The 55,073-nt window shown below is 62.2% G+C and carries 61 protein-coding genes and 2 pseudogenes (1 of these 63 running past the window's edge); 27 read left to right on the top strand and 36 right to left on the bottom strand.

From position 1 onward, the window contains the following. From ASD52_RS38290 to ASD52_RS08920, 3 genes and pseudogenes are all read right to left on the bottom strand, one after another. A pseudogene (locus tag ASD52_RS38290) lies at positions 1-115 on the bottom strand (trehalose utilization protein ThuA); the annotation flags it as partial. 119 nt (positions 116-234) lie between these two features. After that, a complete protein-coding gene (locus tag ASD52_RS08915) occupies positions 235-576 on the bottom strand; it encodes an SMR family transporter (protein WP_025428080.1) in 342 nt (113 codons plus the stop codon). Between the two features lie 17 nt (positions 577-593). Beyond that, entirely contained in the window at positions 594-1,154 is a 561-nt protein-coding gene (locus ASD52_RS08920) for a TetR/AcrR family transcriptional regulator (RefSeq protein ID WP_025428081.1), read from the bottom strand. 139 nt (positions 1,155-1,293) lie between these two features. Here ASD52_RS08920 and ASD52_RS08925 point away from each other — a divergent pair. Beyond that, a pseudogene (locus ASD52_RS08925) lies at positions 1,294-1,687 on the top strand (globin). A 7-nt stretch (positions 1,688-1,694) separates the two neighbouring features. Continuing rightward, positions 1,695-2,063 (top strand): DUF423 domain-containing protein, encoded by a 369-nt coding sequence (locus tag ASD52_RS08930; RefSeq protein ID WP_025428082.1) that lies wholly within the window; start codon positions 1,695-1,697, stop codon positions 2,061-2,063. A 31-nt stretch (positions 2,064-2,094) separates the two neighbouring features. Here ASD52_RS08930 and ASD52_RS08935 read toward each other — a convergent pair whose 3' ends face one another. From ASD52_RS08935 to ASD52_RS08955, 5 genes are all read right to left on the bottom strand, one after another. Continuing rightward, entirely contained in the window at positions 2,095-2,409 is a 315-nt protein-coding gene (locus ASD52_RS08935; protein WP_025428083.1) for an antibiotic biosynthesis monooxygenase, read from the bottom strand. Positions 2,410-2,419: 10 nt separating this feature from the next. Beyond that, a complete protein-coding gene (locus ASD52_RS08940) occupies positions 2,420-2,689 on the bottom strand; it encodes a hypothetical protein (RefSeq protein ID WP_025428084.1) in 270 nt (89 codons plus the stop codon). Positions 2,690-2,751: 62 nt separating this feature from the next. Continuing rightward, entirely contained in the window at positions 2,752-3,168 is a 417-nt protein-coding gene (locus tag ASD52_RS08945; protein WP_025428085.1) for a DUF2325 domain-containing protein, read from the bottom strand. Positions 3,169-3,383: 215 nt separating this feature from the next. Then, positions 3,384-4,298 (bottom strand): energy transducer TonB, encoded by a 915-nt coding sequence (locus ASD52_RS08950; protein WP_025428086.1) that lies wholly within the window; start codon positions 4,296-4,298, stop codon positions 3,384-3,386. Between the two features lie 62 nt (positions 4,299-4,360). Next, positions 4,361-4,795, bottom strand: a complete 435-nt coding sequence (locus tag ASD52_RS08955) for a hypothetical protein (protein WP_107028056.1) — start codon at positions 4,793-4,795, stop codon at positions 4,361-4,363. A gap of 213 nt (positions 4,796-5,008) precedes the next feature. Here ASD52_RS08955 and hemP point away from each other — a divergent pair, with 213 nt between their 5' ends. The 7 genes from hemP (at position 5,009) to ASD52_RS08990 (ending at position 10,176) form a co-directional block, all read left to right on the top strand. Then, complete coding sequence (hemP, locus tag ASD52_RS40720) at positions 5,009-5,191, top strand: hemin uptake protein HemP (protein ID WP_025428088.1); 183 nt, start codon at positions 5,009-5,011, stop codon at positions 5,189-5,191. Between the two features lie 10 nt (positions 5,192-5,201). After that, positions 5,202-6,263 carry a hemin-degrading factor gene (locus tag ASD52_RS08965; protein ID WP_025428089.1) on the top strand — a complete coding sequence of 354 codons (1,062 nt, stop codon included), beginning with the start codon at positions 5,202-5,204 and terminating at the stop codon, positions 6,261-6,263. Between the two features lie 10 nt (positions 6,264-6,273). Further along, on the top strand, positions 6,274-7,224 hold the full coding sequence (locus ASD52_RS08970) for a hemin ABC transporter substrate-binding protein (RefSeq protein WP_025428090.1): 951 nt from the start codon (positions 6,274-6,276) through the stop codon (positions 7,222-7,224). Next, positions 7,211-8,335, top strand: coding sequence for an iron ABC transporter permease (locus ASD52_RS08975; RefSeq protein WP_025428091.1), 1,125 nt, complete (start codon positions 7,211-7,213; stop codon positions 8,333-8,335). Before ASD52_RS08970 ends, ASD52_RS08975 begins: the two co-directional genes overlap by 14 nt. Before the next feature lie 9 nt (positions 8,336-8,344). After that, a complete protein-coding gene (locus ASD52_RS08980; RefSeq protein WP_025428092.1) occupies positions 8,345-9,136 on the top strand; it encodes a heme ABC transporter ATP-binding protein in 792 nt (263 codons plus the stop codon). Positions 9,137-9,295: 159 nt separating this feature from the next. Next, the gene (locus ASD52_RS08985; protein ID WP_025428093.1) at positions 9,296-9,664 is read left to right on the top strand and encodes a DUF883 family protein; all 369 of its coding nucleotides are present in this window, start codon (positions 9,296-9,298) and stop codon (positions 9,662-9,664) included. Positions 9,665-9,744: 80 nt separating this feature from the next. Continuing rightward, positions 9,745-10,176, top strand: a complete 432-nt coding sequence (locus ASD52_RS08990) for a hypothetical protein (protein WP_025428094.1) — start codon at positions 9,745-9,747, stop codon at positions 10,174-10,176. Here ASD52_RS08990 and ASD52_RS08995 read toward each other — a convergent pair. The 3 genes from ASD52_RS08995 to ASD52_RS09005 form a co-directional block, all read right to left on the bottom strand. After that, positions 10,173-11,681: an HWE histidine kinase domain-containing protein gene (locus ASD52_RS08995; RefSeq protein WP_025428095.1), complete on the bottom strand. Its 1,509-nt coding sequence runs from the start codon at positions 11,679-11,681 to the stop codon at positions 10,173-10,175. The two genes, ASD52_RS08990 and ASD52_RS08995, sit on opposite strands and share 4 nt — an antisense overlap. A 148-nt stretch (positions 11,682-11,829) precedes the next feature. Continuing rightward, entirely contained in the window at positions 11,830-12,384 is a 555-nt protein-coding gene (locus ASD52_RS09000) for an RNA polymerase sigma factor (protein ID WP_025428096.1), read from the bottom strand. An 8-nt stretch (positions 12,385-12,392) separates the two neighbouring features. Further along, positions 12,393-12,587 (bottom strand): NepR family anti-sigma factor, encoded by a 195-nt coding sequence (locus ASD52_RS09005; protein WP_025428097.1) that lies wholly within the window; start codon positions 12,585-12,587, stop codon positions 12,393-12,395. A gap of 135 nt (positions 12,588-12,722) precedes the next feature. Here ASD52_RS09005 and ASD52_RS09010 point away from each other — a divergent pair, with 135 nt between their 5' ends. Next, positions 12,723-13,517 (top strand): response regulator, encoded by a 795-nt coding sequence (locus ASD52_RS09010; protein ID WP_025428098.1) that lies wholly within the window; start codon positions 12,723-12,725, stop codon positions 13,515-13,517. A gap of 319 nt (positions 13,518-13,836) precedes the next feature. Here the strand turns inward: ASD52_RS09010 and ASD52_RS09015 are convergent, their stop codons facing one another. The 9 genes from ASD52_RS09015 to ASD52_RS09055 all read right to left on the bottom strand — a co-directional run bounded on the left by ASD52_RS09015 (position 13,837) and on the right by ASD52_RS09055 (position 23,930). Beyond that, positions 13,837-15,420 (bottom strand): FGGY-family carbohydrate kinase, encoded by a 1,584-nt coding sequence (locus ASD52_RS09015; protein WP_057206516.1) that lies wholly within the window; start codon positions 15,418-15,420, stop codon positions 13,837-13,839. Positions 15,421-15,517: 97 nt separating this feature from the next. Next, the gene (locus ASD52_RS09020) at positions 15,518-16,186 is read right to left on the bottom strand and encodes an HAD family hydrolase (protein ID WP_025428100.1); all 669 of its coding nucleotides are present in this window, start codon (positions 16,184-16,186) and stop codon (positions 15,518-15,520) included. A gap of 110 nt (positions 16,187-16,296) precedes the next feature. Then, entirely contained in the window at positions 16,297-17,781 is a 1,485-nt protein-coding gene (locus tag ASD52_RS09025) for a mannitol dehydrogenase family protein (protein WP_025428101.1), read from the bottom strand. 40 nt (positions 17,782-17,821) lie between these two features. Next, positions 17,822-18,595 carry an L-iditol 2-dehydrogenase gene (locus tag ASD52_RS09030; protein WP_025428102.1) on the bottom strand — a complete coding sequence of 258 codons (774 nt, stop codon included), beginning with the start codon at positions 18,593-18,595 and terminating at the stop codon, positions 17,822-17,824. After that, positions 18,592-19,593, bottom strand: coding sequence for an ABC transporter ATP-binding protein (locus tag ASD52_RS09035; RefSeq protein ID WP_025428103.1), 1,002 nt, complete (start codon positions 19,591-19,593; stop codon positions 18,592-18,594). The genes ASD52_RS09030 and ASD52_RS09035 overlap by 4 nt, the downstream gene beginning before the upstream one ends. Before the next feature lie 11 nt (positions 19,594-19,604). After that, the gene (locus tag ASD52_RS09040; protein ID WP_025428104.1) at positions 19,605-20,435 is read right to left on the bottom strand and encodes a carbohydrate ABC transporter permease; all 831 of its coding nucleotides are present in this window, start codon (positions 20,433-20,435) and stop codon (positions 19,605-19,607) included. Positions 20,436-20,440: 5 nt separating this feature from the next. Beyond that, positions 20,441-21,313, bottom strand: a complete 873-nt coding sequence (locus ASD52_RS09045; protein ID WP_025428105.1) for a sugar ABC transporter permease — start codon at positions 21,311-21,313, stop codon at positions 20,441-20,443. 143 nt (positions 21,314-21,456) lie between these two features. Then, positions 21,457-22,767 carry a sugar ABC transporter substrate-binding protein gene (locus tag ASD52_RS09050; RefSeq protein WP_025428106.1) on the bottom strand — a complete coding sequence of 437 codons (1,311 nt, stop codon included), beginning with the start codon at positions 22,765-22,767 and terminating at the stop codon, positions 21,457-21,459. Positions 22,768-22,976: 209 nt separating this feature from the next. Beyond that, on the bottom strand, positions 22,977-23,930 hold the full coding sequence (locus ASD52_RS09055) for a sugar-binding transcriptional regulator (RefSeq protein WP_025428107.1): 954 nt from the start codon (positions 23,928-23,930) through the stop codon (positions 22,977-22,979). 312 nt (positions 23,931-24,242) lie between these two features. Here ASD52_RS09055 and ASD52_RS09060 point away from each other — a divergent pair, with 312 nt between their 5' ends. Then, entirely contained in the window at positions 24,243-25,604 is a 1,362-nt protein-coding gene (locus tag ASD52_RS09060) for an NAD(P)-dependent oxidoreductase (RefSeq protein WP_057216119.1), read from the top strand. Between the two features lie 20 nt (positions 25,605-25,624). Next, on the top strand, positions 25,625-26,938 hold the full coding sequence (preA, locus tag ASD52_RS09065) for an NAD-dependent dihydropyrimidine dehydrogenase subunit PreA (protein ID WP_025428109.1): 1,314 nt from the start codon (positions 25,625-25,627) through the stop codon (positions 26,936-26,938). A 54-nt stretch (positions 26,939-26,992) separates the two neighbouring features. Here preA and ASD52_RS09070 read toward each other — a convergent pair whose 3' ends face one another. Beyond that, entirely contained in the window at positions 26,993-28,015 is a 1,023-nt protein-coding gene (locus tag ASD52_RS09070) for an NAD(P)-dependent alcohol dehydrogenase (protein ID WP_025428110.1), read from the bottom strand. 106 nt (positions 28,016-28,121) lie between these two features. Here ASD52_RS09070 and ASD52_RS09075 point away from each other — a divergent pair, with 106 nt between their 5' ends. The 4 genes from ASD52_RS09075 to ASD52_RS09090 all read left to right on the top strand — a co-directional run bounded on the left by ASD52_RS09075 (position 28,122) and on the right by ASD52_RS09090 (position 32,102). Next, positions 28,122-29,021 carry a LysR family transcriptional regulator gene (locus ASD52_RS09075; RefSeq protein WP_025428111.1) on the top strand — a complete coding sequence of 300 codons (900 nt, stop codon included), beginning with the start codon at positions 28,122-28,124 and terminating at the stop codon, positions 29,019-29,021. A 128-nt stretch (positions 29,022-29,149) separates the two neighbouring features. Next, on the top strand, positions 29,150-29,308 hold the full coding sequence (locus ASD52_RS39885) for a VOC family protein (RefSeq protein ID WP_143347943.1): 159 nt from the start codon (positions 29,150-29,152) through the stop codon (positions 29,306-29,308). Between the two features lie 139 nt (positions 29,309-29,447). Further along, positions 29,448-31,124 carry an adenylate/guanylate cyclase domain-containing protein gene (locus tag ASD52_RS09085; RefSeq protein ID WP_025428113.1) on the top strand — a complete coding sequence of 559 codons (1,677 nt, stop codon included), beginning with the start codon at positions 29,448-29,450 and terminating at the stop codon, positions 31,122-31,124. Between the two features lie 48 nt (positions 31,125-31,172). After that, positions 31,173-32,102: a DMT family transporter gene (locus ASD52_RS09090; RefSeq protein WP_051509177.1), complete on the top strand. Its 930-nt coding sequence runs from the start codon at positions 31,173-31,175 to the stop codon at positions 32,100-32,102. A gap of 12 nt (positions 32,103-32,114) precedes the next feature. On the opposite strand, the gene ASD52_RS09095 is transcribed toward ASD52_RS09090, so the two are convergent. Further along, positions 32,115-32,768 (bottom strand): TetR family transcriptional regulator C-terminal domain-containing protein, encoded by a 654-nt coding sequence (locus ASD52_RS09095; RefSeq protein ID WP_025428115.1) that lies wholly within the window; start codon positions 32,766-32,768, stop codon positions 32,115-32,117. A gap of 285 nt (positions 32,769-33,053) precedes the next feature. Between ASD52_RS09095 and ASD52_RS09100 the strand changes: the two genes are divergently transcribed. Both ASD52_RS09100 and hydA read left to right on the top strand, forming a co-directional pair. Beyond that, complete coding sequence (locus ASD52_RS09100) at positions 33,054-34,304, top strand: Zn-dependent hydrolase (RefSeq protein ID WP_025428116.1); 1,251 nt, start codon at positions 33,054-33,056, stop codon at positions 34,302-34,304. Between the two features lie 82 nt (positions 34,305-34,386). Further along, a complete protein-coding gene (hydA, locus tag ASD52_RS09105; protein WP_025428117.1) occupies positions 34,387-35,841 on the top strand; it encodes a dihydropyrimidinase in 1,455 nt (484 codons plus the stop codon). A 98-nt stretch (positions 35,842-35,939) separates the two neighbouring features. Here hydA and ASD52_RS09110 read toward each other — a convergent pair whose 3' ends face one another. Beyond that, entirely contained in the window at positions 35,940-36,353 is a 414-nt protein-coding gene (locus tag ASD52_RS09110; protein WP_025428118.1) for a cupin domain-containing protein, read from the bottom strand. A 121-nt stretch (positions 36,354-36,474) separates the two neighbouring features. Here ASD52_RS09110 and ASD52_RS09115 point away from each other — a divergent pair, with 121 nt between their 5' ends. The 9 genes from ASD52_RS09115 to ASD52_RS09155 all read left to right on the top strand — a co-directional run bounded on the left by ASD52_RS09115 (position 36,475) and on the right by ASD52_RS09155 (position 46,876). Then, positions 36,475-37,266, top strand: a complete 792-nt coding sequence (locus ASD52_RS09115) for an ABC transporter ATP-binding protein (protein WP_025428119.1) — start codon at positions 36,475-36,477, stop codon at positions 37,264-37,266. Between the two features lie 43 nt (positions 37,267-37,309). After that, positions 37,310-37,732 (top strand): GNAT family N-acetyltransferase, encoded by a 423-nt coding sequence (locus ASD52_RS09120; protein WP_225906277.1) that lies wholly within the window; start codon positions 37,310-37,312, stop codon positions 37,730-37,732. After that, the gene (locus tag ASD52_RS09125; RefSeq protein ID WP_025428121.1) at positions 37,729-38,064 is read left to right on the top strand and encodes a hypothetical protein; all 336 of its coding nucleotides are present in this window, start codon (positions 37,729-37,731) and stop codon (positions 38,062-38,064) included. The genes ASD52_RS09120 and ASD52_RS09125 overlap by 4 nt, the downstream gene beginning before the upstream one ends. A gap of 2 nt (positions 38,065-38,066) precedes the next feature. Then, the gene (locus ASD52_RS09130; RefSeq protein WP_025428122.1) at positions 38,067-38,951 is read left to right on the top strand and encodes an ABC transporter permease; all 885 of its coding nucleotides are present in this window, start codon (positions 38,067-38,069) and stop codon (positions 38,949-38,951) included. Beyond that, complete coding sequence (locus ASD52_RS09135) at positions 38,948-39,817, top strand: ABC transporter permease (RefSeq protein WP_025428123.1); 870 nt, start codon at positions 38,948-38,950, stop codon at positions 39,815-39,817. Before ASD52_RS09130 ends, ASD52_RS09135 begins: the two co-directional genes overlap by 4 nt. 97 nt (positions 39,818-39,914) lie before the next feature. Next, positions 39,915-40,907 carry an ABC transporter substrate-binding protein gene (locus ASD52_RS09140; RefSeq protein ID WP_025428124.1) on the top strand — a complete coding sequence of 331 codons (993 nt, stop codon included), beginning with the start codon at positions 39,915-39,917 and terminating at the stop codon, positions 40,905-40,907. Between the two features lie 536 nt (positions 40,908-41,443). Further along, positions 41,444-42,631, top strand: a complete 1,188-nt coding sequence (locus ASD52_RS09145; protein ID WP_025428125.1) for an efflux RND transporter periplasmic adaptor subunit — start codon at positions 41,444-41,446, stop codon at positions 42,629-42,631. Between the two features lie 14 nt (positions 42,632-42,645). Beyond that, positions 42,646-45,960 (top strand): efflux RND transporter permease subunit, encoded by a 3,315-nt coding sequence (locus ASD52_RS09150; RefSeq protein ID WP_025428126.1) that lies wholly within the window; start codon positions 42,646-42,648, stop codon positions 45,958-45,960. A gap of 235 nt (positions 45,961-46,195) precedes the next feature. After that, positions 46,196-46,876, top strand: a complete 681-nt coding sequence (locus tag ASD52_RS09155; protein ID WP_025428127.1) for a Crp/Fnr family transcriptional regulator — start codon at positions 46,196-46,198, stop codon at positions 46,874-46,876. Positions 46,877-47,077: 201 nt separating this feature from the next. Here ASD52_RS09155 and ureG read toward each other — a convergent pair whose 3' ends face one another. From ureG to ASD52_RS09220, 13 genes are all read right to left on the bottom strand, one after another. Further along, the gene (gene ureG / locus ASD52_RS09160) at positions 47,078-47,698 is read right to left on the bottom strand and encodes an urease accessory protein UreG (RefSeq protein ID WP_025428128.1); all 621 of its coding nucleotides are present in this window, start codon (positions 47,696-47,698) and stop codon (positions 47,078-47,080) included. Positions 47,699-47,828: 130 nt separating this feature from the next. Beyond that, positions 47,829-48,500 (bottom strand): urease accessory protein UreF, encoded by a 672-nt coding sequence (locus ASD52_RS09165; protein WP_025428129.1) that lies wholly within the window; start codon positions 48,498-48,500, stop codon positions 47,829-47,831. Beyond that, entirely contained in the window at positions 48,493-48,966 is a 474-nt protein-coding gene (ureE, locus tag ASD52_RS09170; protein WP_025428130.1) for an urease accessory protein UreE, read from the bottom strand. The genes ASD52_RS09165 and ureE overlap by 8 nt, the downstream gene beginning before the upstream one ends. A 1-nt stretch (position 48,967) precedes the next feature. Then, complete coding sequence (locus ASD52_RS09175; protein WP_025428131.1) at positions 48,968-49,264, bottom strand: putative quinol monooxygenase; 297 nt, start codon at positions 49,262-49,264, stop codon at positions 48,968-48,970. Positions 49,265-49,358: 94 nt separating this feature from the next. Further along, entirely contained in the window at positions 49,359-49,898 is a 540-nt protein-coding gene (locus ASD52_RS09180; protein ID WP_025428132.1) for a peroxiredoxin, read from the bottom strand. A 195-nt stretch (positions 49,899-50,093) separates the two neighbouring features. Continuing rightward, positions 50,094-50,744, bottom strand: coding sequence for a TIGR02117 family protein (locus ASD52_RS09185; protein ID WP_038577388.1), 651 nt, complete (start codon positions 50,742-50,744; stop codon positions 50,094-50,096). A 64-nt stretch (positions 50,745-50,808) separates the two neighbouring features. Continuing rightward, positions 50,809-52,521 carry an urease subunit alpha gene (ureC, locus tag ASD52_RS09190; protein WP_057206528.1) on the bottom strand — a complete coding sequence of 571 codons (1,713 nt, stop codon included), beginning with the start codon at positions 52,519-52,521 and terminating at the stop codon, positions 50,809-50,811. A gap of 4 nt (positions 52,522-52,525) precedes the next feature. Further along, the gene (locus tag ASD52_RS09195) at positions 52,526-53,173 is read right to left on the bottom strand and encodes a hypothetical protein (protein ID WP_025428135.1); all 648 of its coding nucleotides are present in this window, start codon (positions 53,171-53,173) and stop codon (positions 52,526-52,528) included. Positions 53,174-53,175: 2 nt separating this feature from the next. After that, a complete protein-coding gene (locus ASD52_RS09200; RefSeq protein WP_025428136.1) occupies positions 53,176-53,592 on the bottom strand; it encodes a lysozyme inhibitor LprI family protein in 417 nt (138 codons plus the stop codon). Between the two features lie 8 nt (positions 53,593-53,600). Continuing rightward, positions 53,601-53,906 carry an urease subunit beta gene (locus ASD52_RS09205; protein ID WP_025428137.1) on the bottom strand — a complete coding sequence of 102 codons (306 nt, stop codon included), beginning with the start codon at positions 53,904-53,906 and terminating at the stop codon, positions 53,601-53,603. A 19-nt stretch (positions 53,907-53,925) separates the two neighbouring features. Further along, positions 53,926-54,180: a DUF1272 domain-containing protein gene (locus tag ASD52_RS09210; protein WP_025428138.1), complete on the bottom strand. Its 255-nt coding sequence runs from the start codon at positions 54,178-54,180 to the stop codon at positions 53,926-53,928. A 12-nt stretch (positions 54,181-54,192) separates the two neighbouring features. Continuing rightward, on the bottom strand, positions 54,193-54,495 hold the full coding sequence (locus ASD52_RS09215; protein WP_057216125.1) for an urease subunit gamma: 303 nt from the start codon (positions 54,493-54,495) through the stop codon (positions 54,193-54,195). 25 nt (positions 54,496-54,520) lie between these two features. After that, on the bottom strand, positions 54,521-55,073 hold the 3' portion of the coding sequence (locus ASD52_RS09220; protein WP_025428140.1) for an urease accessory protein UreD. Its footprint extends 281 nt past the window's final position; the window shows 553 of its 834 coding nt (coding positions 282-834); its start codon lies off the right edge, out of view — the gene reads right to left on this strand; its stop codon occupies positions 54,521-54,523.

Below are 55,073 nucleotides of genomic sequence, written 5' to 3' on the forward strand. Positions count from 1 at the left end.
CCGTGTTCAGCGCCGCCGCGATGGTGTTGTGCATCCCGTTCGGATAGATGCTCCTGACCACCTCATTGGTCTGCTCATGGATATTCTCGCCCCATACGATTGTTCTGATTGACATCGGCAAATTCCCGTTTATGCGCAGCTGTTAAAATTGAAAGCGGTTTCAATTTGTAAGGCTAGTGACACGCCGGCGCCTTTGCAAGAGCTTTTTGCCCTCTAGGCGTCAGTGGCCAGACATCAATGGAACGTGGATTTCGAGAAGACGTTGAGGACCACGACGCCGGCGATGATGAGCCCGAGCCCGAGCATGGCGGCAAGATCCAGCTTCTGGCCGAAGGCAAAGTATCCGACGAGCGAAATCAATACGATGCCGAGACCGCTCCAGACCGCATAGGCGATGCCGACCGGGATGTAGCGCAGCGTATAGGACAGAAAGAAGAAGGCGACAGCGTAGCAAACGACCATCGTCACGGTCGGCAACAGCCGGGTGAAATGCTGTGCCGCCTGCATCGCCGAGGTGCCAAGCACCTCGAAGACGATGGCAACGACCAGGACGGAATAGAGCATAGCGGGGTTCATCTGGGTCTCCATCCGGTCTATCGCGTCGAAAGCGCTTTGAGATTTTCAGCCAGGGCAACACGCGCCGCGGCATCGAGTTCATGGCTCTGCATCAGGTCGGCGAGCCAGAGACCGTCGGCGGCAAAACGGGCGAGCACGCAGTTGGGTGAAGAGTCGGTTTCCGCAAACTCCTGAGCCCGGCGGTTGACCCATTCGCGCCAGCGGATCTTCAGGTTCGGCTCGGCAATCAGCGCGATCGTCAGCATTCGCCAGCCCGGAACGTCGGTGTCGGGATCGAGCTTCGAGCAGACATCGACATAGGCGCGGGTAAAGCGTCCCTGCGCCTCCGGATCGCCAGCCATCGCCGCCTCGATCGCCGCATCGAAACGCGCGACGAGATCGTCGAACAAGCCATCGAGCAGCGCCGACTTGTTGGGGAAATGGTGCAGCAGCCCGCCCTTGCTGACGCCGGCCGCTTGCGACACCGCATCGAGCGTGATGCCCGCCACCCCCTGCTCGTGCGACAGGCGTGCGGCGACCTCCAGCAATTGCTGGCGGACCTGCTCGGGCTGCTTCTTGCGGCGATGGGCTTCTGTCATGCTTCCATAAAGATACCGTCTGGACGGTTTGTCAAGATCGATGTGTCGAACCGCGCGGAAACGCCGCAAAGGCGAGACTGGAAAGCCGTTGTCCACAAGACCTTGGCGGGCTAGGACTTCGGGGACGAAGGAAGCGGCAATGGCAGAACCGGAAACGACGACACTCTACGAAGCGATCGGCGGCGACCCGACGGTGCGCGCGCTGACCCGTCGTTTCTATGAACTGATGGATACGCTGCCCGAAGCGGCACGCTGCCGCGCGGTTCATCCACCTGACCTTTCCGGCAGCGAGCAAAAAATTCTACGAATATCTGACCGGTTGGCTTGGCGGTCCGCCGATCTATGTGGAAAAGCGTGGCCATCCGATGCTGCGGCGCCGGCATTTCGTTGCCGAGATTGGGCCGGAGGAGCGCGACGAATGGCTGCTCTGCTTTACCCGCGCACTGGAAGAAACGGTGGCTCACCCAAAACTGCGGCAGATCATTCTCGATCCGATCACCCGCCTCGCCTTGCACATGCAGAACAAGGAATGACCTGACAATGCCGACCAGTGGATTGCGCGCAACGACGCTCTTCGTCGCGGGATTGATGGGGATTGCCGGGGTGGTCAGTGCTGCAGCCGCCTCGCATGGCACCGACCCCAGGCTGCTCGCCGAGATCTCGGCCATGTGCCTGGCGCACGCGCCGGCGCTCGTCGCGCTTTATGCGGCCTGGCCGAGCTTCCGCACGGCTCCGGTCGCAGCCTTGCTGATCGCTTTCGGCACGGCGCTGTTTTCCGCTGACCTTGCCATGCGTCACGTGACCGGACAGGGCCTGTTTCCGATGTCGGCACCGCTCGGCGGCACGACGATCATGGCCGGCTGGCTTGCCGTTTCAATCGGCGCCTTCCTTCCACGAAAGGCGCCGTGACGCTCAACGCGCCAGTTTGAAGCTCTTGAGATCAGGCGCCTTCGACGACGGAAAAACCTTCGAACTTCGGCGGGCCGAGATACATCGAGCGGTTTTCGCCGGCATTCTTGTGCGCGGCCCGGAAGTTCTCCGACTTCGTCCAGGCGGAAAAGGCATCCTTGTCCTTCCAGGTCGAGTTCGAGACGAAGAGCGTATAGCCCTCGTCCGGCACGTTTTCGCCCCTCAGAAGATGAAACGAGACAAAACCCGGCATGTCCGCAAGGCTTGAATCGCGGCTCTTCCAGACGGCTTCGAAAGCCTCTTCCTGGCCAATGGCGATACGAAAACGGTTCATTGCGAAGAACATGGCCTGCCTCCTATGCGCTGTCTTTCTTGCGAGCAGCGTCGTTCGCGGCTCTCGGGAAGGCCAGAATAGTGCCCTCCTGCGGCTCCGCAAGCCCGAAAGGGTCGCGGCCGGGCCGGCGCGTTTCCCAAGACGGGAACTCGGTGACATTGGGGTTTTCCTCGATCATGCGCGAACGCCGCGTCAGCAATTCGTAGAGTTCGGGCACCAGCCCGTCGCCATTCTGCGCTGCCAATTTGTGCAGGCCGATCATCATGCACTTGTCCGGGCGGTTTTCATTCATCTCGAAAAAAATCTCCATGCGCGCGGAAGGTCAATCACCTCCATCGCGCGTCATATGTTTGGCTATGCCAAGTCGTTGCGGCTGTTGGTCAGGTCCTGCAGCGCCCGCTCAAGGCTCGACTTCGAGCCGTTGCGCAACGGCACGAAAGCCTTGCCCCACTTCTTGCAGCCGGTCTTCACGCGAAGACACGCATCGTGGCTGATGCAATCGATCGGGCAGAAAACACAGTCGACGGAAGGAAGGACACGGTCGATGCGCGATACCGCCTCGCGCAGGCCGCCATCGTGGTGAAGCAGCTCGGCACCGAAGGAGCTGACAATCTCGCGCAGATGCGCAACCTGGCAATCGCGTCCGCCGACATAGAGGAAACTGCGGCCTTCGAGTGTCGCCTTGGCGGCCTCTTCGCAGACCTCGACCCGTTCGGAACCGGAACGACCCTTGCCGTTCTTGGCCGCATTATGGTGACGCTTGCCGCGCATGCAATCTTCTCCGCCTCTTTGCTGCGTCGACGGCCCTCATGGCAACCGATCGCACCGGGATCGACACACACCGTTCGGTTGCGTCACGGCGGCAACTTATTAAACTTGATTATCAGAGTAAAGTATAAACATGAGTTTTATAATCATATTTTTCCCATCAGTTTTGAAGGGCTTCGGCTTCTGCCGCGGATCACACCGTGGCCGGCGGCAGTCGCCTAGCGAACACTTGCCTGAATAGGCAAAGTGAACGGTATTGCACTTTTTCCGGCCCCCTCTGGAATGGCAGGAAATGGAGCCGCACGGCGCACGGCATCAAGAGCAGCCGTGTCCAGAACGGGTGAGCCTGAACTCCCGGCAACGCTAACGCGGGAAACACCGCCGTCCGCCAACACCGTAAAACTCACCGTCGTCGTGCCCGACAGCCCCTGTCGGCGCGCTTCGGATGGAAGCTTGTATCGCCGGTTTATCTTCGCGCGAACTTTGCCATTGTAGTTCGACATATCGGCGTTGCCGACCGCGGTAGAGCGGTTCTTGCCGGTTGCCGCCGCAGAATTGCCGTTTACGTCCCCATCCAGCTTACCCTTGACCTGGCTCTGTGCCTGTTCCCCCTTGTCGCCCGTTTTCTTGCGGGTGACTTTCTTTTTCCTGACGGGATCCTTCTTGGGTTCAGGCTTTTCAACCTTCTCCTTCTTCGGCTCCTGGATCTCCGGCTTTTCCTCGGGCACGACCGTCTCGATCGGCGCGACGCTGGCAGTAACCACAGCCTCGGCGACCTGCAGGGTGGGAACCTGCTCGGCAGGCAGGATGACATCGGCTTCCGTGGCGATCAAATCATGCGGTTGCTCCGCCGTGATCTCCTGCGTGGTCGACGTGACGTCTTCGACTGGGGTAATCTCCTCGGGCTTGACTTCGTCGGGAACGTCTTCGGTCGGCTCGACGACTTCCGTCGGATCGCCGGACTGCAAGGTTTCTTCGAAGGCATCACCGAGGATCGCAACTTCGACCTCGGCACCGCCGGCGATCAGGTCTTGCGGCTGTTCCGGCGTAGAGGAGGCAAGGTACATGGCAACGCTGGTATGCGCCACGAGCGAGAAGGCAATTGCGCCGATCCATTTCACGGTATGCTTCATCTTGGCCTAACCTTCGCCGCGAGCCGCGACGCAAACGCAGTACTCAATGCGAAAAATCAACCTCAGCCCTTGAGTTCGACCGGCGACTTCGAACCGGTCTTGAGGCCCTTCATGCAGGCATCGCCCTCTACACCATCGCCGACGCAGGCGGGCGCGTCATTGATCAGCAGGCTCTTCACCGCTTCGCAATTCGTGCCGGGAAGATCGAACTGCCGAACCTTGGTCTTGCCAGCAGGCAGATCGCGGAAGTCGAGCACCGCCATGCGCTCGACCAGACCCTTCTGGTCGAAGATCACGAACTCAAAGGAAACCTTGCTCAAATTCTGCACGAAGGCGTTGCCGGCGACGAAGGTGAGCTTGCAGCCCTTCTGCGACGGCGTGACCTCGTTGAGTTCGATGTTGAGCGCGCCAGCGGACGACGCCTCCTGGGCGACTGCACCGCCTGCCGCAAGAACAAACGCGAATGCCACGGGAACAACCATACGGGAAAGGTGCATCATTCTAATACCACTCACGATCGGCGCTCCGAACCCTGGGAGCGTTGAAGTCGTCGCCATCTATCCACAAGCGCGGACATCTTAACTTGAGTGTGGCGATCCGGTATTGCGTCCATAAAGAAATATGAGTAATGAAGTCAAGATAGTAAACGAATTGCACGGCAGGAAATGCGGGAAAAACACCGCCTCCCGCCATCTAGAGACGACCGAACCGTGGCAGCCGACGACACCGATTATGCGCGATTTTCACAACCTGTAGCCTCCGCGCAGCGGGCCCAGCGGATCGTCGAGAGCCGCGACCTCTTTCGCGGCGAAAGCGAGATCCTCATTTCCCACGACGGGGCGATCTACCGCATGAAGATCACCCGCCAAGGCAAACTGATCCTGAACAAATAGGCAAATAACAATGACCGAGAGCCTCCGTCCCACCCCGTCCGAAATCCGTGCCTACCGCGCTGAGAACCCGAAAATGCGCGAGCGCGACATCGCGGCCCAGCTCGGAGTTTCGGAAGCAGCCCTCGTGGCGGCCGAATGTGGCTTGACCGCCGTGCGCATCGACGCGGATGCCAACCGCTTCCTGCTGCGCGCCGAGGAACTGGGTGAGGTCATGGCTTTGACCCGCAACGAAAGCGCAGTTCACGAAAAGATCGGCGTCTACGAAAAGATCACAACCGGCGAGATGGCCAGCATCGTGCTTGGCGAGCAGATCGACCTGCGCGTCTTCCCGAGCGCCTGGGCGCATGCCTTTGCCGTAACCAAGACCGATGACAGCGGCGAAGCCCGCAAGAGCCTGCAGTTCTTCGACAAATGGGGCAATGCGGTGCACAAGCTGCACCTGCGCCCGGCGTCAAATGTCGCCGCCTACGACAAGATCGTTGAAGACTTCCGTCTCGACGACCAGTCGCAGACCTTCGTTGCGGACGCCAGCGCACCGGCTGCCGATGACAAGCAGGAGAACGTCGTCGACGTCACCGAGCTGCGCGACCGCTGGTCCAAGATGACCGACACGCATCAATTCCACGGCCTGCTGCGCAAGCTGAAGATCGGCCGCCGCCAGGCGCTGCAGCATATCGGCGACGACTTCGCCTGGCGTCTCGACCCGTCGAGCATCGAAACGATGATGCGTGCCAGCGCCGAGATCGAACTGCCGATCATGTGCTTCGTCGGCAATCGCGGCGTGATCCAGATCCATTCCGGCCCGATCGCCAAGATCGCCCCGATGGGTCCGTGGCTGAACGTCATGGACCCGACCTTCCATCTTCACCTGCGCACCGATCACATCGCCGAGCTTTGGGCCGTGCGCAAGCCGACTGCCGATGGTCACGTCACCTCGATCGAGGCGCTCGACGCCAAGGGCGAGATGATCATCCAGTTCTTCGGCAAGCGTAAGGAAGGTTTTGCCGAGCGTCCCGAGTGGCGCGATATCGCCGAGGGCCTCGCACGCCTTGACACCACCGTCGCAGCTTAAGGACAGCGTGATGATCAACGGTCTCGACTTCCGCCGCCTTCGCCTCTGGGAGCTGGCTCTGGCCGCGTTTGCGGTTTCGGCTCCCTTCCTGTTGCCCGCCGTGGCGCCAGGGGCGCCGTCGTTCATCCGCCCGGCGATGGCACAGAGCATTGAGCAGCCGGACGTCTCGCGCGTCGTTTCGGTTGGCGGTGCGGTTACCGAGATCATCTACGCACTCGGCGAGGAAGGCCGGCTGGTCGGCCGCGATTCGACCAGCACCTATCCGGAAGCTGCAACCAAGCTGCCTGATGTCGGCTACATGCGCGCGCTCGCCCCGGAAGGCATCATCGCGGTCAATCCGACCGCGATCGTCGCCGTCGAAGGCAGCGGCCCGCCGGAGGCGCTCGCCATCCTGAAGGATGCCAACATCGCCTTCACCAGCGTGCCGGAAACCTTCGACAAGGACAGCATTCCGGCAAAGATCCGCTCGGTCGGCACCTTCCTCAATGTGCCCGACAAGGCCGATGCGCTCGCAAAGTCGGTGGAAGCCGACCTTGCTGCAGCGGTTGCCGGTGGTGCCAAGCGCCCGGAAGGCGAGCGCAAGCGCGTTCTTTTCGTGCTCAGCACCCAGGGCGGCAAGATCATGGCGTCGGGCACCGGCACGGCTGCCAACGGCATCATCGAGCTTTCCGGCGCGATCAACGCCGCCGGAAAATTCCCGGGCTACAAGGCCCTGACCGACGAGGCGATCATTGAAGCCAAGCCCGACGTCATCCTGATGATGGACCGCGGCGGTGAACACAGCGCCAAGGCGGACGAACTCTTCGCCCTGCCTTCGCTGAGCCTGACGCCTGCCGCCAAGACCAAGACGCTGATCCGCATGGACGGCCTGCACCTGCTCGGATTCGGCCCGCGCACCGCAAGCGCCATTCGCGAACTCAACGCCGCAATCTACGGAAAGAAGGCCAATGCCTCGCAGTGAGGCTTTGGACCTCGGCAGGCGCGTGACCGCCCTCGCCGCCGATATCCGGGCCGAATGGCGGTCGGGCAATCGTGCGCGGCTGGCCCGCGTCGTCATTGTTCTACTCGTCATCTTCGCGGCAGCCACCTTCATCGGCTCGATCATGACCGGTGCCGCCGACGCTTCGCTGTCCAACGTCGTGCGCTGGCTGCTCGGCGCGAGCGATGCGGATCAGGTCCTGAGCGTTCGCGACCGCATCATCATTCTCGACATCAGGTTGCCACGAGCGGTGCTCGGAATGCTCGTCGGCGCATCGCTTGCTGTCTCCGGCGTTGTCATGCAGGGGCTATTCCGCAACCCGCTGGCCGATCCCGGCCTTGTCGGCGTCTCCTCCGGTGCAAGCCTCGGCGCCGTTCTGCTGATCGTGCTCGGCTCGGCCGTGTTCGGCCCGCTGTTTGCGCTGTTCGGTTTTTATGCGCTCCCGGTCGCAGCCTTCATCGGCGGCCTTGTCACCACGCTTCTGCTCTACCGGATCGCCACCCGCGGCGGCCAAACCTCGATTGCCACCCTGCTTCTCGCCGGCATTGCGCTTGGCGCGCTCACCGGCGCCTTCACCGGCGTGCTGATCTTCATCGCCGACGACAAGCAACTGCGCGACGTCACTTTCTGGGGTCTCGGCTCGCTTGCCGGCGCCAGCTGGACGAAGATCGCCGCGGCCGCGCCGATCATCCTGTTGTCGCTCGCGGTCACGCCCTTTCTGGCGCGCGGCCTCAACGCCATCACGCTCGGCGAAGCAGCCGCGTTCCACATGGGCATTCCGGTGCAGCGCATGAAGAACATCGCCATCGTCAGCGTCGCCGCAGCAACCGGTGCGTCCGTTGCCGTCAGCGGTGGCATCGGCTTCGTCGGCATCGTCGTACCGCATCTGCTGCGCCTCGTCATCGGCCCGGATCACCGCTATCTCGTGCCGGCATCGGCGCTTCTCGGCGGAACATTGCTGATCCTGGCCGACATGATCGCCCGCACCATTGCCTCGCCTGCAGAGTTGCCGATCGGTATCGTCACCGCCTTCATAGGCGCGCCGTTCTTCCTCTGGATCCTGCTGCGCGGTCGCACGACCATGGGACTGTGAGCCGAAACCATGATCAAGGTATCCAACCTCTCCGTCCGGCTTGGCGGCCGCCAGGTCATCCACGGCATCTCGCTTGAGGCAGAGCCGGGCGCGCTGACCGCGATCGTCGGGCCGAACGGCTGCGGCAAGACAACGACGTTGAAGGCGATCTCCGGCGAGTTGCCGCCGGAAAGCGGATCAGTCAGCATCAATGGCCGCAATCTCAAGGGCCTGAAACCCTGGGAGCTCGCGCTGAAACGCGGGGTGCTTCCACAATCGACGGTGATCTCGTTTCCCTTCACGGTCCGCGAAGTGGTGCGGCTCGGCCTGACCGCAGGCGCGACATCAGATGCCAGGGCCAATGACCGCATTGCCGCCGAAGCGCTCGAGGCCGTCGATCTCGGCGGCTTTGCCGGGCGCTTCTATCAGGAGCTTTCGGGCGGCGAACAGCAGCGCGTGCAGCTGGCGCGCGTCCTCTGCCAGATTTCCAACCCGGTCGGCGATGGCGAACCGCGCTATCTGCTGCTCGACGAACCGGTCTCGAGCCTCGATATCCGCCACCAGTTGACCATCATGCAACTGGCGCGCCGGTTCTGCGAGCGCGGCGGTGGCGTCATCGCCGTCATGCACGATCTCAACCTGACGGCGATGTTCGCCGACCGGATGATCATGATGAAGGCCGGGAAGATCCGCGCAGGCGGCGCGCCGCGAGAGGTGTTGACCGACGAGACGATGGAGGTGGTGTTCGGCTGCCGCATGCAGGTCAGCGCCATGCCGGCAGCCGACGTGCCCTTCGTGTTGCCGCAGACGGCGACGCTCTAGCCGGCAAATCGCGCCAACTTCAAGATTTATCGAAACAATTTGCGCACTCGTGCGTTGTTCTCCCCGAAGTACCGGTCGTGGCAATGCGCTTGCCATGTCGGTGCCAACGGATCACGCCGGTCGTCCTTGGCCGGCGTTGCAGCGAAAGGGAGACCAATCATGGCTTCAGGCCTCTTCTCAGGTTCAAGTTCACGGTCGAGCAAGCGCAACGGCGCGCTCGCTGACATTTCCATCGAAGACCAGCTCAGCGAACTGCGTAGCGACATGGCGGCGCTCGTTGCCCTGCTTGCCGATCGCGGTGCCGACGCTTCGAAACAGGCGCGTAGCAAGGCGCACGATGCCCGCGAGCACGCGGAAGCCGGCCTTCAGGATTTGCTCGCAAGCGGCGAGGAACTGCTCGGCGATCTGCGCGACCGCTATGCCGGCACGGAAAAGCAGCTTCGCCATGCGGTACGCGAGCACCCGTTCGCAACGCTTGGCACGGCAGCCCTCATCGGTCTGATCGCCGCCGCACTGCTGCGGCGCTAGGTTCGATGCAGATCTTGGAACGGGGTGGGATCGCCAGACGCATCCCACCCGTTTTGACGTGTTACCAGGAGTAAATGCGCATGGGACCACTCGGGGCCGCTCTGTCCGCCTTGCTGGCTGCCGACATCGGCGCCACCGCATCACGTTTCAAGCGCAACGCCGCCTTGTGCGCCGTCGTCGCCGTGCTGCTTGTCACCGCCTACATCTTCGCACTGATCGCCATCGCGCTTTATCTCAGCGCCGCCTATTCGCCTGTGGTCGCCGCCGCGTCGATAGCCGCAGCCCTCATCCTGACGGCCTTGATCCTGATCATCGTGATGATTGCCCTGCAAGGACGGGATAGGCGGCTCGCCGAAGAGCGCCGCCGTCGGTCGATGATGCAAACCAATCTGACGATGCTGGCCGCAGCAAGCATCCTGCGCAAACAGCCGCTGCTCGCCGTGGGCACGGCCCTTGCCATCGGCGCCTTGCTCGGCACCGGCAGGAAGCGCAGGCCGCGACGGGAAACCTAAAGCGGCAAGCGGATCAGCGCGGTCACGCCGGCCGCCATATATTCGACCTTCACCGAACTGCCGAGAACCTTGTCGAGGCTGCGCTCTATCAGGATGGAGCCAAAGCCTCGACGTTTCGGTTCGCGCACGGGCGGTCCGCCGACCTCCGTCCAGGTCAGGTGCAATACCGCTTCGCCTTCTTCGACGACGTTGCGCGCCGTCAGCACCACCTTGCCGGTCGGCACCGAAAGGGAGCCGTATTTCACCGCATTGGTCGCAAGTTCATGCAGCACGAGCCCCAGGCCGACGGCCTGGTCGGGGCCGAGCAGCACCTCGTCCTTGTGCAGTTCGATCTGGTCCGCATAGACGCTGACATGCGGCATCAATTGCTTGGAGATCAGGTCCGCAAGCCGGATCGTGCCCCACTCATGGTCCGAGAGAAGTCCATGCGCCTCGGAGATCGCTTGCAGTCGTCCGGCAAAGGCGGTCATGAATTCGGCCGGGTCGCTGGTCTGGCGCAGGGTCTGGCGGGCGAGCGACTGCAGCATCGCCAGGGTATTCTTGACCCGGTGGTTGAGTTCCTTGAGCAACAGCCGCGTTCGCTGCACCGATGCCTGCTGGTCGGTGACATCGATGGTGACACCGATGAAGGTCAGCGGATTTCCCTTGGCATCCCGATCGTGCACCCGCCCGCGGCCGAGCAGCCAACGGCCGGTGTTTCCGACCCGGAACATCCCGTCATATTCCTCGTCCGCCTTCATCGCCTGGCGAAGCTTGGCGAAGGTTGCGCCGCGGTCATCGGCATGGATGGCGCCGAACACTTCCCTGGCGCCGAACGACCGATCGGCCGGCAAGCCGAACATGCGCATAAAGGCGCTGTTGCCGACGATCACGCCGGAGCGAACGTTCCAGAGCCAGCTGCCGATATTGGCCGCCTCAAGCGCCATCGCGTGGCGCTGTTCCTCGCGGGAGAGCGCTGCCTCCTTGATGGCGCGCCGTCGCGCCTCGTCCTTGAGCTTGAGAAGCGAGGCGGCAAGATCGGCAAGCCGGCGCAGCTGCTCCATCAGATGCGGTGCGACCTCGCTGCGCGCGGCAACGTCGAGCACGCAGACCGTGCCGACCGGCTGGCCATCGAGAACGATCGGCGCGCCGGCGTAAAAGCGCAGGAATGGCGCGCCGGCGACCAGCGGCCGATTGCGAAAACGCAGATCGACTGAGGCGTCGAGTACAACTAGGCCGTTGCCTCCCGCATCGGCTGCCGCGTGCACGCAGAACGAATCCTCCGATGACGCCCGCGTCTCCGTGGTACCGACCGCCGCCTTGAACCATTGCCACTCGCGGTCAAGCAGGCTGACGAGCGCGATCGGCGCATCGAAGAGGCGGACAGCGATCTCGGCAATGCCGTCGAAATCCGCATCGGGTACCGCCATGTCCGGCACCGTCGCATGCAGCACGCTCAACCGCTCGGGCGCGTCGAGCAGCGATGTCTCCGGCGGGGCGGTCTTTTCTTCTCTTTTTTCGCGCATCCGGCCTCAACTCCAAACTGCCGCACCCGTCAGCCGGCGCCGATTGCCATTGACACACGGCGCTCTTCTGCGGAGACGTTCAGGCCGCCAGTGAAAGCAGGGCTGCTCTCGATTTGCAACGCTCTGGCGGCCAAAAAGAGCTGTCGGATCAGGAAACGAATGCCCGTGAGGTAATGGGAGCGGACGTTTCGTCCGGACCGTAGTCGTTTTCGCCCTGCACCTTGAGGATATCCTGAAGGCGCTGGCGGGCGCGGTTCACCCGGCTCTTGATCGTGCCCAGGGCGCAGCCGCAGATCGTCGCCGCTTCCTCATAGGAAAAACCCGACGCGCCGACGAGGATGATCGCCTCGCGCTGGTCCGGGGGCAGCGTCTCGAGGGCCCGGCGGAAATCCTGCAGGTCGAGCGAACCATATTGTTCCGGATGATGGGCAAGCGATTCGGTGAAATGGCCGTCGCTGTCCTGCACCTCGCGTCCGCGCTTGCGCATCTGGCTGTAGAGCTCGTTGCGCAGGATCGTGAACAGCCAGGCCTTCATGTTCGTGCCCATCTGGAAGTGGTCCTGCTTGGCCCAGGCTTTCATGATCGTGTCCTGAACAAGATCGTCGGCCCGGTCATGACGACCTATGAGAGACATGGCAAAGGCGCGAAGGCTCGGCAGGGCGGCGAGCATCTCTCGCTTGAACTCATTCTTTTCAGACGACATTCTGGCGCTCACTCCCTTCCCTGCAGAACCGACTGCCGCTCGGCTGCGTCGAGTTTTTCCAGAAGATCGAGAAAGCGCGAAGGTATCGCTTCTTCCTGAACGGACTGATAGAGCGCCTTTAACTTGGCCGCGATCTGCGTGTTTGGGTCTTCGGACCATGAGGTCGTACCGGAAGTGCGCCCCGCCCCTGTTTTATACTTCATTGTCAATCTGTCGCCTTGTGGTGTTCATTACCGCCTTAACGCGTCTGAAAAATGAAATGTTCCCTCCCGGAACTTTTTTTTGCGTGAAACGTTTTGGAGCATCACTGCAAGATTATATTCTCGAGGGAGTACTCCATGACATTGTCCACACGGATCGCGCCGCTGCTGCCCTATCTGCGCCGCTACTCGCGCGCATTGACCGGGTCGCAGACATCAGGCGACGCCTATGTGGCCGCGGTACTCGAAGCCCTGATTGCCGATACCTCCATTTTCCCGGAGGCCAGCAATGACCGGGTCGCGCTGTTCCGCCTCTACACGTCGCTCTTCGGCTCCTCGTCGGTGCTGGTTCCCGAGCCGGTTTCGCCCTTTGCCTGGGAGCAGCGCGCCTCGGTCAATCTGGCAAACGTTTCGCCGCTTGCCCGCCAGGCTTTCCTTCTCGTCTCGGTCGAAGGTTTCCGGCCCGAGGAAGCAAGCGAAATCCTTGCCGTCACCGACGACAAGATCGGTTCCCTTCTCGACCGCGCTTCGCAGGAAATCTCGCGACAGGTCGCAACCGATATCATGATCATCGAGGACGAGCCTCTGATCGCCATCGATATCGAAAACATGGTCGAGAGCCTTGGCCACCGAGTGACCGGCATTGCCCGCACCCGCGACGAAGCAATCGCGCTCTATAAGAAGACCCGTCCGAGCATGGTGCTTGCCGATATCCAGCTCGCCGACGGCAGCTCCGGTATCGATGCGGTCAACGATATCCTGAAGGCCAGCGCCATCCCGGTGATCTTCATCACCGCCTTCCCTGAGAGGCTGCTGACCGGCGAACGCCCTGAGCCGACCTTCCTGGTCACGAAGCCTTTCAATCCTGACATGGTGAAGGCGCTGATCAGCCAGGCGCTGTTCTTCAACGAATCGACGAAGGCCGCAGCCTGATCATCGACACAGCATCTATCGCCGGCGGCCTCGGTCGCCGGCTTTTGTTTGTCCACTTGTTGCTGTCGCCCGCCCTTGCCTTTCGTCGCTGGTGTCCTGATTGGCATGCCCGTTGATGGCAAGCGCTGGAAACAAAACAGCCAGTGCCGAGGGAAGGCACTGGCTGACATTGTTCAACTCACCGGGGGAGTGTGAGTTGTAAACCGGCGGATTACCTCCGGCGCCACATTGGGGGCGATGCGCGCCACCGTCCGGTCTGAAAATAAAATGCGTGACGCAAACAAAGGTTCCCGGAGTTGCGCGTTTGCCGATCATTTTTTTATTGCAGCGCGTCCAGTTCGTCGCGATGGCGGTAGAGCGCAAGGAAGCGGCGGTAGTCGCGATCGTAGATGTCACGCATGGCGTCGTTCGGCCGCCGCTCGCGCCCGCCGGACGCCATCGCCGCACCGGCCACGGCGAGATCGACGTGAACCTGACCGGCAACGGCTGCCGCCATCGCCGTTCCGAGAAGAACGGCGTCAGGCGCATCGGGTGCTACGACCCGGCAACCCGTGACGTCGCAATAAAGCTCCATCAGAAGCGCATTGCGCACGTGGCCGCCGGTGACGTGAAGTGTGTCGAGTTCGTAGCCGACCTCACGCATCATCTCGAGGATATGGCGGATGCCGAGCGCGATCGCCACGCAGGTGCGCCAATAGAGCCGGCACAGCGCATCGAACGACGAATCGAACGGCAGGCCGCTGATGACGCCGAGCCCGTGTGGATCGGCAAGCGGTGAGCGGTTGCCGTGGAAATCCGGCAGTACATGCAGCCGTTCGGCAAACTGCGTTCCGTGCAGGACGCGCAGTTCCTGGACGCGCGCGATGATCCGGCCGTGGGTCTCGGTCGTTGGCTCCAGGCCGCCGCCATGAATGCGCACGATGTGATCGAGCAGGGCGCCGGTCGCCGACTGGCCGCCTTCGATCAGCCAGGCGCCGGGCAGCACCGCTTCGAAATAGGGTCCCCACATGCCGAAGCCGGGCTTCATATCCTTGGAGAAGGCAACGATGCAGCTCGAGGTGCCCGCGATCAGCGCCAGTTGCCGCTCGAGCTTTTCCGGCTCGCCGGCAAAACCGCCGAGCACGCCGAGCGCCCCGGCATAGGCGTCGATCAGACCCGGTGCCACCTGGCAGCCGATATCAAGACCGAGCTCGGCGGCAGCCTCCACCGACAAGCCCCCGACCGAGCTTCCGACCGGCTGCGTTTCCTCCGGCAATCCGCCCCGCGCAAGCAGATCCTCGAGGCCGATCCGCGCGAGATAGTCCGCCTGCCAACCGCGCTGTTCATGGGCGAGATAGTTCCATTTCGCCGTCAAGGTGCAGCGCGAGCGCGCCGCACTGCCGGTCGCCCGCCAGGAGAGATAGTCGGCGAGATCGAAGAAAAAGCCTGCCTTCTCCCATTGGCTAGGCAGATTCCGCTTCAGCCACATCAGCTTCGGCATTTCCATCTCCGGCGACATGACGCGGCCGGAGAAATCGAGGACCGGGTGTCCGGTGGCGGTACAGAAATCGGCCTCCGTCAGCGCCCGATGATCGAGCCAGACGATTGTGTCCCAGCGCGCCTCGCCCTTTCGGTTGACGGAAAGCGGCGCGCCGCTCCGGTCGCGCACCACGAGCGAACACGTTGCATCGAAACCGATGGCGGCAATGCTCTCCGGCGCGATGCCGGCCTTGTCTCTGGCAGCTTTCACCGAGCCGCAGACAGCTCTCCAGATATCTTCCGAATCGTGTTCGGCATGATTTTCTTCCGGCCGGTTCATGGCGATCGGCAGGTCGGCACGCGCCAGAAGCCTGCCATTCCGGTCGAAAATTCCGGCACGGGCACTGCCGGTACCGACATCGACCGCAACGACGAATTCACGCATCAATGGAGATCCCCGTCCCCGTTACAGCACGCTGCAACATCTTGAAACTGCCGCATAATTTTCCCATCAAATCGATTTCGACTTGAGGAATTATGCACTATTGGCGGACAAACTGTAACAATTCGCCCATGTCGTCAAACAGCACGTCGGGGTCGAGCTTGGCGAGTGTCTGTCGATGACGGTCGCTGCGCGCATGTCCGCCACCGGCGAAGGCAAAGGCCCGCATGCCAGCGGCGTGCGCGGCTTCGATGCCGGCCGGACTGTCTTCGACGACGATACAATCCTTGGGTGCATAGCCCATCTCCCGGCTCGCCAGCAGAAACAGGTCGGGCGCCGGTTTGCCATGTTTGACCATCGTTGCAGAGAAGATGTTCGGCTCGAAAAGATCGATCAGACCGGTGACGGTCAGCGACAGCCGGATGCGTTCCGGCTGGCTGGACGAGGCGACGCAACAGGCGACGCCAAGGTCTTCGACCGCCCGGCGAATACCGGCGATCGGCTGCAACTCCGTACGGAAACGCTGATAGAGCCGCGTGCGCATTTCTTCGAGAAAGGCGTCGTCTGTCGCCAGGCCATATTCGTCGTGAAGTATGGCAGACATGCTTTTCAGGCTGCGCCCGAGAAACCGTTCGGTCGCCTCCTCCGTGGTCATCGACACGCCTGCCGCCGCCAGCACGTCGACCAGGACTTCGAGCGAGATCGGCTCGCTGTCAACCAGCACGCCGTCGCAATCGAAGATCACCAACCTGGACGCGCCGTCGGCCATAACACCCTACCCCTTACAGCGCCGCGCATCTTTTAAGACGCGCCAACGTCGCTGTAACTCTTTGAATTGCTGCGTAATTTCATCCTTAAATCGGGCCCCGTTCTAAGGAATTATGCAGTAAGCTTGCCGTCCAGATAAAGCTGGAGCGTAGCGCGCGTACCTTTTTCCCAGAGGGTTTTCAATGCGTGGGTGAAGCGCTTGCGGAAGAGATCGGATTGGGCGACCTCGCCGAAAATGTCCGACAGCGCCAGAAAAGCCGTCGGATCCTGCCTTGCGGCACGGGCTGCCGCCTGAAGCCGTTCGGCGTTCTGGTCGTTGAAGACAATCTGCTTGCCGCTATCGGTCGTGCCGTCGAAGTAGCGGCACCAGAGCGCTGACACCAGCGCCAGGCCGACGACGTCTTCGCCCCGCGCCAGCCGGTCGGCCGTCGAGGGCAGGATGAATTTCGGCTGCCGGTTGGAGCCGTCCTGTGCAAGCCGCGGGATCGTGTCGCCGATCTTCGGGTTGGAAAAGCGCATCTCGATCAGCTTGTAATAATCGCCGAGATCGGTGTTCGGCACCGGCGGAATGACCGGAATGATCTCGTCATGCTCAAGCTTGGCGAGAAAATCACGGATCAGCGGCTCCTCCATCGCCTCGTGGACGAAATGAATGTCGAGCAGGGCTGCGGGATAGGCGATTGCCGCGTGGCCGCCGTTGAGGATGCGGATCTTCATGTGCTCATAGGGCGCAACATCGGGCACGAACTGCACGCCGACCTTTTCGAGCGCCGGGCGTCCCTGCGGAAAATGATCCTCCAGCACCCATTGCTTGAACTCTTCGCAAAACACCGGCCAGCCATCCTCGATCTCGTAATCGGTTGCGACGATGCCGATTTCGCGTGCGCCCGTGGCCGGCGTTATGCGGTCCACCATGCCGTTCGGAAAGGCGATATTGGCGTCGATCCAGTCGGCGAAATCAGGATCGAACAGCCGGGCAAGGCCTGAAACCGCAGCGTGGGTCACCTCGCCATTGCCCGGAATGTTGTCGCATGACATCACCGTGAACGGCGGAATTTGTCCGTCGCGGCGTGCCTTCAGACCGGCAACGATCAAACCGAAGACCGTCTTCGGCGCGGCGGGATTTTGCGCATCGTCAACGATGGCCGGGTGGGTCGGATTAAAAACGCCGGAGGCTGGATCGATGAAATAGCCGCCCTCGGTGATCGTCAGCGAAACAATGCGGATCGCCGGGTCTGCAAGCCTGGCGACGATGCCAGCGACGTCGCCGGGCCTGAGATAGTCGATCATCGCGCCAGTCACATGCGCGCCGGTGCGGTTGTTGTCCTGCTCGACCACCGTCGTCAGGAAATCCTGCGCCGCGAGCTTTGCCCGCATTTGTTCATCGGAGGGAAGGACCCCGGCACCGACGATCGCCCAGTCATGGTCGTGCCCGGCATTGAAGAGATCGTCGAGATAGACGGCCTGATGGGCACGGTGAAAATTGCCGACACCGAAATGCACGATACCGGCTTTCAGATCGGCGCGATCGTAGCTCGGCACGCCGGCCTTGGCCTTCACTGCGTCGAGCGCGGCAAGAGAAAGTTTGGTCGTCATGGTCTCGTTTCCTTATCGAGGCATCGTCCGGAGACGGGCCTCAGCTCATCCAGTTGCCGCCATCGACGTTGTAGGTCTGCGAAACGACGTAATCGCTCTCGGCAGAAGCGAGGAAGATCGCCATGCCCGTGAGATCCTCGGCCGTTCCCATGCGCCCATAGGGGACTTCCGCTCCCGCGAGCCTCTTCTTCTCGCCGCGCGGGCGGTTCTCGTATTTGGCAAACAGTGCGTCGACGCCGTCCCAGTGCTCGCCATCGACGACGCCGGGCGCAATGGCGTTGACGTTGATGCCGTGCTTGATCAGGTTCAGCCCCGCCGACTGGGTCAGGCTGATGACCGCTGCCTTGGTGGCGCAATAGACGGCGACCAGCGCCTCGCCGCGCCGGCCTGCCTGGCTCGCCATATTGATGATCTTGCCGCCCCTGCCCTGGGCGATCATCTGTTTGGCAGCCGCCTGCATCGTGAACAGCGTCCCCGAAACATTGATCGAAAACAGCCGGTCATAGCTTTCACGCGTGATCTCGACGATCGGCGCGAGATCGAAGAGCGCGGCGTTGTTGACGAGGATATCGAGACCACCGGCCTCGGTGACAACCGATGCGATCGCCGCGTCGATGGAGTTCTGCTGCGTCACATCCATCTCGACGGCATAGGCGCTCGGGCCGATTTCCGATGCGGTCTCACGCGCCCGCGCCAGATTGATGTCGGCAATCGCCACTGTGGCGCCTTCTCGCACATAGGCTTCGGCGAAGGCACGACCGATACCCCGCGCGGATCCGGTGATCAGCGCGCTTTTCCCGTGAAGACGTTTCATCGAACTGCCAGTCCCTTGTCGTCGAACCTGTGGACGCGCTGGGCGTCGGGCGTCAGGAACACCCGGTCCCCGTGGGCGACGGCGAAATCGCCGCTGACACGCGCGGTCATCGTTCCGATATTGTCGACGTTGACGTGCAGGAAGGTGTCCGAGCCCAGGTGCTCGGCAACGCCGACCGTGCCGGCCCAGGTGCCGTTTTCCGTTGAAAGCACCAGATGCTCGGGCCGGATGCCCATAGTGTGCGCCTGGTAGGCGGTAGCCGGCGCACCGGAAACGAAGTTCATCCGCGGCGACCCGATGAAGCCCGCCACGAAGAGATTGTCCGGCTTGTGATAGAGGTCGAGCGGCGAGCCGACCTGCTCGATGCGCCCCCGGTTGAGAACCACGATCTTGTCGGCCATGGTCATGGCTTCCACCTGATCGTGGGTGACGTAGACCATGGTCGTCTTCAGATCCTGGTGCAACTGGCTGATTTCGAGCCGCATGTTGACGCGCAGTGCTGCGTCGAGGTTCGACAAAGGCTCGTCGAACAAAAAAGCTTTCGGCTGGCGCACGATCGCGCGGCCGATGGCGACACGCTGGCGCTGGCCGCCGGAAAGCTGGCGAGGCTTGCGGTCGAGATAGTCGGTCAGGTTGAGCACACGCGCTGCGTCGGCCACCTTCTTGTCGATGACAGCCTTGTCCTCGTTCGCCATCTTCAACGGGAAGCCTATGTTCGAGCGCACACTCATATGCGGATAGAGCGCATAGGACTGGAACACCATCGAAAGTCCACGTTGCGCTGGCGGCAGCTCGGTGGCGTTCTTGCCGTCGATGACGATCTCACCATCGCTGACATCCTCTAGCCCGGCGATGAGCCTGAGCAGCGTCGATTTTCCGCAGCCCGACGGGCCGACGAAGACGACGAACTCGCCATCGTCAATATTGAGGTCGATCGACGGGATGACGGCATGGGCGCCGAAGACCTTCGAGACGTTTCTGAGTGTAATGTTTCCCATTGTCGTATCCCTTATTTGACCGCGCCGAAGGTGAGGCCGCGCACGAGCTGTTTCTGCGAGAACCAGCCGAGTATGAGGATGGGGGCAATCGCCATGGTCGAGGCCGCCGAGAGCTTGGCGTAGAACAGGCCTTCGGGGCTCGAATAGGAGGCGATGAAGGCCGTGAGCGGCGCCGCCTTCGCGGCGCTGAGGTTCAGCGTCCAGAACGCCTCGTTCCAGGCAAGGATGATGTTGAGGAGCAGCGTCGAGGCGATGCCCGGGATCGCCATCGGCGTCAGCACATAGATGATCTCCTTGGACAGCGATGCTCCGTCCATGCGTGCCGCCTCGAGGATCTCGCCGGGGATTTCCTTGAAGTAGGTGTAGAGCATCCAGATGATGATCGGCAGGTTGATCAGCGTCAGCACGATGACGAGGCCGGTGCGGGTATCGAGCAGGCCGGTGTTGCGGAACAACAGGTACATCGGCACGAGCACACCGACCGACGGCATCATCTTGGTGGAGAGCATCCACATCAGCACGTCCTTGGTGCGCTTGGTCGGCGAGAACGCCATCGCCCAGGCAGACGGGATGGCGATGATCAGGCCGATCAGCGTCGAGCCGAAGGAGATGACGACCGAGTTCATGAAGTGCAGGAAGTAGTTCGATCGGCTCTGGACCTCATGATAGTTCTCCGTCGTCCAGTCGAAGAAGAACAGGGACGGCGGCGAGGCGATCGCCTCTGCCTCGGTCTTGAAGCTCGTCAGGAACGTCCACAGGATCGGGAAGAAGATCAGGATGCCGATCGTCCAGGCGACGACCGTGACGACGATCTTTCTTTGGGTGGAGACAGTGCGTGCCATCGGTATCAAGCCTCCAGCGTCTTGCCGATCATGCGCATCAGGAAGAATGCGACGATGTTGGCGAGGATGACGGCGATGATGCCGCCGGCGGATGCGCCGCCCACGTCGAACTGCAGCAGGGCCTGCGCATAGACGAGGAAGGTGAGGTTCGTGCTCTGCGTGCCCGGACCGCCATTGGTCGTCACCAGGATTTCCGCAAAGACCGAGAGCAGGAAGATCGTCTGGATCAGGATCACCACGGTGATCGCACGAGAAAGATGTGGCAGCACGAGATAGATGAAGCGGCTCCAGGCGCTGGCGCCGTCCATCTGGGCTGCTTCCTTCTGCTCTTCATCGAGCGATTGCAGCGCCGTCAAAAGGATCAGCGTCGCAAAGGGCAGCCATTGCCAGGCGACGATGAGGATCACCGACATCAGGGGTGCATTGGCGAGAAAGTCGAAGGGCTGCAGTCCGAAGAGCTTGGCCAGCCAGGCGAACAGCCCGTTGACCGGGTTCATGAACATGTTCTTCCACACCAGCGCGGCGACGGTCGGCATGATCAGGAACGGCGCGATCACCAGGATGCGCACGATCCCCTGACCGAACATCGGCTGATCGAGAAGAAGCGCCAGCGCAATGCCGCCGACGACGGTGATGAAGAGCACGCCCAGCACGATGGCGAGCGTGTTGAAGATCGCCTGGAAGAAGGCGGGATCGGTGAGGAAGTAGCTGTAGTTCGAAAAGCCCGCGAACTCCTCCATTCCCGGCATCAAGAGATTGTAGCGCAGGAATGAGAAGTAGATTGTCATGGCCAGCGGAACGATCATCCAGGCCAGAAGCAGAAGCACCGAGGGCGCGATCATCAAACGCGCGGCGGAGCGGGTGTGCAAGGTCGCCATGGCGTCCCCCCAAATGACGGAATTCAACGCTGTTTCGAGATCGGGTCGGGCCAGCGCGTTTACCCGCGTGGGCCCCTTGACTGCCTCCAGGAATTACCGGGGCGCCAACCATTTGCGGCCGGCACCCCGGGCCCTTGGGAGCCTTATTTGATGTAGCCGGCCTTGGTCATCTCACGCTCGGTCAGTTGCTGGGCGCTGGCAAGCGCCTGGTCGACGGTCATCTGACCGGCAAGAGCCGCCGCGAACTGCTGCCCGACTGCTGTGCCGAGCCCCTGGAATTCAGGGATCGCCACGAACTGCACGCCGACATAGGGCACCGGCTTGACGGCCGGGTTCTTGGGGTCGGCTGCATTGATCGAGTCGAGCGTCATCTTCGCGAAGGGCGCTGCCTTCTGGTACTCAGGGTTGGCGTAGAGCGATGTGCGCGTGCCCGGAGGAACGTTGGCCCAGCCTTCCTTGTCGGCAACGAGCTTCAGATAGTCCTTGCCGGTTGCCCAAGCGATGAACTTCTCGGCCGCGGCCACCTTCTGCGAACCGGCGGGGATGGCAAGATTCCAGGCCCAGAGCCAGTTTCCGCGTTTGCCGAGGCCAGTGTCAGGTGCAAGCGCGAAGCCCACCTTGTCGGCAACCGTCGATTCCTTCGGGTTGGTCACGAACGAGGCCGCAACCGTCGCGTCGATCCACATGCCGCATTTGCCGGTCTGGAACAGCGACAGGTTTTCGTTGAAGCCGTTCGAGGATGCACCGGGCGGTCCGGCGTCATTCATCAGCTTGACGTAGAAGTCGAGCGCGTTCTTCCATTCCGGCTGGTCGAACTGCGGCTTCCAGTTCTCGTCGAACCAGCGGGCGCCGAAGGCGTTCGCGGTTGCGGTCAGGAAGGCCATGTTCTCGCCCCAGCCCGCCTTGCCGCGCAGGCAGATGCCGTAGACTTCGTTGCCCTTGTCGGTGATCTTGCGCGCCGCGTCGGCGATGAAGTCCCAGGTCGGCGCGTCGGGCATGGTCAGCCCGGCCTTTTCGAACAGGTCCTTGCGGTACATCACCATCGAGCTTTCGCCGTAGAACGGTGCGGCATAGAGCTTGTCGTCTATGGTCAGGCCCGAGCGGATCGCCGGCAGCAGGTCGTCGACGTCGTAGTCGGCGCCGAGATTGTCGAGCGGCATAAGCCAGCCCTGCTTGGCCCAGATCGGCACTTCGTAGGTGCCGATGGTCATGATGTCGTACTGGCCACCCTTGGTGGCAATATCCGTCGTCACGCGCTGGCGCAGCACGTTTTCCTCGAGTGTCACCCACTCGAGCGTAATGTCCGGATTCTTGGACGTGAATTCATCCGCCAGCTTCTGCATTCGGATCATGTCGCCGTTGTTCACGGTCGCAATGGTCAGCGTTTCTGCTTGGGCCAGACCTGCCAGAGCGACTGCCGAGCACGTGCTCAGCAGGAAAGTTCTCAAATTCATCGACTTCCTCCCAGAAGAAATTGAGCATTTGCCTTGCTCATGAGCAATTACTCACTTCTTGTGAAAAAATGTCAATCCGCTTTCGTTGCTGCGCTGCAACCAGAGCCGTTATGAATCTGTTTTGATTGCGGATTTTTTATCAGCAGGTGGTGATATGAACGCCAAAGGGCCGGCGCATGGCCGGCCCTTCCCAAGCAGAAACGCTGCGATCAGGCGTTGAGCAGATAGGCGGCGGTCGCCTCATCGGTGATAATGCCGTTGATGATCCGCCCCTTGAGCGCGGCCTTCAGCGCCTCATATTTGCGCCGCCCCTTGGCAAGCCCGATCACCGACGCATTGTCGCGCGATGGCAGAGGAACGGAGGCGACACGGTCGTTGAAACTGCCCGCCAGCAATGCGCCGTCGTGGTCAAACATCCAGCCGCAGATTTCCCCTGCGGCGCCGGACTTCGTCAGCTGCCCCATCTCGTCCTGCGACAGAAATCCGTCCTGGCAAAGCGGCGCCTCGGGGCCGAGTTCGCCGACACCGACAAAGGCGACATTCGCCTCCGCGCCCAGCTTCAACGCCACCTGGACGAGGCTCTGGCTGTGCAGCACCGCGCGCTCCTCCGGCGAGGAGGCGAGAACCGGCAAAGGCATCGGGAAATGCCGCGCCTTGACGGCATCGGCCATGCTAAAGATGACGTTGTAATAGGCGGCCGAGCCGTCGAGCCTGATATTGCCAGTCAAGGACACGATGCGATGCTGCGGACATTCCATCGCCGGCAATTGGTCGATCGCCGCCTTCAGGGTCCGGCCCGTACCGATCGCCAGAACCTGGGGCTCGGTTAATTTGAGCCAGCGCTCGATCTCGGCGGCCCCTGCCTCGGCGATGCCGACCGTGGTCGAACTCGATCCGGGATCGCTCGGAACCACGTCCACATGCTTTAGCTCGTATTTTTCCCGAAGCCGTTCGGCAGCCTCCAGGCATGCGGCAATCGGATGATCGAGCCTGACCTTGATCAGGCGCTCCGCCATGGCAAGCGAAACCAGCCGCTGGGCCGATTGGCGCGAAATGCCCATGACCGTGGCGATCTCGTCCTGGGTACGGCCGGCGACATAGTATAACCAGCCCGCGCGGGCAGCATCATCAAGCCTGTTGTTCGCCTCAGCCCGTCGCGCCATGCCACTTCTCCATTCCCCCGCGATCGCGATGTTTTGGGTCGAATCAACTCAAAACATCGCGATCGCTTCCCCTAAGTTAGAGCGGGATGCGGGCGGAAAACCGCACACACTTTTCCTCATCCCGCTCTGATTTGCTGCCACTATTTGCCCTGCCCTGTCAAACAGCAGTCAAGAACAATGGCTTGGCAGGTCTGCAGCAAATCCCCGGATCGCAAGGCTTTCCCAGCATTTCGATGCCAAACTTTTACCGTTTGATAAAAAAATAAAGCGTGTTACCGTTCCATCATCCTGAGAAAACATTGGGAGCCAAAAATGGGAACGACGCAATCTGGGATCCTCGGCGGCCGCCTGCCGCTCGCGGACTACGAAACCAATTTCTCCGACCTCCATCCAGCCCTCGACAGGCACGAGGCATTGGTCGCCTCCGACCGCTGTTATTTCTGTCATGACGCGCCCTGCATGACGGCCTGTCCCACCTCCATCGATATCCCGCTGTTCATTCGGCAGATATCGACGGGCAACCCCATCGGCTCGGCAAAGACGATCTTCGACCAGAACATCCTGGGCGGCATGTGCGCCCGCGTCTGTCCCACCGAAACGCTCTGCGAGCAGGCCTGCGTGCGCAACACGGCTGAGGAGCGTCCGGTCGAGATCGGCCGCCTCCAGCGCTATGCGACCGATATCGCGATGAAGGAGAACAAGCAGTTCTACACCCGCGCTGCGACCTCCGGCAAAAAGGTTGCCGTCGTCGGCGCCGGGCCAGCGGGGCTTGCCTGCGCCCACCGCCTTGCGGTCAAGGGCCACGAGGTCGTCCTCTACGATGCCCGTGAGAAATCCGGCGGCCTCAACGAATACGGCATCGCCGCCTACAAGTCCGTCGACGATTTCGCCCAGAGCGAGGTCGACTACGTGCTGTCGATCGGCGGCATCGAAGTCCGCCACGGCCAGGCGCTCGGCCGCGATTTTTCGCTTGGCGATTTGACCGAACAATATGACGCCGTCTTCCTCGGTCTCGGCCTTGCCGGCGTCAACGCGCTGCGCCTCGAAGGCGAAACCGCCGAGGGCGTAGACGACGCCGTCGATTTCATCGCCGCCCTTCGCCAGTCGAAGACCAAGGCCGACATTCCGGTCGGTCGCCGGGTCGTGGTTCTCGGTGGCGGCATGACCGCCATCGACGCCGCCGTCCAGGCCAAGCTGCTCGGCGCCGAGGAAGTGACGATCTGTTATCGCCGCGGCAAGGAGCACATGAACGCGTCCGAGTTCGAGCAGGACCTGGCCACCTCCAAGGGCGTCACCATCCGCCACTGGCTGCAGCCCAAGCGCATCGCGCTCAAGGACGACAAGGTCGCCGGGATCGAACTCGAATACACTACGCTCGTCGATGGAAAGCTGACGACGACGGGCGAAACGGGTATCATTGCCGCAGACCAGATCTTCAAGGCGATCGGTCAGTCCTTCGAGGCGTCCGGCCTCGGATCGCTCACGTTCGAAGCCGGCCGCATCGTCACCGATGCCGAAGGCAAGACCTCGCTCGCCAATGTCTGGGCCGGCGGCGACTGCGTGCTGGGTGGCGAGGACCTGACGGTCTCCGCCGTCGCCATGGGCCGCGATGCCGCTGAAGCGATCAACCGGGCTTTCGCCGCGGCCATGCCGCGCGCGAGCGCCGTTGCATAACGGATCGGGAGAACGGAACAATGGCTGATCTTCGCAACAATTTTGTCGGCATCAAATCCCCGAACCCGTTCTGGCTGGCGTCCGCGCCGCCGACGGACAAGGCCTATAACGTCGAGCGTGCCTTCAAGGCAGGCTGGGGCGGCGTCGTCTGGAAGACGCTCGGCGAGGAAGGACCGCCTGTCGTCAACGTCAACGGCCCGCGCTACGGCGCGATCTGGGGCGCCGACCGCCGGTTGTTGGGCTTCAACAACATCGAGCTCATCACCGACCGCGACCTTTATGTGAACCTGCGGGAAATGAAGCAGGTCAAGATGAACTGGCCGGACCGGGCCCTGATCGCATCGATCATGGTGCCCTGCGAGGAAGAGGCCTGGAAGGCGATCCTACCGCTGGTCGAAGAAACCGGCGCCGACGGCATCGAGCTCAATTTCGGCTGTCCGCACGGCATGTCCGAACGCGGCATGGGCGCCGCTGTCGGACAGGTGCCGGAATATATCGAAATGGTCGTTCGCTGGTGCAAGCAGTACACGCGCATGCCCGTCATCACCAAGCTGACGCCCAATATCACCGACGTCCGCAAGCCGGCCCGCGCCGCCAAGGCCGGCGGCACCGACGCAGTGTCGCTGATCAACACGATCAACTCGATCGTCTCCGTCGATCTCGACAACTTCGCCCCGAACCCGACGGTCGGCGGCAAGGGTACCCACGGCGGCTATTGCGGCCCGGCGGTCAAGCCGATCGCGCTCAACATGGTCGCCGAAATCGCCCGCGATCCGGAAACCTACGGCCTGCCGATATCAGGCATCGGTGGCATCACCACCTGGCGCGATGCGGCCGAGTTCCTGGTGCTTGGCGCCGGCAACGTGCAGGTCTGCACCGCGGCAATGACCTACGGCTTCAAGATCGTCCAGGAAATGATCTCCGGCCTGTCCGACTGGATGGATGCCAAGGGTCACCGCAACCTCGACGACATCACCGGTCGCGCCGTGCCGAATGTCACCGACTGGCAGTACCTCAACCTCAACTACATCGCCAAGGCCAAGATCGATCAGGATTCCTGCATCAAATGCGGTCGCTGTCACATCGTCTGCGAGGACACCTCGCACCAGGCGATCACCCAGTTCGTCAACGGCGTGCGCCACTTCGAGGTGATGGACGACGAGTGCGTCGGCTGCAACCTCTGCGTCAGCGTCTGTCCCGTCGAGAACTGCATCACCATGGAAGAACTGCCGGCAGGCGCCATGGACCAACGCACCGGCAAGCCGGTCGATCCGAACTATGCCAACTGGACGACGCATCCGAACAATCCGATGGCCCGCCAGGCAGCGGAATGACCAAAACCGACGCCGCCGGATTCTTGTCCGGCGGCGTCGGGAATTGGTGTTCGATCAGACCGCGACCACCACCTTGCCGAAGGCGCCGCGATCGAGATGCGCCAGTGCCTCGCGGAAATCCGCAAACCGATAGCGCGCATCGACCACAGGCTTCAGACCGGTTTGATCGACAGCCGCGACGAGGTCCTCAAGCGCCCGGCGATGGCCGACGCCGATGCCCTGGATGACAGGCGATTTCAACAGCACCAGCGGCGCCGGCGCCGAGATCTCGGCGCCTTCGAGCACCCCGATGACCGAGATCCGTCCCTGCACCGCCACCGCATGCAGCGACCGGCCGAGATTGGCGCCACCGGCAAGCTCCAGGATATGATCGGCGCCGTGATCGCCGGTGATCTCAAGCACACGCTCCACCCAGTCTTCCGACAGGCGGTCGATGCCATGGTCGGCACCGAGCTCGAGGGCGCGATCGAGCTTGTCCCGGCTTGCCGACGTGACGATGACTTCGGCCCCATGCGCCTTGGCGATCTGCAACCCGAACAGCGCGACACCACCCGTCCCCTGCACGACGACGCGGTCGCCGGCCTTCGGCCGCCCCTTCTCGACCAGCGCGTACCAGGCCGTTACACCGGCGCAGGGCAAGGTGCTTGCCTCGCCATCGTCAAGGCTCTTTGGCGCATGGACGAACCAGTCTTGCGGGAACGTGACATATTCCGAAGCAACGCCCGGATTGAGACCGCCGAGCGCAAACGACGTCGGTTGACGGGCCGTTCCCGGCTTTTGACCGTCGATCCAGCTGGGGTCGAAGACGGAAATGACCCGATCGCCGGCCTGAAAGCGCGTCACGTCGCTGCCGACCGCCTCGACGACGCCGGCCATGTCGGAGCCCGGCACGAAGGGGAAGACGAGCGGCATGCCCATGCCGTTTTCGAGCACCAGCTTGTCGCGAAAGTTGAGCGAAAAGGCGGTCGTGCGAACCAGCACCTCGCCCGGCCCCGCCTGTGGGATCGGCCGCTCCGTGAGCTTCAGGTTCTGAGGGCCGAACGCATCGATGGTCCATTCCTTCATCAGTCTCGCCATGGTCTTTCCTTTCATCGGATTTGATCTGATGGAGAAAGCATAGCGTTGAAATTATCTCTCCAGTTGCGATATGATTTCGTCATATTGGTTCCATGAGGGATACAAGATGAGCTACCTGAACGGCGTTTCGGTGTTCGTGGAGGCGGCCGACGCGGGCGGATTTTCCGCCGCCGCCGAAAGGCTCAACCTGTCGCGTTCAGCCGTCGGCAAGACCGTCGCCAAGCTGGAGCAAAGGCTGGGCGTGCGCCTGTTTCATCGCACCACCCGCACCCAGAGCCTGACCGACGAGGGTCAGCTGTTCTACGAAAACTGCCAGAGGGCGCTCAGCGAAATCAGAGCCGGCGAGGCGCTGCTGGAATCCGGCAAACAGGAGATACAGGGACGGCTGCGCCTGTCGATGCCGGTGCATTTCGGCCGCCAATGCATCATGCCGTTGCTGTCGAAACTGCTGCAGCAACATCCACGGCTGGAGTTCGACCTCAACTTCAGCGATCGCAACGTCGACCTTGTCGAGGACGGCTTCGATCTCGCCATCCGCACCGGCCCGCAACGGGATGAGCCCGAACTGATGATGCGCAAGATCGCCGACCAGCGCATGACCGTGTGCGCCTCCCCGGCCTATATCGAAGCGAATGGCGCACCGGAGACGATCGAAGACCTGACGGCGCACCAGGCGATCCTCTATCGGCGCAGCGGACAACCTCTCGCCTGGTCCTTTCCAGTGAAGGCCGGCCAGACGCAGACCGTCACGCCGCCGGCGCGTCTGCGGCTCGACGACCTGACGTCGATCGCCGACGCGGCGGCCGACGGCTTCGGCATCGCCTGGCTGCCTTGCTGGCTGGTGGGCAACCGCATCGCTTCCGGCTCGCTCGTGCAGATACTCGCCGATGTGCCCGCTCTGTCCTACGGCACCTATGTCGTCTGGCCGAAAACCCAATATATGCCGCCAAAGCTGCGGCTGCTCATCGATACCCTTGCCGCGCGGCTGCCGCCCATGATGGAATGACGCCAACGGCTATCCCTGTTGCGAGCGGAGGCGTCGGAAGCCAAGCAAGGAGGCAACGCGCCGGCAGCACCGTCTTCGCCCCGTTCAAGCGCGACACCGACTGTTTCGGCCAAAGCCAACAGATGTGGATGCTGAACTTCCGCGTCGACGCCATGACGGAGCAGCTTCGTACTGCGGGCATCGAGGTGACAGCCGACCCGCAAACCTATCCGAACGGCCGCTCCGCCAGGCTCTACGACCCCGAAGGCAACCCGATCGAGCTTTGGCAGCCGAACCCCGCCGAATAGCGCCAGTGGCCAATGACGCGCAAGACACGATAACGAAACAGATTGTGTAGAAAAGGTAAGTTGTCGGCGTATGCGATCTGGATAATAAAGGGGGAAATAACCGAAGCCGGTGTTTCGCCGGCAGAGCTGGGCTCGCTATTTGACGATCATTTCCGCCAATAGACGCAAGCGCATTCACCTCGTTTCCGGGGCAGTGCTTGGTACGTTCATCCTTGCCCATTTTCTCAACCATTCGCTCGGACTGATCTCCATCGATGCCATGGAGTCCGGCCGCAAGGTCTTCAACGTCGCCTGGCACAGCGTGCCCGGCACGGTGCTGCTCTATGGTGCGCTGCTTGCGCATTTCATGATGGCACTCGATAGCCTGTATCGCCGCCAGACGCTGCGCATGCCGATGCGCGAAGCGCTCAAGATCGTCTTCGGCCTCAGCCTGCCCTTCCTGCTGCTGGGCCACGTGACCGCCGCACGGGTCGAACCGCTTTTGACCGGAGTGGAGGCCGATTATCCCGGCATGCTGCGGGCGCTCTGGTCCAGCTGGACCAATGCCACTCGCCAATCTCTCGCCCTTTTGCTCGCCTGGAGCCACGGCTGCCTCGGCGCCTGGTTCTGGATGCGCGGACGGACCTGGTTTCCGCGCTACGAGGTCCTGCTCTACACGATCGCGATCCTCGTGCCGATCTTCGCGCTTCTCGGCTTCTTCAGCGGCGCCCGCTCGGTCGAGCGCGTCTATGCGGAGCATGGCGGCTATGGCGACAGCGCTGAAGCCAAGCCGGCCTTCGATGTCGACCTGCTCGAGAATATCCGGCTCGGTCTCTATCTCGGCTTTGCCGGGCTGATCGTCGGCACGTTTGCCCTGCGCGTCCTGCCCAAGGGTGGGCGCATCCGCGTGCGCTACCCCGATGGCCGTGTCGCCACCGTCAATCTCGGCTTCAGCGTGCTGGAGGCAAGCCGCGCCGCCGGCATCCCGCATGTCTCGGTCTGCGGCGGTCGCGGCCGCTGCTCTACCTGCCGCGTGCGCGTGATTCAGGGTCTCGAAGGCCAGCCGGGGCCGGAAGATGCCGAGCTGACGACGCTGACACGGATCGGCGCACCCGACAATGTCCGCCTTGCCTGCCAGTTCCGTCCGATCCACAACGTCACCGTCGTGCCTATCCTCGATACCGACAGCATCGGCATCAAGAAGCAGCTGGTGCGCCAGGATGGCGAGGGGCGCGAGCGGCGTATCGCCGTGCTCTTCTGCGACCTGCGCGGCTTCACCAGCATCGCCGAGCATAAGCTGCCCTTCGATACGGTCTTCCTCCTCAACCGCTATTTCGAGATGGTCGGCGAGGCGGTGGAGGATTCCGGTGGGGTCATCGACAAGTTCATCGGCGATGGCGCGCTGGCAATCTTCGGCCTGAAGAACTCGTTTACCGAGGCCTGCCAGCAATCGCTTGCAGCCGCGGTGCGCATTTCCAAGGGCATCGATGCTCTCAACCAGACCTTCCAGGGCGAGCTCGACGAGCCGCTGCGGATCGCGATCGGTATGCATGCCGGCCCAGCCATCATCGGCGAGATCGGCTATGGACAGGCGACGTCTCTGACTGCCGTCGGCGATACCATCAATACGGCAAGCCGGCTCGAAGGCCTTGCCAAGGAACACGACGCCCAACTCGCCGTTTCGGCCGAGCTCGTCAATCGCGCCGGTGTGGTGATGGAGGCGCACAAGCGGCTCGACATCAGCCTTCGCGGACGCCAGGCGACCCTCGAAACCTGGATCGTCGAAGATGCCGGCGATATCGCCAAGGCCTTGCAACCCTCACCCGCTCCGGCTTAGGTGTATGGGCGCTCGCTCGAGTCTTCAGCACCGGATCCGGAAGCCAGCATGAAACAGGATGTCTCGCCGAAAACGGCGCACCAGAGCCACGCCAAGGGCGTCGAAAAGCTCAAGGCGCATCTGGCGATGCTGACCTTTTCGGCGCTCATCGCCGGTTCCTTCTCCTTCGGCGGATTGGCGGCACAGCACATGGGCGCCGGCCCGCTGACGCTCTGGCGCTATCTCTTGACCGTCGTGGTGCTTGGCGTGCTCACCTTCGGTTACGCCAGGGTGCCGTTTCGGATCCCCAGGCAGTTGTGGCGCTTCCTCATCCTCGGCGGGCTGATCGCCGTCTACATGCTGACGATGTTCAAGGCGCTGGAATTCACCGACCCGGTGTCGACGGGCGCCGTCTTCACGCTGATGCCGCTCTTGAGCGCGGGCTTTGCCTTTCTACTGCTCAGCCAGCACACCCGTCCCGGCGTGCTCGCAGGCCTGATCATCGCAGCACTTGGCGCCGTCTGGGTGATCTTTCGCGCCAACATCCAGGCAATCCTCGCCTTCGACATCGGCCAGGGCGAGCTGATCTTCTTCGTCGGCGTCATCTGCCACGCGATCTACGTGCCGCTGATCCGCAAGTTCGACCGCAAGGAAAACCCCTTCGCCTTCGGCTTCTGGGTTGCCGCCTGCACCGTGCCGTGGCTGCTTGTACCCGGCGCCGCAGGCCTTGCCAGCACCGACTTTCCAAGCCTGCCGGCCATCGTCTGGATCGCCGTCGCATATTTGGCCGTCGTCACCACCGCGATCACCTTCCTCCTGCTGCAATACGCATCCCTGCGCCTGCCATCGTCGAAAGTGCTCGGCTACGGCTATCTGACGCCCAGCTTCATCATTCTGCTTGAGGGCATTCTCGGTCACGGCTGGGTCAGCCTGCCGGTTCTCGCCGGGGCACTGACGACGGCCTGCGGGCTGGCGTTGATGGCATTGCTGCCGGATTGATCCCAACGGCGCTCAGGCGGCAGGCTGTTCGCTCACCTGCAGCCCGTCGACGAACAGGCGCTCGAGAAACCGCGCCGCATCCTCGAACCGACCCTCGCCGGAATTGCCCTGCCCGAGCACGGCGCGCACCTGCACGTCGAAGTCGGCATAATGCTGCGTCGTCGACCAGATCGCGAAGATCAGGTGGTAGGGGTCGCATTTGGCGATCTTGCCGGCTTTGGTCCAGGCGCGGATGACCTCCGCCTTCTCATCGACAAGCTCCTTCAGCGGCCCCTTGAGTTCGTCTTCGATATGCGGCGCGCCTTGCAGGACCTCATTGGCGAAGAGCCGGCTTTCGCGCGGGAAATCGCGCGCCATCTCCAGCTTCCGCCGGATGTAGCTGCGGATCTCGGTAACCGGGTTTCCCTCGGCGTCGAAGGCACGCAACGGATCAAGCCAGGTATCGAGCACGCGATCGATCAGCGCGCGGTGCATCGCTTCCTTGGTGCGGAAATAATAGAGCAGGTTCGGCTTCGACATGCCGGCCACATCGGCGATCTGATCGACGGTCGCGCCGCGAAAGCCGTTCGCCGAAAACACCTCCAGCGCTGCCTCCAGAATGCGCTCTTCCTTCTCCTCCTGGATGCGTGTACGCCTCTGGGTCTTGGCCGCTCTCGGAAGTACCATTTCGCCCCCTGCAGGTGCCTGCGCGTTCATCCGCACAGGTCGTATCTGCCCAAATTTCGGCGCCGCCATCTTTTCGGGCAACAACTTCGTTTTTTTGTTTTTCCGACTTGAGTGCCGCAACGGAAGTTGTAATGTTTTACCAACCGGTCAAATTATCAGCCAGTTCGCCAGCAAAGGCAACGACTGATCGAAGGGCACCAGAAAAAACCAAGCCTGGATTTGACCAAGGGAACGTGAGGGGCATGCACCACCCAAGGTGCCGCCCAAAAAAATGAGGAGACCGCCGTGGCAGCACCTGGCGAGAACATGCGCGTCAATGCCGACCGCCTGTGGGATACGTTAATGGACATGGCCAAGATCGGCCCGGGCATCGCCGGCGGCAACAACCGCCAGACGCTGACCGACGAGGATGGCGAGGGCCGCAAGCTCTTCCAGTCCTGGTGCGATCAGGCCGGCCTGACCATGGGCGTCGACACCATGGGCAACATGTTTTTCACCCGGCCCGGCACCGACCCGGATGCCCTTCCTGTGTATGTCGGCTCTCATCTCGATACCCAGCCGACCGGCGGCAAGTTCGACGGCGTGCTCGGCGTGCTCTCGGGCCTCGAGGTCGTGCGCTCGATGAACGATCTCGGCATCAAGACCAGGCACCCCATTGTCGTCACCAACTGGACCAACGAGGAAGGCGCGCGCTTTGCGCCGGCGATGCTCGCCTCCGGCGTTTTTGCCGGCGTGCACAGCCAGGAATTTGCCTACGCCCGCAAGGACCCGGAAGGAAAGGCCTTCGGCGACGAACTGAAGCGCATCGGCTGGGTCGGCGACGAAGAGGTCGGCGCCCGCAAGATGCACGCTTATTTCGAATATCACATCGAGCAAGGCCCTATCCTCGAGGCCGAAAACAAGGATATCGGCGTCGTCACCCATTGTCAGGGCCTGTGGTGGCTGGAGTTCACACTGACCGGGCGCGAGGCGCATACCGGCTCGACCCCGATGAACATGCGCGTCAATGCCGGCCTGGCCATGTCGCGGATCATCGAGATGGTTCAGGGCGTGGCGATGGAAAACCAGCCGGGCGCCGTCGGCGGCGTCGGTCAGGTGGTCTTCTCGCCCAACTCGCGCAACGTGCTGCCCGGCAAGGTCGTCTTCACCGTCGATATCCGCTCGCCCGACAAGGCCAAGCTCGACCGCATGCGCGCCAAGATCGAGGCGGAAGCGCCTGAGATCGCCGATGCGCTCGGCGTCGGCTGCTCCGTCGAGGCCATCGGCCACTTCGAACCGGTGACCTTCGATCCGAAACTCGTCACTGCCGTGCGCAACGCCGCCGAAAGGCTCGGCTACAGCCACATGAACCTGATCTCAGGTGCCGGACACGATGCCTGCTGGGCAGCCAAGGTCGCGCCCGCGACCATGGTCATGTGCCCCTGCGTCGGAGGCCTCAGCCACAACGAGGCGGAGGACATCTCAAAGGAGTGGGCCGGCGCCGGCGCCGACGTCCTCTTCCACGCCGTCGTTGAAACGGCCGAAATCGTCGAATGAGTTTGCGGGCGGGACGAAAGTTCCGCCCTTTTTCGTGGCGGCCCAAGGGCCACCGGAAGCACAATCGCGAGGATGAAAATCAATGAGCACTGTCATCAAGGGTGGAACCATCGTCACCGCCGATCTGACCTACAAGGCGGACGTGAAGATTGAAGACGGCAGGATCATCGAGATCGGCCCGGACCTCAAAGGCGACGAAACGCTCGACGCCAGCGGCTGTTTCGTCATGCCCGGCGGCATCGACCCGCACACCCACCTCGAAATGCCCTTCATGGGTACCTACTCTTCCGACGATTTCGAAAGTGGCACCCGGGCAGCACTCGCCGGCGGCACGACCATGGTCGTGGATTTCGCCCTGCCCTCGCCCAACCAGTCGCTGCTCGAAGCGCTGGATATGTGGCACAACAAGTCGACCCGCGCCAACTGCGACTATTCCTTCCACATGGCGATCACCTGGTGGAGCGAGCAGGTCTTCAACGAGATGGAGACCATCGTCAGGGACAAAGGCATCAACACCTTCAAGCACTTCATGGCCTATAAGGGCGCGTTGATGGTCGACGACGACGAGATGTTCTCGTCCTTCCAGCGCTGTGCCGGCCTGGGTGCGCTGCCGCTCGTCCACGCGGAAAACGGCGACGTGGTTGCCCAATTGCAGGCGAAGCTGCTGGCGGAAGGCAACAACGGCCCGGAGGCGCATGCCTATTCGCGGCCGGCCGAAGTCGAGGGCGAGGCAACCAACCGGGCGATCATGATCGCCGACATGGCGGGCAGCCCGGTCTACATCGTCCACACCTCCTGCGAACAGGCGCATGAAGCAATCCGCCGAGCCCGCGCCAAGGGCATGCGCGTCTTCGGCGAACCGCTGATCCAGCACCTGACGCTCGACGAAACCGAATATTTCAACAAGGACTGGGACCACGCCGCCCGCCGCGTGATGTCGCCGCCGTTCCGCAACAAGCTGCACCAGGATAGTCTCTGGGCCGGCCTCGCATCCGGTTCGCTGCAGGTGGTCGCGACCGACCATTGCGCCTTTACCTCAGAGCAGAAGCGCTCCGGCGTCGGCGATTTCACCAAGATCCCCAATGGCACCGGCGGGCTTGAAGATCGCATGCCGATGCTGTGGACCCACGGCGTCAACACCGGCCGCATCACCATGAACGAGTTCGTGGCCGTCACGTCGACGAACATCGCCAAGATCCTCAACATCTACCCGAAGAAGGGCGCTGTTCTCGTCGGCGCCGACGCCGACCTGGTGGTCTGGGATCCGAAGCGGTCGAAGACGATCTCGGCCAAGAACCAGCAGTCGGCGATCGACTACAACGTCTTCGAGGGCAAGGAAGTAAAGGGCCTGCCGCGTTACACGCTGACGCGCGGCGTCGTCGCCATCGAGGAAAACACGGTCAAGACGCGCGAGGGCCATGGCGAATTCGTCCGCCGCGATCCGTTCCCGGCCGTCAGCACCGCGCTCACCACCTGGAAGGAAGTCACCGCCCCCCGCGCCGTCCAGCGCAGCGGCATCCCGGCAACAGGCGTGTGATCCCCGTGCTTCACGGCCTGCACGTCTTCCCACCACTCTGTCCCACCGGACATGTTCCGCCGCACCGGCGGGACGCTTCGGCGCGTTTGCTGGTCGCGTCACCCGGGCACGAGAGCGTCAAGCTCCGGCAAGAGGACGACGCTTTCCTGCCCATTGGGGTCGGTGCGGGCGATCACGGCCGAACAGGGTGCATCGGAGAGGTTTGCCGGCAGGTGCGGCACGCCGGCCGGAATGTAGAACATCTCGCCGGCGCGAACGACGGCATGCTCCTCGAGCCGCTCGCCGAACCAAGTGTGCGCCTCGCCCGACAGCACGTAGATCGCCGTCTCATGGTCCTCGTGCAGATGCGCCTTGGCACGGGCGCCGGGCGGGATTGTCAGGAGGTGCATGCAGATGCCGGTCGCCCCAACGGTTTCCGCCGCGATGCCCTCGAAATAGCTGAGCCCCTGCTTTCCGGCATGTCCGCTGCCGGGGCGAACCACGCGACAGCCAGGATTGGATGATCGAGACATGACTGTTCTCCAGAATTCCCTGAAAAACCAGCAGCAAACGGCTCCGCTTACAAATCCGCGATTGCATGTTGCCGGTCCGGATAGCAGTCTGACACAGCCAAGCCAGAATGAGTATTCGCCGATGACGTCCAATACCGCATCCGTGGTTTCGGCCCGGGACCTCTGTCTGACCTTCGAGACCGCCGACGGCCCGGTGAACGCCCTGACCGGCGTCAATCTGGATGTGACCAAGGGGGATTTCGTTTCCTTCATCGGCCCCTCCGGCTGCGGCAAGACGACGTTCCTGCGCGTCATCGCCGATCTGGAAAAGGCGACCTCCGGTACGATCACCGTCAATGGCATGACGCCCGAGGAAGCGCGGCGGCAACGCGCCTACGGCTATGTCTTTCAGGCGGCCGCCCTCTATCCCTGGCGCACCATCGAGAAGAACATCGCCCTGCCGCTCGAAATCATGGGCTACAACAGGCAGGAGCAGAAGGCGCGCATCGACCGCACGCTGGATCTCGTCAACCTCGCCGGTTTCGGCAAGAAATACCCATGGCAACTGTCGGGCGGCATGCAGCAGCGCGCGTCGATCGCCCGCGCGCTTGCCTTCGACGCCGATCTTCTCCTGATGGACGAGCCCTTCGGCGCGCTTGACGAGATTGTTCGTGATCATCTGAACGAGCAGCTGTTGAAGCTCTGGGCCCGTACCAACAAGACCATCTGTTTCGTCACGCATTCCATTCCCGAAGCGGTCTATCTCTCCACCAGGATCGTGGTGATGAGCCCTCGCCCCGGCCGCGTCACCGACATCATCGAATCGCCCTTGCCGCGAGAGCGCCCGCTCGGCATTCGCGAAACGCCTGAGTTTCTCGAGGTCGCCCATCGCGTGCGCGAGGGCCTGAGAGCGGGGCACAGCTATGAGGAATAGCGGGGCGTCTTCGACCATTTGCCGTCCTGCAACACGGGCCGACATGAGTGCCTGCGCCGACATTCTCAACCGCTGGATCGACGCGACGCCGTGGATGCCGCGGATACACCAGCATGCCGACGTCGAGCGATATTATCTCGAGACGGTCTTTCCCGAGCGGACCGTGATCGTTGCCGAGCGCAACGACCGGGTCGCAGGCTTCATGGCGCTCTCAAGTGATCATTATGTAACGGCGCTTTATGTCGACGACGTCCACCGCGGCGTGGGCGTCGGCAGCAATCTGCTCAAGACCGCGAGGTCGCTGTCCGCAACAGAGTTGAACCTCTGGACCTTCGAGGCAAACGGCAACGCCCAGCGCTTCTACGAACGCCAGGGCTTCTCTGCCGTAAGCCGCACCGATGGCGACAACGAGGAAGGCCTGCCTGACATTCTCTACCATTGGCGTGGAGCGGGGGTACGGCCATGAACCTTGCCTATGTCCTCTGGCTGCTGCTTGCCACGACCATTTTTCTCGGCGGCGCGACGGCTTCGCGCGCCTATGTCTCCAACAGCCATGTCGGCGTGCTGGTTCTGGCCCTCGGGCTCTACATGGTCGGCAACATCATCATGGTGAAGCTGATGCGCGACGGCGGGCTTGGCCTTGCAATCTCGTTGTCAGCCATCGTGCAATTGGTTCTCGTCAACATCATTGCCTTTGCCGTCTTCGGCGAAAAGCTGAGCCTCACCCAGGCGGCCGGCGTCATGCTCGGCATCGCCGCCATGGGCCTGATTTTGCTGCCGGCGAGCGGAAAGGCATGACGATGAGAGAAGAAAGCTTCCTCAGGGACAAGCTCTTGCCAGTCGGCACCGTCGTCGCGCTGTTGATCGTGGTCTGGTACATTGCAGTCGTGTTCCTGAACGCGCCGTTCGAGCGCGACACCGCTGCCCGCGCCGGCACCGAGATCAGTTTCTCGCAGATCGTTCACAACACCATGGCGCAGGAGCGCCCCGTTCTGCCGGCACCGCACCAGGTTATCGCCGAGATCTGGGATACGACCGTCAACAAGCCGATCACCTCGAAACGCAGCCTGGTCTATCACGCCTGGATCACGCTTTCGGCCACTCTGCTCGGTTTCGGCATCGGCGCTGTACTCGGCATTCTCCTGGCCATCGGCATCGTGCACAACCGCGCCATGGACCGGTCGCTGATGCCCTGGGTGATCGCCAGCCAGACGATCCCGATCCTCGCCATCGCGCCGATGATCATCGTCGTCCTCAACGCGATCGGCATCTCCGGGCTTTTGCCGAAGGCGCTGATCTCGACCTATCTCTCGTTCTTCCCCGTGGTCGTCGGTATGGTGAAGGGCCTGCGCAGCCCCGAGGCGATCCAACTCGATCTGATGCACACATACAATGCCTCGCAAGCGCAGGCCTTCTGGAAGCTGCGCTGGCCGTCATCGATGCCCTATCTCTTCACCTCGCTGAAGGTTGCCGTCGCAATTTCGCTCGTCGGCGCCATCGTCGGCGAACTGCCGACAGGTGCCGTAGCCGGCCTCGGCGCGCGCCTGCTCGCCGGTTCCTATTATGGCCAGACGGTGCAGATCTGGTCGGCGCTGTTCATGGCGGCAGCGCTTGCGGCGGTGCTGGTCATGATCGTCGGCTTTGCACACACCGCCGTCCTGAAGCGCATGGGGGCCAAGCCATGAATCTTCCGATCCTGATTGGTGCCGTCGTCTTCTGGCTTGCGGCCTGGGCCTTCAACGAATGGCTGGTGCGCCAGCGGTTTCAAAGCGAAGCCGCCAACCGGGCCGCACATTTCGCCGTACCGCTCCTCTTCGGCATCACCCTGCTGGTGCTCTGGGAAGGCATCGTGCGCGGCTTTTCCGTACCCTCCGTCCTGCTGCCGGCACCGTCGATGATCTGGCAGCGCCTGATCAACTCGCTGCCAACACTGGCGGCAGACTTCCGCCAGACATTCCTGAAGGCGGTGCTAACAGGCTATGCCCTCGGTTGCGGCCTTGGTTTCGTCGTCGCCATCCTCATCGATCGCTCGCCATTCCTGCAAAAGGGGCTGCTGCCGCTCGGCAACTTCGTCTCGGCGCTGCCGGTCATCGGCGTTGCGCCGATCATGGTCATGTGGTTCGGCTTCGACTGGCAGTCCAAGGTCGCCGTCGTCGTCATCATGACGTTCTTCCCGATGCTGGTGAACACCATCGCCGGACTGGCAGCGTCCAGCCACATGGAGCGCGACCTGATGCGCACCTATGCCGCCTCCTGGTGGCAGACGCTCGTCAAGCTGCGCCTGCCGGCCGCCTGGCCGTTCATCTTCAACGCGCTCAAGATCAACTCCACCCTGGCGCTGATCGGCGCCATCGTCGCCGAATTCTTCGGGACACCCATTGTCGGCATGGGGTTCCGGATCTCCACGGAAGTGGGCCGCATGAACGTCGACATGGTCTGGGCCGAAATCGCCGTCGCGGCGGTGGCAGGTTCGGCCTTCTACGGGGTGGTGGCGCTCATCGAGCGCGCCGTCACCTTCTGGCATCCTTCCATTCGCGGAGGGCGCGCCTGAGAACACCGTGGAGCAATTCCAGGAAAAGTGTGAAACGGTTTTCCGTCCCGAATTGCCTACTTCAAACACAATGAAACAAAAACAAGAGGGAACTGACATGAACAAGAGACTTGCATCGCTTCTCGCCGCAGGCGTCTTTTCGCTCGCAGCATTCCATGCCGAAGCCGCCGACAAGGTGACACTGCAGCTGAAATGGGTCACGCAGGCGCAGTTTGCCGGCTACTACGTCGCCAAGGACAAGGGCTTCTACGAAGAAGAAGGGCTCGACGTCGATATCAAGCCCGGCGGCCCGGATATCGCGCCCGCGCAGGTGATTGCCGGCGGAGGCGCCGACGTCGTCGTCGACTGGATGCCGTCAGCCCTTGCCACCCGCGAAAAGGGCGTGCCGCTCGTCAACATCGCTCAGCCGTTCAAGAAGTCGGGCATGATGCTGACCTGCCTCAAGGAGAGCGGCGTCACCAGCCCGGACAAGTTCAAGGGACACACGCTTGGCGTCTGGTTCTTCGGCAACGAGTATCCGTTCCTGTCGTGGATGTCGCATCTGAAGATCCCGACGGACGGCGGCCCGGAAGGCGTGACCGTCCTGAAGCAGGGCTTCAACGTCGATCCGCTGATCCAGAAGCAGGCGGCCTGCATCTCGACCATGACCTACAACGAGTACTGGCAGGTCATCGATGCCGGCATCAAGCCGGACGATCTCGTGACATTCCAGTATGAAGACCAGGGCGTGGCGACACTCGAAGATGGCCTCTACGTGCTCGAAGACAAGCTCAAGGATGCGGCCTTCAAGGAAAAGATGGTCAAGTTCGTGCGCGCCTCGATGAAGGGCTGGAAGTATGCCGAACAGAACCCGGATGAAGCAGCCGACATCGTTCTCGAGAATGACTCAACCGGTGCCCAGACCGAAAAGCACCAGAAGCGCATGATGGGCGAAGTGGCCAAGCTGACCGCCGGTTCGAACGGCGCCCTGGATGAAGCCGACTACAAGCGCACCGTGCAGTCGCTGCTTTCGGGCGGTTCCGATCCGGTCATCTCCAAGGAGCCGGAAGGCGCCTGGACGCACGAGATCACCGACGCCGCGTTGAAGTAGGAAGAAAACAAACCGAATGACAGAAGAGGGTCGCGCGACAGCCATCGCGCGGCCCTCTTCCGTTTGCGTGCAGGCCTTTCATGGCCCGCTAAGGTTGCCTCGAATTTCCGGGCGTGGGGGTGGCAATTCGGGGCCAACGGGCCGTTGATGCGCCTCGATTGTCAAGATCGTGTCGAGATTGCAACCAAGATTGCAGAACGGAAGAAATATTGAGGAACCATCACTTCACCGCACTTGTAAGCAGATGATGTGAAGATTACATAGGCGCGGATGTTTGTTGGAGGCAAGCAACACGGAGGAGTTGATTTTTCCGAATAGTTTGCCTGCGGGAGCCTCTCCCCGTCCTGCCCGCGCTCACGGTCTGATACCGTGCGAGTGGCGCATGAATGAAAATGGCCGTGCGCCTATGCCTTGTTTCGCTTAATCCGCGAAGACAAGCGTCGGCGAAACTGAAAATCGCTTGATTGCATTGGGATCCGGCCTGCGAAGGCACAGTTCCTTTTTATGTCGTTTCCGTTGCCAGGATTGTAAAGCCGATGGCTCAGAAAGTATTACCTGCTCTCAGCGTTTGCGTTGCGATGATGATTGCTCCGTTTTCAAGTGCATTTGCCGAGGAACCAGCCAAGGCGCAGCCCGCGCAGAGCCTGCCGTCGATCGTCGTGACCGAGGCAGTCGATCAGTCGATCAGCGATCGCGTCGTTGCAACCGGGACGATACAGGCGGTTGAGCAGATCTATGTCGCGCCGCTGGTCGAGGGCTTGTCGATCCGCTCGCTCAATGTCGATATCGGCGACAAGGTCGAAGCAGGCAGCGTGCTGGTGGTTCTCAACGACGACGCGCTGCGGCTTGAAAAGAGCCAGCTCGAAGCGGCGCTCGCCAAGGCGGAAGCCGGGCTGGCGCAGCTCACCGCTCAACTTAGCGAAGCAAAGGCCAATTCCGAAGAAGCGACACGCGTCAGCGATCGCAACGCGGAGCTTGCCAAGAACGGCACCGTTTCGACGGCGGAAGCCGATCGCGTCCGCGCTCTTGCCGCGGCCACCCGTGCCCGGGTCCGCTCCGCCGAACAGGCCGCTGCGGTCTCCAAGGCCGATATCAAGGTGGCGCAGTCCCAGATCGACGACATCGATCTTCGCCTCACCCGCACCGAGGTCAAGGCCCCGGTCGCCGGCGTCATTTCCGCCAAGAACGCCAAGATCGGTGCGATCGCCAATGGCAGCGGCGAACCGCTGTTTGCGATGATCCGCGATGGCGCGATCGAGATGAAAGCGGATGTCGCCGAAGCCGACATCATCAAGCTTGCCGTCGGCCAGCCGGCGACGATCACGCTTGCCGGCGGGAACACCAAGGTCGAGGGCGCCATCCGCCTGATCGCCCCGACGGTCGATCCCGTTTCCCGGCTCGGCACCGTGTTCATCAGCCTCAAGGACACCGCCAAGGCACGCTCCGGCATGTATGCCAGCGCCATCATCACCGCCGAAGAGAAAACAGCTGTCGTTCTGCCGCAAACGGCGGTTACCAATGAGAACGGCAAGACCATCGTGCGCAAGGTCGACAACGGTGTGGTCAACATCATCCCGGTGACGACCGGCATCTCCGATGGCAAGTTCGTCGAGGTGGTCGAGGGGTTGAAGGCCGGCGAAGAGGTTGTCGCCAGGGCCGGCGCCTATGTGCGCGACGGCGACCGCATCAACCCCGTCAAACCAGCGCAACCAGCGACCAACTGACAGGAACCGTGACCATGAACTTCTCAGCCTGGTCCATCCGAAATCCGATCGCTCCGATCCTCGCCTTCTTCGTGCTGCTGGTGCTCGGCTATCAGTCGTTCTTCAGCCTGCCGATCACCCGCTTCCCCAACATCGACGTGCCGATCGTGTCGATCAGCGTGGCGCAGAGCGGTGCCTCGCCGGCCGAACTCGAAACCCAGGTCACCAAGGAAATCGAGGACGCGGTCGCCAGCGTCACCGGCGTCGACCATATCCAGTCGACGATCAACGACGGCACATCGACCACGGCCGTGATCTTCCGTATGGAAGTACCCACGACCCAGGCCGTCCAGGACGTCAAGGACGCCATCGACCGCATCCGCGGCGACCTGCCCACCTCGATCGAAGAGCCCATCGTCTCCAAGGTCGACGTCGAAGGCCAGGCGATCCAGAGCTTCTCCGTCTCTGCACCGGGCATGTCGCTGGAAGAACTCTCGTGGTTCGTTGACGACGTCATCAAGCGCGAAATTCAGGGCAAGAGCGGCATCGGCCGGGTCGATCGCTACGGCGGTGCCGACCGCGAGGTTCGCGTCGAGCTTAGCGAGGACAAGCTGAATTCGCTGGGGATCACCGCCGCCGACGTCAATGGCCAGCTTCGACGCATGAACATGGACCTGGGCTCCGGCCGCGGTCAGGTGGGCGGCAGCGAACAGGCGATCCGTACGCTCGGCGACGCCCGCAATGTCGACCAGCTTGCCAACACGATGATCTCGGTGCCAAGCGGTCGCTTCGTGCGTCTTTCCGAACTCGGCACCGTGACCGATACCTATGAGGAGCCCCGCTCCTTTTCGCGCTTCAACGGCAATCCCGGCGTCACCTTCGCGGTCTTCCGGGCCAAGGGTGCCAGTGAAGTCAGCGTTGCCGAAACCGTTGCCAAGTCGCTGGAAAAGATCCGCGCGGCCAACCCTGACGTCACCATCGAGATGGTCGACGATTCCGTCTACTTCACCTACGGCAACTATGAAGCGGCCCTGCATACGCTGATGGAAGGCGCACTGCTTGCCGTCATCGTCGTCATGCTGTTCCTGCGAAACTGGCGCGCCACGCTGATTTGCGCCGTCGCCCTGCCGCTCTCGGCGGTACCGACCTTCTGGGTCATGGAACTGCTCGGCTTCTCGCTCAATCTCGTCAGCTTCCTGGCGCTGACGCTGGCGACCGGCATTCTCGTCGATGACGCGATCGTCGAGATCGAGAACATCGAGCGGCATATCCATATGGGCAAGTCGCCCTATCGGGCGGCGATCGAAGCAGCAGACGAAATCGGCCTTGCGGTTATCGCGACCACGTTCACGATCATCGCGGTGTTCATACCGGTGTCGTTCATGCCGGGCATCGTTGGCCAGTACTTCATCCAGTTCGGCCTGACTGTCGCCGTCTCGGTGTTCTTCTCGCTGCTGGTTGCACGGCTGATCACGCCCGTCATGGCCGCCTATCTGATGCGTCCATCCAAACTTGATGGACATCATCTCGAAGACGGCTACCTGATGCGCAAGTATACGCGCCTGGTTCATGCAACCACGAAGCGCTGGTACATGCGCTACCTAACGGTGCTCATCGCCATCGGCGTCACCGTGGCCTCCATGGCCGCGCTGTTCCTGTTCGTGCCCGGCGGCTTCCTGCCCCCGGACGACACGTCGCGCGTCAGCCTCTCCGTCGAACTGGCCCCGGATGCCATGCTCGAAGACACGGACCGCACGACCGCGCAGATCTATGAGAGGGTCAAGGACCTCGAGGGCGTGGACAGCGTCTTCGTGCTCGGCGGTGCCTCACCCAAGGGCGACCTGGAACTGCGCCGGGCTACCGTGACGGTGCTGCTGGAAAAGCGCGACCACTCGCTTCTCAACAAGATCGTCAACGACGTCATTGGCGGCCTGCCGGTCATCGGCCAATACCTGCCGAAGCTTGAGCCAGATGGCCGCATCATTCCTCAGGCCCAGATCGAAAAGGAAATCTTTGCCCGCGTCCGGGATATTCCGGACGTCCGGGTCATCAAGCTCAACGACCGCGGTGAGCGAGAGCTGTCCTTCAACCTGCTCTCGAACAACGAGACGGATCTGGACCAGGCCGTTGCAATTCTCGAAGCCAAGCTGCGCAGCGATCCACTCCTGGCCAATGTCAGCCCTGACGGCGCCCTGCCCCGTCCAGAGTTGCAGATCCGTCCGCGTGACGAGCAGATGTCACGCCTTGGCATTACCACCGCGCAAATCTCGGAAGTCATCCGTGTTGCCACAATCGGCGATATCGACGCGGCGCTGACGAAGATTGCCCTCGATGGTCGGCTCATACCGATCCGCGTCCAGATCAACCGTGACTTCCGCACGGATATCGCCGCGATCCGCAACCTGAAGATCCAGACCGCTTCGGGCTTGACGGTGCCGCTGTCGAGCGTTGCCGATATCAACTATTCAGAAGGCCCGAGTTCGATCAAACGTTACGATCGCAACCGTGTCGTTGCACTTGGCGCCGATCTCCCGATCGGCGTGGCGCTGAACACCGCCTCTGCACGGTTCGAGCAGATTGCAAACGATGCCGAGATGCCGAGCACGGTTCAACTCCTCAAGAGCGGTGACGCCGAGGTCGAGGAGGAGATGCAGGAAAGCTTCGTCAATGCCATGCTGCTCGGCCTGATGCTGGTGCTGGTGGTGCTGATCCTGCTGTTCAAGGATGTGATCCAGCCCTTCACCATCCTGTTCTCGCTGCCGCTTGCCATGGGCGGTGTCGCTGCCGGCCTGATCCTGACGCAGAACTCGCTGTCGATGCCGGTTCTGATCGGTATCCTCATGCTGATGGGCATCGTCACCAAGAACGCGATCCTGCTGGTCGATTTCGGTATCGAGATGATGCACCACGGCATGGATCGCACGCAGGCAATGATCGAAGCGGGCCGCAAGCGCGCCCGCCCGATCATCATGACCTCGATCGCCATGTCGGCGGGCATGCTGCCCTCAGCACTCGGCGTCGGCGAAGGTGGTTCGTTCCGGGCGCCGATGGCGATCGCGGTCATCGGCGGCATCATCGTCTCGACGATCCTCAGCCTCGTCGTGGTACCGTCCTTCTTCCTGATCATGGATGATCTGTCGCGCCTGCTCGCCTGGATCTTCGGCCGCCTCGTCGGCAAGAAGGACGAGGAAAACCTGCCGCTCGACCGCGAGGCGTTGACCGAATTCGTCAACGACCAGGGCAAGACGATCGAGGGCCTGGAAGAGCGCCTGAAAACGATTGAGGACGGGCAGTCGAAAGGCAAGCAAACGGGCAAGGTAATCAATCATCCGGCGCTCGCTGCCGAATAGTGGCCAAAAATCACCTGAAAATCGGGCCCGCACCCACCGGTGCGGGCTTTTTTGTGAGAATTGTTTGATCGAGGTCAATTGACGTTTCAAAAGCCCGGTTACCCTGACACCAGAGCATTTCCAGGAAAGTGCGAAGCAGCTTTTCGTCGGGAGATGCGTAAAAACGGGGAGCAAGAGCGTTTTCGTGCTCCTTCTAAGGCGGAAACGCTCTAGACTTTACCTCAGGGCCGGTGTGATGAAGACCTTGCGATTGAACTCGAATGACAGAGCGGTGCTGCTGGGCTCCCGCTTCTTCGAGAAGCTGTCACCGACAGCATCCGATGCCGTTCTCGAAGGCGCCGTCGTAACGAACCACGAAGAACACGACATTCTGTTTCATCAGGACGAACCCATTGACAGCGTCTTCTGCGTCCTGTCCGGCCTTGTGCGCGTCTACCGGCTCGGCAAGGATGGGCGCGAGGCCGACATCGCCGTCTTTCCAAAGGGTGAGCTCTTCGGTGAAAGCGCCATGTTCCTCGGGCACCGCGCCACCGCCAACGCACAGGCCATCGGGTCCTCGACCATCGCCCGCCTCGACAGCCGCAATCTGCGCAAGCTCGCCGAGCAGCATCCGGATATTGCCCAGGCGCTGATGGAGCTGCTCTGCCGTCATGGCCAGATGGCCGAGGACTGCCTGGCAGAGGATCGTCTTCTGACGGCGCCACAGCGGGTCGCGAGCTACATCCTCGGTCACTGCCCGGATGGCTCGACGACCTTCTCGTTCCGGCTGCCGTTCCAGAAGAATGTGCTGGCGGGCAAGCTGGGCCTGGCGCCAGAGGCGCTGTCGCGGGCCTTTTCGGCTCTTCGCCGCTCCGGCGTCACCGTTAAAGGACGCATGATCGAGATCCACGACCGTCAGGCGCTGGAACGGTTCTAGAGCATTTCCAGGAAAAGTGCGAAGCGGTTTTCCGTCCGGAAATGCGTAAAAACAAAGAGATAGAGCGTTTGTGCGGTTCCGTCTAAATCGGAAGCGCTCTAGCTAGCGGTCGCAGCAGGCCACAACGCAAAAGCGGAATCTCGTCGCCCACGATCACGAAGGACGACCATTCCTCCCTGTGGCCCCGGCTCGACCCAGGCGCTACCTCGAGCTAAGCCCGCCATGCAGCGTCAGGAAATCGACGATCCGGTTGACGCCGTCGCCGCGTTTCATGTCGGTGAAGACAAAGGGCTTTTCCGCCCGCATCCGGGTCGCGTCACGATCCATGACGTCGAGGTCGGCGCCGACATAGGGCGCCAGATCCCGCTTGTTGATGACAAGCAGGTCAGATTTGGTGATGCCCGGCCCGCCCTTGCGCGGGATTTCCTCGCCCTGGCAGACGGAGATGACATAGATCGTCAGGTCGGCCAGATCAGGCGAGAAGGTGGCGGCCAGATTGTCGCCGCCGGATTCGATGAAGACGATATCGAGATCGGGAAAGCGACGGTTGAGATCGGCGATTGCCTGCAAGTTGATTGTCGCATCCTCGCGGATAGCCGTGTGCGGGCATCCGCCGGTCTCGACGCCGACGATGCGGTCCGACGGCAGCGCCTGCATGCGCACCAGCGCTTCGGCATCTTCCTTGGTGTAGATGTCGTTGGTCACGACCGCGACCGAGTAATTCTCCCGCATCGCCTTGCAGAGCTTGTCCGTCAGCGCCGTCTTACCCGAACCGACAGGCCCGCCGATGCCGACACGCAGGGGACCATTCTTCGATGCCATGTGACGTTCCTTTCTAGAGCATTTCCAGGAAAAGCGTGAAACCTTCTCCGCTAGGAAACGCGTAAAAACAAAGAGATAGAGCGTTTCCACGTCTCCGTCCGAACTGGAAACGCTCTATGGCCGCGCACGCTTACGAGCGGAACAGCCGCGAATGCAGGGTCTCGTGTCTGAGAGATGAAATATCGGCTGCGATCGTGGCCGAGCCAAGGTCTTCCAGCGATGCGGCGCTCGCCTTTCGCGCCACTGCAGCGATGGTCGGCTCAAGGGCTGCGATCAGCCCGACGCCGTCACGTTGGCCGGTGACGCCGCAGCGAATGGCCACCGATACGGCATTGGATACGGACGCATGCAGATAGGCGGCAATCGCCGGCTCGAGGCCTGTGGCGTGGGCACCCGCAACCGCACCGACGGCGACCGGATAGGCGGTTCTTTCTCCCAGCCGATCGAGCACGGTGTGCGGCCAATGCCGCGCTGCCGCCAGAAAGGCTTCGCCCTGCAGCATGGTTTCCATGTGCCGTTCGCAACTTGCCGCCATCGCCTCGGCAAGCTCGATCACGGATTGAAGCTGCACCGGCTCGCCGAAACCGCGATAGGCTTCGCCAAGCAGCACCGCATCGTTCCAGCCGGATCCGTGGCAAAGAAGCGTCTCCAGCCACAGCCGCAGGCTCTCGATATCGCTGACATGGCCATCGTGAACTGCCTGCTCCAACCCGTTCGAATAGGAGAAGGCGCCGACCGGGAAAGCCGGCGACAGCCAGGTCACGAGGCGAAGCAGCGCCTGCGTGTCGACCCGTTCAGCCATGGTGATGGTGGTGGCCGTGATCGTGGCCTCCGGCCGCGTGATAAGCGCCGCGCAGCGGATGGAACGGCTCGGAGATTTCGACGACCGCCGCCCCCAGCCCCTCAAGCATCGCCCGAATGACCGGATCGCGGGAAATCAGGATGCGGCCTGTCTCGATCTGCGCCGGGAGGTGGCGATTGCCCAGATGCCAGGCCAGTTCGACGAGATGCAACGGGTCGCGCGGACGGATCTCGTAAAGCGCTTCGGATGCCGCAACGATGCGGATATGACCGCCACCCTCGAGCACCAGCAGGTCGCCGTCGGCCAGCATCACCGCTTCCTTCAGGTCAAGCATGACGACATCGTCGTTTTCGAGATGCAGCAGCTTGCGGCGCAGATGCCGCGCATCGTGGGCCAAGGTGATGCTGTGCAACGGCGCCTCGTCCCTGGGTCCGGGCGAAAGTACCTCGGTCGACCGATAGGGCATCTCAGAGCACCTCGACCTTTTCCGGGTGCACGAGCTCGATGCGCGCTTCGACCAGCAGATCCGCCGTCGCGACCTGGAACGCCTTCAGATGCGGCTCGGCAAAATGGGCGTCGACCGCGGCCTTGTCCTTCCAGGTTTCGACAAACACCAGCGCGTCGGGATCGGCAGGCTTTTGATAGAGCTCGTAGCTGATGCAGCCTGCCTCCCGCCGCGTTCCTTCGATCAGGGGCTCGGCCAGCGTCAGGATTTCCACGCCCTTGCCCGGGTGCGCCGTCAGATATGCAATAATGTAAACCATTGAACCCTCGACATCTTTTCTGCCTGGCACTGTAGCAAGAAAAAACCCCGGCGCTAGCACCGGGGTTTCAAAAATCGATCCGTCGTCAGCCGGATCAGGCTGCGAGCTTCTGCGACTTCAGCGTCTCGAGAATGTTCTGCGGCGAGGAAACGCCGTAGGGATCGCTGTCGCAATTGTCGGAGTAGCCTTCCTCTTCGAACCACTGTTCGACGACACCGTTGTTGACAACGGCAGCATAGCGCCAGGAGCGCATGCCGAAGCCGAGATTATCCTTGGCGACGAGCATGCCCATCTTGCGGGTGAACTCGCCCGAGCCATCGGGGATCAGCTTGACGTTCTCGAGGCTCTGCGACTTGCCCCAGGCGTTCATCACGAAGGCGTCGTTGACCGAGATGCAGTAGATTTCGTCAACGCCTTCGGAGCGGAACTCGGCCGTCAGCTTTTCGAAGTCGGGCAGCTGGAAGGTCGAGCAGGTGGGCGTGAAGGCGCCCGGCAGCGAAAACAACACGACACGCTTGCCGGCGAAGTAATCGTCGGAGGAAACGTCGTGCCAACGGAACGGGTTGGAGCCGCCGACGGCTTCATCGCGAACGCGGGTGCGGAACGTTACGGAGGGTACTTTTCTGCCGAGCATGGTCATCTCCTTCAGTGCAGGCACTCGATTGCGAGCGGCCTTGGGAGAACAGTCGCGATCGAGGAAAATATCAGCTCGTTTCCTACCGGAAATTCCGCTGCGGTGCAGCACGAAAGGCGTCGATTCACACCCGCGCATGGCAGACATGCGACAAGCGCATGCCTGTGGCGATCCCGAACCGGCGCGGACAATGTCTCAGTTGTGTAGCCGCAGGGACAGGCCAAGAGTGGAAGGCAAGGGATTCCAGAACCCCGTCTGCAGTCCGGCTTCTCTCAATGCCCGCGCCGTCCAGGTGTTGCATCCAAACAGTGCATTGAAGCTGCCCTCCGCCTCAAAGAAGCGGTCGGCATAACCATAGGAAAAGCCCTCGATCGGAAAGACGGCGCCGCCGTTCCTGGCAAAGCTTCCGGAGATGAACGTCATCAGCTTCTCGAACTCGGCGCGCTTGAGGTCAACGCTCGTAACCGACGGCTGGGGTTCGACGATCGCCCCGGCAATATCGACATGCATAACGGAACGGTCGAGCGCCAGCGCCCTCAAGACCGGCATTGGCTTCAGCTCCGACCATGTCGGCGTTTCCAGGTAGAACGAGCGGCCACCCCAGCCGAAGATCAGCCATCGCGCCTCCGGGTGATCCAGAGGCACGCCTGCCTCGCCGGCGAAGGCAAACCGCGTCCGCGTCTCGTCATTGAGGGGAATGGCGATATCGGTGTGGATCGGACTGGCGAGGATCAGGACGCGTTCGCCGGCAACAGCCGGCTCAACCGCAGCGGCCGTGGCCGTCTTCGGCAACAGCGGTCGCGGCACGACCATCCCGAGGACGACTGCCAGGACAAGACCCGACACCCCGTAGGCGGTCCACTTGAAGGCCCGCCAGCTACCGCTTTTTCGAGACAAAATCGTTTGCCGCTCAGAACAGGAAATAACGCTGCGCCATCGGCAGAACCGTCGCCGGCTCGCAGGTGAGGAGCTCGCCATCGGCCCGCACTTCGTAGGTCTCCGGATCGACCTCGACATGCGGCGTCAGGTTGTTGTGGATCATCGATGCCTTGCCGATGCCGCCGCGGGTGTTCTTGACGGCGACGAGCTGTTTGGCAACGCCGAGCCTGGCCGCCAACCCGCCATCGAGCGAGGCCTGCGAGACGAAGGTGACGGAGGAGTTCGTGCGGCTCTTGCCATAGGCGCCGAACATCGGCCGGTAGTGCACCGGCTGCGGCGTCGGGATCGAGGCGTTGGGGTCGCCCATCGGTGCTGCGGCGATCGTTCCGCCGATCAGCACCATGTCGGGCTTGACGCCGAAGAAGGCCGGTTTCCAGAGGACGAGGTCGGCGCGCTTGCCGACTTCGAGCGAACCGATCTCATGGCTGAGGCCATGGGCGATCGCCGGGTTGATGGTGTATTTGGCGATATAGCGTTTGACCCGGAAATTGTCGTTGTCGCCGGTTTCCTGCGGCAGCGCGCCGCGCTGGCGCTTCATCTTGTCGGCCGTCTGCCAGGTGCGGATCGCCACCTCGCCGACGCGGCCCATCGCCTGGCTATCGGACGAGATGATCGAGAACGCACCGATATCGTGCAGGATGTCTTCGGCGGCGATCGTCTCCTTACGGATCCGGCTTTCGGCAAAGGCGATATCCTCGGGGATCGACGGCGACAGGTGATGGCAGACCATCAGCATATCCAGGTGCTCGGCCAGCGTGTTCTTGGTGTAGGGTCGGGTCGGGTTGGTCGACGACGGAATGACGTTCGGCTGGCCGCAGATCTTGATGATATCCGGCGCATGGCCGCCACCCGCCCCTTCCGTGTGGAAGGCATGGATCGTGCGGCCCTTGATCGCCGCGATCGTGTCCTCGACGAAACCGCTCTCGTTCAACGTGTCGGTGTGGATCATCACCTGCACATCGTACTCGTCGGCAACACCAAGGCAGCAGTCGACGGCAGCCGGCGTCGAGCCCCAATCCTCGTGCAGCTTCAGCGAGGTCGCGCCCGCAAGCACCATCTCGACCAGCGCGGCGGGCAGCGAGGCATTGCCCTTGCCGGCAAAGGCAAGGTTCATCGGGAAGGCGTCCGCAGCCTCGATCATGCGGGCGAGATGCCAGGGCCCGGGCGTGCAGGTGGTCGCGAGCGTGCCATGCGCCGGCCCCGTGCCGCCGCCGAGCATGCAGGTGAGCCCGCTCATCAGCGCTTCCTCGATCTGCTGCGGGCAGATGAAGTGGATATGGCTGTCCATGCCGCCGGCGGTGACGATCTTGCCCTCGCCGGCGATCACCTCGGTGCCCGGACCGACGATGATCGTCACGCCAGGCTGCATATCGGGATTGCCGGCCTTGCCGATCGCCGCGATGCGCCCGTCCTTCAGCCCGATATCCGCCTTGACGATGCCCCAGTGGTCGACGATCAGCGCGTTGGTGATCACGGTGTCGACCGCACCCGCCGCTCGCGTCACCTGGCTTTGGCCCATGCCGTCGCGGATCACCTTGCCGCCGCCGAACTTCACTTCTTCGCCATAGGTGGTGAAATCCTTCTCCACCTCGATGAACAGTTCCGTGTCGGCCAGCCGAACCTTGTCGCCGACCGTCGGGCCGAACATGTTGGCATAGGCCGCGCGCGACATTTTGTAGGGCATGGGTTCAGGCTCCTTGGGACAAGTCTGAAGAAGAAGGGGAAAGACGGCGAAGACGGCCCTCGGCCGCAAGTGCGTCGACGTACCGGCGCTCGGCGGCAAAGGGATGCCACTCCCAACCGACATGGCCGAAGCCAGCCAGAACGACCAGATCGTCGGCCGATGCAAAACCGGAAAGCACGTCGGCAATCACGACCATGCCGCTCGACGGCACGACATAAGGCGTGGGCGCGAACCGCGACAGATCCCGGTCCAGCTGCTCGTGCGCTGCGAGGGGGACGACCCGATGCACCCGGCCGGTCGCCGTTGTAAAACTCTCGAAACCGCAAGTGTAGTCGTCGCAGAAGTCGTCGAGATCCGGATGCGTTTCGGCCAGTGCCGCGCGCATGCCGGCAAACTTTTCAGCCGACCGAACGCTCCAGATCTCGCGTGCCTGCCGCACGGCGGCGCTGTTCTTCCAGCGCCCGCCACCAAGCATGGCAAGCGCCGGCCGGCCAGTATTGCAGACGGCGACGATATCGGTCCTCGCCCCGCCGGTGCCGACAGAACGGCAATCGTTGAAACGAATGACGACATCGGCCGTATCGATCGTTGCCGCAGCGCCTTCCGGCACTTCTCCATTCCCCACGATCATGATGGTGCGGCCAGACATCAGCGCTAGTTTTCCGTGGGCTCGAGCAGCTCTTTGAGTTCCGTGGTGCGGGCCGCAGTCAGCTGCGCCAGGCAGCCGGATACCAGCATCGGCTCCATCGATCCGCCGCGCGCTTCGAAGCCGGCAAGCTCGCACTGGCCGTCGCGGTAGCCGATCCAGGCGCGCTGCGCCTTCTTCAACGCCTCCTCCGCGCCGACATAGTCGGCGCTGATGTCACCCAGTTCCTTGTCCTTGGCCCGCATCGCCGCAACGGTCTGCTTGTAGACCGTGTTGAGTTCAGCGTCGGCCGCCTCATAATCCTTGTTGGAGCAGATGTTCATATCCGCCTGCGTCATTGCATTGGCGCAATCGACATCATCCTCCTGCGCCAGCGCGGGCATGGCCGCCAGCAGCAAGGCGCTCGCGATAAGCGTCGTTCGCATCATCATGCTCAAAGCTTTCCCATGACCTGCTGGCGGAAACCAAAAACCTCGCGCTTGCCCGAAAGCGGGATGAGCGTGACCTGTCTTTTCTGTCCCGGCTCGAAGCGGACGGCGGTGCCTGCGGGAATGTCCAGTCGTTTGCCATGGGCGGCACTGCGATCGAAGTCGAGCCCGGCATTGGTCTCGGCAAAGTGATAGTGGCTGCCGACCTGCACCGGCCGGTCGCCGGTATTGGAGACCTCGATCGTCACCGTCTCAAGCCCGTGGTTGAGTTCGATATCGCCGCTTGCGGCAATGATTTCCCCTGGGATCATCTGAGTTCCCTCTCCCTTGTCAGGCCGCGTCGACGTCGGCGCAGCCGAGCGGCTTCAGCACCCGTTCGGTCGATGCCGGATATTTCACAAGCAGCGCGGCCGGGCGTACCGGGCGCCGGGTAAACTCGCCGCCGCAGTTCGGGCAGGTGCCACCGAGCGTGCCTTCGACACAATCGACGCAAAAGGTGCACTCGAAGGTGCAGATCATCGCGTCGCGGCTCTCTGGCGGCAGATCCTTGTCGCAGCATTCGCAGTTCGGACGCAGTGCCAACATGTCTCAGCCTCCTCAGCGGATCGGTTCGTGCACAGTGACGAGCTTGGTACCGTCAGGGAAGGTCGCCTCCACCTGGATGTCGTGGATCATCTCCGCGATCCCCTCCATCACCTGTGCACGGGTGATCACATGGGCGCCCGCCTCCATCAGCTCCGCGACCGATCGGCCGTCACGCGCACCTTCGACAACGAAGTCAGTAATCAGCGCGATCGCCTCTGGATGATTAAGCTTGAGTCCGCGCTCCAGGCGGCGGCGGGCAACCATCGCAGCCATGGAAATCAACAGCTTGTCCTTTTCGCGCGGGGTAAGATTCATGCGTCGCCACCGGTTTGATTGTGGATTAGAGGACCCAGACTTTCGGCACTGTCTCTTGCTTGCGCAAGTGCGAAATGACCGGGATGAGGATTTTTCTGAGCGAGAAGCCGTCCGCGGCAGCAAAGCGCGCAACCAGCTTGTCGCGACCACCGAGCTTGATGTGGCTGACGCCCGCCCCCACTTGCGTTTCGAGGAGTGCGCGCAGCCGCGGCAGCAGCAATTCACAATCCGGTCCGGTGTAGAACAGCGTCGCAAATGCCACGCTGCCGCCGAGCACTGCAGTCCGGGCGACAAGAGCGGCGATATCATCGGCAAAGGTCAGGTTTTCGGCATGCAACAGCCGGCCGCCGACGCGAATGCGCCAGCGATCTCGCAAGAGGCCTGTCTGCATCGCTTCGCCCATCGCCTTGCGGCCGAGCAGCACGGCCTCGACGGCAAGGAACGTCGCGCCGTCCTCGAGCTCGACATCGAGCGAGCGTGTCAGCGATGCGCGGTCGAACAGGATCGTCTCCTGCGGCAGCCAATCGACGCGTGCGCCAGCCGCCACGTCGATGCGTGTCGTGACATCGACCGTGCCG

Origin of the sequence: Ensifer sp. Root142 (genome assembly GCF_001426785.1) — a bacterium.
Classification (GTDB): domain Bacteria; phylum Pseudomonadota; class Alphaproteobacteria; order Rhizobiales; family Rhizobiaceae; genus Ensifer; species Ensifer canadensis.

Coding starts and splice junctions, on each gene's coding strand:
- ASD52_RS08970 (WP_025428090.1), top strand. CDS start 6,274: ATGATCAACGGTCTCGACTTCCGCCGCCTTCGCCTCTGGGAGCTGGCT.
- ASD52_RS09135 (WP_025428123.1), top strand. CDS start 38,948: ATGAATCTTCCGATCCTGATTGGTGCCGTCGTCTTCTGGCTTGCGGCC.
- ASD52_RS08990 (WP_025428094.1), top strand. CDS start 9,745: ATGGGACCACTCGGGGCCGCTCTGTCCGCCTTGCTGGCTGCCGACATC.
- ASD52_RS09000 (WP_025428096.1), bottom strand. CDS start 12,384: ATGTCGTCTGAAAAGAATGAGTTCAAGCGAGAGATGCTCGCCGCCCTG.
- ASD52_RS09040 (WP_025428104.1), bottom strand. CDS start 20,435: ATGGCACGCACTGTCTCCACCCAAAGAAAGATCGTCGTCACGGTCGTC.
- preA (WP_025428109.1), top strand. CDS start 25,625: ATGGCTGATCTTCGCAACAATTTTGTCGGCATCAAATCCCCGAACCCG.
- ASD52_RS08995 (WP_025428095.1), bottom strand. CDS start 11,681: ATGCGCGAAAAAAGAGAAGAAAAGACCGCCCCGCCGGAGACATCGCTG.
- ASD52_RS39885 (WP_143347943.1), top strand. CDS start 29,150: ATGCTGAACTTCCGCGTCGACGCCATGACGGAGCAGCTTCGTACTGCG.
- ASD52_RS09210 (WP_025428138.1), bottom strand. CDS start 54,180: ATGTTGGCACTGCGTCCGAACTGCGAATGCTGCGACAAGGATCTGCCG.
- ASD52_RS09070 (WP_025428110.1), bottom strand. CDS start 28,015: ATGGCGAGACTGATGAAGGAATGGACCATCGATGCGTTCGGCCCTCAG.
- ASD52_RS08915 (WP_025428080.1), bottom strand. CDS start 576: ATGAACCCCGCTATGCTCTATTCCGTCCTGGTCGTTGCCATCGTCTTC.
- ASD52_RS09140 (WP_025428124.1), top strand. CDS start 39,915: ATGAACAAGAGACTTGCATCGCTTCTCGCCGCAGGCGTCTTTTCGCTC.
- ASD52_RS09060 (WP_057216119.1), top strand. CDS start 24,243: ATGGGAACGACGCAATCTGGGATCCTCGGCGGCCGCCTGCCGCTCGCG.
- ASD52_RS09045 (WP_025428105.1), bottom strand. CDS start 21,313: ATGGCGACCTTGCACACCCGCTCCGCCGCGCGTTTGATGATCGCGCCC.
- ASD52_RS09175 (WP_025428131.1), bottom strand. CDS start 49,264: ATGGTTTACATTATTGCATATCTGACGGCGCACCCGGGCAAGGGCGTG.
- ASD52_RS09025 (WP_025428101.1), bottom strand. CDS start 17,781: ATGACGACCAAACTTTCTCTTGCCGCGCTCGACGCAGTGAAGGCCAAG.
- ASD52_RS09120 (WP_225906277.1), top strand. CDS start 37,310: ATGAGTGCCTGCGCCGACATTCTCAACCGCTGGATCGACGCGACGCCG.
- ASD52_RS09005 (WP_025428097.1), bottom strand. CDS start 12,587: ATGAAGTATAAAACAGGGGCGGGGCGCACTTCCGGTACGACCTCATGG.
- ASD52_RS09215 (WP_057216125.1), bottom strand. CDS start 54,495: ATGAATCTTACCCCGCGCGAAAAGGACAAGCTGTTGATTTCCATGGCT.
- ASD52_RS09115 (WP_025428119.1), top strand. CDS start 36,475: ATGACGTCCAATACCGCATCCGTGGTTTCGGCCCGGGACCTCTGTCTG.
- ASD52_RS09165 (WP_025428129.1), bottom strand. CDS start 48,500: ATGGCTGAACGGGTCGACACGCAGGCGCTGCTTCGCCTCGTGACCTGG.
- ASD52_RS08940 (WP_025428084.1), bottom strand. CDS start 2,689: ATGAATGAAAACCGCCCGGACAAGTGCATGATGATCGGCCTGCACAAA.
- ASD52_RS08930 (WP_025428082.1), top strand. CDS start 1,695: ATGCCGACCAGTGGATTGCGCGCAACGACGCTCTTCGTCGCGGGATTG.
- ureG (WP_025428128.1), bottom strand. CDS start 47,698: ATGGCATCGAAGAATGGTCCCCTGCGTGTCGGCATCGGCGGGCCTGTC.
- ASD52_RS08935 (WP_025428083.1), bottom strand. CDS start 2,409: ATGTTCTTCGCAATGAACCGTTTTCGTATCGCCATTGGCCAGGAAGAG.
- ureE (WP_025428130.1), bottom strand. CDS start 48,966: ATGCCCTATCGGTCGACCGAGGTACTTTCGCCCGGACCCAGGGACGAG.
- ASD52_RS08965 (WP_025428089.1), top strand. CDS start 5,202: ATGACCGAGAGCCTCCGTCCCACCCCGTCCGAAATCCGTGCCTACCGC.
- ASD52_RS08985 (WP_025428093.1), top strand. CDS start 9,296: ATGGCTTCAGGCCTCTTCTCAGGTTCAAGTTCACGGTCGAGCAAGCGC.
- ASD52_RS09015 (WP_057206516.1), bottom strand. CDS start 15,420: ATGCGTGAATTCGTCGTTGCGGTCGATGTCGGTACCGGCAGTGCCCGT.
- ASD52_RS09205 (WP_025428137.1), bottom strand. CDS start 53,906: ATGATCCCAGGGGAAATCATTGCCGCAAGCGGCGATATCGAACTCAAC.
- ASD52_RS09095 (WP_025428115.1), bottom strand. CDS start 32,768: ATGGTACTTCCGAGAGCGGCCAAGACCCAGAGGCGTACACGCATCCAG.
- ASD52_RS08975 (WP_025428091.1), top strand. CDS start 7,211: ATGCCTCGCAGTGAGGCTTTGGACCTCGGCAGGCGCGTGACCGCCCTC.
- ASD52_RS09030 (WP_025428102.1), bottom strand. CDS start 18,595: ATGAAACGTCTTCACGGGAAAAGCGCGCTGATCACCGGATCCGCGCGG.
- ASD52_RS09035 (WP_025428103.1), bottom strand. CDS start 19,593: ATGGGAAACATTACACTCAGAAACGTCTCGAAGGTCTTCGGCGCCCAT.
- ASD52_RS09010 (WP_025428098.1), top strand. CDS start 12,723: ATGACATTGTCCACACGGATCGCGCCGCTGCTGCCCTATCTGCGCCGC.
- ASD52_RS09200 (WP_025428136.1), bottom strand. CDS start 53,592: ATGCGAACGACGCTTATCGCGAGCGCCTTGCTGCTGGCGGCCATGCCC.
- hydA (WP_025428117.1), top strand. CDS start 34,387: ATGAGCACTGTCATCAAGGGTGGAACCATCGTCACCGCCGATCTGACC.
- ASD52_RS09130 (WP_025428122.1), top strand. CDS start 38,067: ATGAGAGAAGAAAGCTTCCTCAGGGACAAGCTCTTGCCAGTCGGCACC.
- ASD52_RS08955 (WP_107028056.1), bottom strand. CDS start 4,795: ATGCACCTTTCCCGTATGGTTGTTCCCGTGGCATTCGCGTTTGTTCTT.
- ASD52_RS09075 (WP_025428111.1), top strand. CDS start 28,122: ATGAGCTACCTGAACGGCGTTTCGGTGTTCGTGGAGGCGGCCGACGCG.
- ASD52_RS08920 (WP_025428081.1), bottom strand. CDS start 1,154: ATGACAGAAGCCCATCGCCGCAAGAAGCAGCCCGAGCAGGTCCGCCAG.
- ASD52_RS09020 (WP_025428100.1), bottom strand. CDS start 16,186: ATGGCCGACGGCGCGTCCAGGTTGGTGATCTTCGATTGCGACGGCGTG.
- ASD52_RS09055 (WP_025428107.1), bottom strand. CDS start 23,930: ATGGCGCGACGGGCTGAGGCGAACAACAGGCTTGATGATGCTGCCCGC.
- ASD52_RS09180 (WP_025428132.1), bottom strand. CDS start 49,898: ATGCTCGGCAGAAAAGTACCCTCCGTAACGTTCCGCACCCGCGTTCGC.
- ASD52_RS09145 (WP_025428125.1), top strand. CDS start 41,444: ATGGCTCAGAAAGTATTACCTGCTCTCAGCGTTTGCGTTGCGATGATG.
- ASD52_RS09155 (WP_025428127.1), top strand. CDS start 46,196: ATGAAGACCTTGCGATTGAACTCGAATGACAGAGCGGTGCTGCTGGGC.
- ASD52_RS09090 (WP_051509177.1), top strand. CDS start 31,173: ATGAAACAGGATGTCTCGCCGAAAACGGCGCACCAGAGCCACGCCAAG.
- ASD52_RS08950 (WP_025428086.1), bottom strand. CDS start 4,298: ATGAAGCATACCGTGAAATGGATCGGCGCAATTGCCTTCTCGCTCGTG.
- ASD52_RS09050 (WP_025428106.1), bottom strand. CDS start 22,767: ATGAATTTGAGAACTTTCCTGCTGAGCACGTGCTCGGCAGTCGCTCTG.
- ureC (WP_057206528.1), bottom strand. CDS start 52,521: ATGCCCTACAAAATGTCGCGCGCGGCCTATGCCAACATGTTCGGCCCG.
- ASD52_RS08945 (WP_025428085.1), bottom strand. CDS start 3,168: ATGCGCGGCAAGCGTCACCATAATGCGGCCAAGAACGGCAAGGGTCGT.
- ASD52_RS09150 (WP_025428126.1), top strand. CDS start 42,646: ATGAACTTCTCAGCCTGGTCCATCCGAAATCCGATCGCTCCGATCCTC.
- ASD52_RS08980 (WP_025428092.1), top strand. CDS start 8,345: ATGATCAAGGTATCCAACCTCTCCGTCCGGCTTGGCGGCCGCCAGGTC.
- ASD52_RS09125 (WP_025428121.1), top strand. CDS start 37,729: ATGAACCTTGCCTATGTCCTCTGGCTGCTGCTTGCCACGACCATTTTT.
- ASD52_RS09110 (WP_025428118.1), bottom strand. CDS start 36,353: ATGTCTCGATCATCCAATCCTGGCTGTCGCGTGGTTCGCCCCGGCAGC.